The sequence below is a fragment of the Agrobacterium sp. NPDC090283 genome (assembly GCF_044769685.1).
GTDB lineage: Bacteria > Pseudomonadota > Alphaproteobacteria > Rhizobiales > Rhizobiaceae > Agrobacterium.
In genome coordinates this window covers 1-57161 of record NZ_JBIVYG010000009.1, presented here as the reverse complement: position 1 = coordinate 57161, position 57161 = coordinate 1, and the positions used below count along the sequence as shown (strand labels likewise).

Sequence of the window (57161 nt, the reverse complement as noted above, 5' to 3'; positions counted from 1 at the left end):
TCCAAGGGATGAGGGAGACGCTTTTGGTCGATTTCTTTTGCCTGTGAGCGGCAGGAATAACCGGTTGCCATTGTTACGATCTCGTCCGAACGGGCAATTTCCGCCGACCAGCTCATCCCGTACAGCTTCTCGGATGTGCTGCGGTTGCGTAGCTCATGTCCGAATGTTCCAGCCATACCGCAACAGCCTGTGTTTGCAATCTGCAGATCGACGCCGACTGCTTTGAAAACGGTCTGCCATTGCATCAGCGAGGAAGGCGCATTGGTGCGCTCCGTACAGTGCGGCAGCAGCTTGAGCTGCTTGCTTATCTTTACTTCCTGGGTGGCATCCATCGGCCTCGACATATTCGCCAGCCACTCCTGTGGCAGGAGCACGGGCGGTATGTTGCTTTGGCTGTCTGCTTCCCTGTATTCGCTCCGGAAGGCGAGCGTCATGGACGGATCGAGGCCAACCAGCGGAACACCGGTTGCGGCAAGGCGATCGAGTTCGCCTGCGGTTTTTGACGCGGCTCTCTTAAACCGATCCAGATAGCCGTGGACATGCAACGCCTTGCCGTTCGTCAGGGGCGGTGAGAGAAGAGGCGTAAAGCCAAGCAATCGGGCAACCTCTATTGCGGCAACGCCCACCGATGGATCGAAATAGGCTGTGAATGCATCGGCAACGAAGATAACGAGGCGTTCTCGCTGGTTCAGGGGCAACGCGTCAATCCGGTCAGCCTGTGCGACGTCGACCCCCATGCGCGCTGCCAGGCGCGGAAGAGGTAAACGTGCCAGACCAGGAAGCGCTGTGAGGCCTGCCAGTCTCATTGTGGCGCGACCGAACGAGCTGCCAACAGCGAGATTATAAATCGGCCGGAATCTTGCCATGAGAGGCAACATGGTTTCGATACTGGCGACAAGCGGATCTTTTAACGGTCGCAGGTACCTGCCGTAATAGAGGTTCAGGAACTTCGAGCGGAAAGCAGGCACGCTGACCTTGACCGGACATTGGCCGGCGCATGCTTTGCAGGCAAGACAGGTATCCATGGCTTGCCTGACTTCGTGCGAGAAGTCGGAACCGTTGACGGGGTTGAGCGTATTGACGGCGCGTCTGACGAATCCCAGTGTCCTGCCAGATTTGCTTAGTTTTGCAGCTTCCCGTCTGGGGTCGATGCCCCGTTCGGCAAGAAGCCGCAGCCATTCGCGCATCAAAGCTGCGCGGCCTTTGGGCGAGTAGATACGATTTCGTGTCGCTTTATAGGAAGGACACATCGGGCTCGACACATCGAAGTCGAAACACGCACCGTTTCCATTGCAGTAGGCGGCATTGTCAAAGGCGGCGCGGATTTCATTTCCAATCGCCTTGTCGACGGAGCCGCGCAGAGGCACCTCGTCTATCTTCAAAAGCGGTTCGTCGTCTGGCGTTGCGATCTTACCGTGGTTGAGGCGGTTCGCCGGATCAAACGCTCGTTTGATGTCCTGCAGACGCGGGTAAAGATCGCCGAAAAACTCTGGAACGTATTCGGAACGGACCCCTTTGCCGTGTTCACCCCACAGGACTCCGCCATGCTTGCGGGTGAGGGCAACGACGGCGTCGGTGATCTCACGGATGAGCGGCACATGGTCGTCGCGCGTCAGGTCAAGGGCAGGCCGAACATGAAGGACCCCTGCGTCAACGTGACCGAACATGCCGTAGGAAAGGCCAGCTCCGTCAAGAAGCGCGCGGAACTCTCTGATATAGGCCGCGAGGTTTTCGGGCGGAACCGCAGTGTCTTCGACGAAGGCAACGGGGCGAACTGGTCCGTCGACATTGCCTAGAAGGCCAACGGCGCGCTTGCGCATGCTCCAGATCGCTTCAACATCGGCTGGAGCAGCGGCGATCGTGTACCCTCCGCTGCCGATGTCTGCCGCATGCGACAATGCAGACGTTACGCCCTGCACTTTAAGTTCCAGCTCTGCCGGATCGTCGGCCAGTACTTCGACGATGTTGATGCCGTTTGTCGAGTGACTTGCATCATCAGGGAAAAACCGGGCAATGCCATTCCAGACAATGTCACCTTTCGCTAGGCCGAGTACTTTCTCGTCGATGGTCTCGACCGAAGCTACGCTTAGTGCGGTGAGGCGCCGGGCGTCCTCCAGTGCGGCATTGAAATCGGCATATCGGATATTCACGAGTGCTGAATGTTTCGGAATTGGCAGCAGATTGAGTTCGATCTCGGCGATAATGGCCAGCGTGCCCTCTGACCCGCAAAGGATGGCATTGAGATCGAAGCGTCCATCGTCGCGACGGATGTGCGCCAGGTCATATCCTGTCATATATCGATTAAGACGGGGAAATACGTTTTTGATCCTGTCACCGTCGTCTCGAGCGATGCGATCAACCGTGCGATGGATGTCACCGATGCGATCGGTACGGGCTTTGACTTTGGCAAGCGAAACATCGTCGAGTGGACGGGACCACCAGTCCGTTGCGTCGCTGAGGATCACTCTAAGCCCGAGAACGTGATTGCTTGTCTTTCCGTAGAGGCACGATCCCTGACCGCAGGCGTCGGTCGATACCATGCCGCCGATTGTCGCTCGATTGGAGGTGGAAAGTTCCGGTGCGAAGAACAGGCCATGTTCCCTAAGCGCGAGATTGAGCTGGTCTTTTACGACGCCGGCCTCTACACGCGCGGTCCGGCGCATGGGATCAATCTCTAAAATCCTGTTCATGTGCCGCGAACAGTCCACGACAAGCCCGGTTGTCAACGATTGACCGTTTGTCCCCGTGCCGCCTCCACGCGGTGCAAGACGCAGGCTCTCGAAACGCGTCTCGGAAAGGACGCGCATAAGGATCTTTATGTCTTCCGCATCCTTCGGGAACACCACTGCCGATGGTTCGCGCTGATAAATCGAATTGTCCGTCGAAAAGACAGTGCGCGCTGCGGCGCTGGCATCTGCGTCGCCGGAGAACCCTGCCTCTACGAGACGTTCAAAAAAACCGGGAGTGCCGGCGCAATGGATATCGCTCGTCTGCAGCCTAGGGATCATTGGTTTTCGCAGAAAAATTTACTTGAGGTTCGATTAACTTGGCATATAAGTGATAACATACAAATAAAATGGCGCAACTGAAATGCAGAGGTGGAACGTGAAAGATCAGACAGCAGTCATCGTGGGCGGAGCTTCGGGTCTCGGCCTGACAACGGCAAAGCTCATGGCGTCTCACGGTGTTGCCAGAATTGGCCTCATCGATCGAAATGCGGAGTTGCTCGCGTCTTCGGCGGACACTTTGCGGGGTCTCGGTGTGGAAGTCGCAACTTCGGTTGCGGATATTTCCAGATCCGAGACCGCTCACCGGGGCTTCAATGAGATTGCGGAGAGGCTGGGCAGGATACATTGCCTTATCAACAGCGCGGCGATCTATCCACGCAAGCCGATCCTTGAAATCACCGACGAGGAATGGGATCTGGAAAATGCCATCAACGTCAAAGGCACGTATCATATGATGGTGGCGGCCATTCTTCATATGCGCCAATACGTCAATGCGCCGGAAGTGACTGGCCGTATTGTCAACGTAACATCGGTCGATGCGTTTAAAGCGCACCCTCAAAACGCTCACTACGCGGCGACCAAGGCTGCAGTCGTCAGCCTCACCAAATCGTTTGCTGCGGAAGTCGCAAAAGATCAGATCCTCGTCAATTCCGTTGCACCGGCGGGCTTTGCCACCGATCGCGCCAAAGAACTCGGCTTTCTTCCCGAGCTTGCGAAGGCGAGTGCTTTGGGTCGTGCTGCCGAACCCGTCGAAATGGCCGAATGGATCGTCATGATGGCGTCAAGCCGCAATACCTACGCGACGGGCGAGAACGTCGTCATCAGCGGGGGCTACATCTATGTTTGACATCTACCGCAACGCCGTCGTCACAGGGGCGACCAGCGGCATCGGCAAGGCCACGGTGCTTGAACTCGCCCGGCGCGGTCTGACGGTCTATGCAGTCGGCCGCAACCGGGAGCAGCTCGATGAACTGTCCTCTGTAAAAGGTGTCATCGCGGTTCAGGCGGATGTACGGGAGACTGCCAAGATCGCAGATGCCGTCAACGGCGTGGAGATCGATGTTCTTGTCAACAATGCGGGCATCCTCTCCACCCGTGCGACATTCCACGAGATCGATCCCGCCGAGATCGATGCGATGATCGACGTCAATCTCAAGGCGCCGATGCATCTCACACGGGCGCTCCTGCCGGGCATGGTTGAGCGCAAGCGCGGTCATCTGGTTTATATCGGTTCAAGCGGTGGTCAGGCACCATATCCGAACATGGGCGCCTATGGTCCATCGAAGGCGGGTCTCAGCCTCTTTTGCGACAACCTGCGATGCGATCTTTTGGGTACGTCGGTCAGGGTGACGGAAGTGGTGCCAGGGCGGGTGCAAACGGACCTCTACCGGACAGCAATGGCAGGAAACTCTGCACGCACGCTGCTTTATGACGGCTATCGTCCCATTCAGCCGGAGCATGTCTCATCGATCATCGTGAACGCTATCGAGCTTCCGGTGTTTGTCGATGTCGCACGCATCGAGGTTTTCCCGACAGACCAGGCGACCGGCGGCGGTACGATGGTCAAGTTTCAGGAGTAGGGCTTCTCGCAGCAACAAGCATTACTTGTCGAAGTCTTTCATTTTCTTGATTTCGCCGGTGCGGCGATGTGGTCATCATCTTTGCAAATATGAGGGTGATCGATGTCGAGGGCACTTGTAACAGGAGCAACGAGGGGGGCGGGCCGTGCGGTGGCGGTGGCACTTGCCTGTGCCGGCTATGAAACTTGCGCCCTTGGGCGCGACAGGCTGGTTCTGGAAGAGCTTCGCAGCGATTTTGGTGTGCTTCCCATGGCGATCGATCTGACCGATCGTGAGGCGGTTCGGGTGATCGTTGAGGGCATGAAGCCCGATATCGTCGTGCACGCCGCATTGCGGTGGCCCACTGAAACGGCCTTTGAGAAGCTTCAGGAAGCAGACATAGATATGGCTCTTGAAGTGAACCTCTCCGCAATGTTTCACCTGACGCGGTTGGTCCTGCCGGCCATGAAGGAGCAGGGGCTGGGCGCTCTGTTTGTGGTTTCGCCTCATTCCGGCGAAGGCCCGTCGACCCTGGAAAGAAGCGTAGCCGGCGCGAGTGAGGCATTTGTCGAGGCCCTTCAAGGCGAGCTGACGGACGCTGGCATTACGGCCCAGTCAATCATTTGCGAAAAGCCTCCATTTGATTTGCTGGTCGCATCTATTCTCGAACATCTGGAAACCGTTGGCCTGGCGCCTTTACGCTACAAAGCCGACGCTCATAATCATCAGGGAACGCGCAATGTTACGTAATGGTGGGCAGCTTTTGGTCGAATGCCTGTTGGCACTCGGTGTGCGCAAAGGCTTCGGAGTGCCGGGAGAGAGTTATCTTGCCGTGCTGGACGCGCTGCATGATACGGTGGGCAAGCTCGACTATGTCGTGTGTCGTAATGAAGGGGGCGCCTCCTTCATGGCAGCCGCCTATGGCAAGCTCACCGGTCAGCCCGGTATCTGCTTCGTCACCCGTGGTCCGGGCGCCACCAATGCCTCGATCGGCGTTCATACCGCCATGCAGGATTCCTCGCCGATGATCCTGTTCGTTGGCCAGGTCGGCACCGACATGAAGGGCAGGGAAGCCTTTCAGGAAGTGGACTACAAGGCTGCGTTTGGAACGGTGGCGAAATGGGCCGTCGAGATCGATCAGGTCGAACGTATTCCCGAAATTGTCGCCCGCGCATGGACGACGGCGATTACCGGTCGTCCCGGCCCGGTTGTTATCGCCCTGCCGGAAGATATGCTGACGTCAATGACGGAAAAGGCGCCACTTTCCGGTCCGGCCGAAATCATCGAGGCCGCACCTTCGGAATTTGCCATGCAGCGCCTTGCGACTCTGCTGTCGCAGGCCAAGCGTCCAGTCATTCTTTACGGTGGCTGTAACTGGAAGGAAGGTTCGGCCAAGCGCCTTCAGGCGTTTGCGGAAGCATCCGATATCCCGGTCGTTTCTGTGTTTCGCTATCAGGACCAGTATGACAACGAGTCCCTCACTTTCTGCGGCGAAGCCGGAGTCGGTATGGTTGCGTCGGTGAAGGAACTGCTGCGCGATGCGGATGTGATCCTCGCGATCAATAACCGCTTCGGGGAAAACTCCACCGATGGTTATACGCTGTTCGACGTCCCGCAGCCGCGCCAGCGCATCATCCACGTTCACGGTTCTGATCTGGAGATCGGCAAGATCTATCAGCCTGAACTCGGTATCCATGCGGGCCCGAATGCCTTTGCCGAAGCGCTGTCTGCACTCGAACCCGTCAAGGGACCATGGGCCGAATGGCGAAAGAAGGGCCGCGCCGCTTACGAGGCAGGGTTTAACCTCAAGGATCTGCCGTCGCCGGTCGATATGGGCAAAGTCACTGCTTATCTCAACGAGATATTGCCGGAGGACGTCATCCTGACGAATGGCGCGGGCAACTTCACCGTCTGGCCGAACAAGTTCTTCAGGTTCGGTCCGAGGGCCCGGCTTCTCGCCCCGCAATCCGGCGCGATGGGTTATGGCGTACCGGCAGCCATTGCCGCCAAGGTTGCCTTTCCGGACCGCACAGTCGTCTGCTTTGCCGGTGACGGCGATTTCCAGATGAACTGTCAGGAACTTGCAACCGCCCTGCAACACGGCGCACAGCCGATCATCCTTCTGCTGAACAACGGCATATACGGTACGATCCGCGCCCATCAGGAGCGCCATTATCCGGCCCGCGTTTCGGGAACCGAAATGGTCAATCCGGATTTTGTCGCTCTTGCCAAGGCATATGGTTTCCATGCCGAGCGAGTGACGGCGACGGCTGACTTTGCAGAAGCCTTCGAGCGTGCGCTTTCCTCTAGAACCGGTGCGCTTCTCGATCTCGATATCTCGCCGGAAGCTCTGACACCGAGACAGACCCTTTCCGAAATGCGCCAGGCCGCGCTTGCCAAGAAGGAAAACGCATGACCATCGGAAACGACATCCGTCTCGGCGCAGATATCGGCGGTACGTTCACCGATATCGCCCTCGACGTGCGTGGAACGCTGTATTCGACCAAGGTTCTGACCAATTATGCAGCGCCGGAACAGGCCATTCTTGACGGCATCGACATCGTCATCCGCGATGCCGGTATCGCCATTTCGCAGATCGAGCTGATCATTCACGGTACAACGCTTGCCACCAACGCGTTGATCGAGCGTCGTGGCGCGCGCACCGCACTGGTGACGACCGAAGGCTTTCGTGACGTGATCGAGATGCGTACGGAGAACCGCTTCGAGCAATATGATCTCGATCTTGTTCTGCCCAAGCCGCTGATTCCGCGAGAAGACCGCTTTCCGGTCAAGGGCCGCATCTCGGCGCAGGGTACGGAACTTCAGCCGCTGGACGAGCAGGCGCTCGAGGAAATCGCCAGACGGATCGCCACCGAGGATTTCGGCGCCGTCGCCATCGGTTTCATTCATTCCTACATGAACCCCGACCACGAGCGCCGTGCCCGAGAAATCCTCGCCCGGACGCTTGATCTGCCGATCTCGATCTCCAGCGAGGTTTCGCCGCAGATGCGCGAGTTCGAACGGTTCAACACTGTTTGTGCAAACGCCTATGTGCGCCCGCAAATGGCCGACTATCTCAATCGTCTCCAGGTCCGCCTCAAGGACATGGGCGCCTCCTGCCCGGTCTTCATGATCCATTCCGGCGGTGGCCTCGTGTCGGTAGAGACAGCGGCCGAGTTTCCCGTGCGTCTGGTCGAATCCGGCCCGGCCGGCGGTGCGATCTTCGCAGCGGATGTGGCGCGCCGCTTCGATCTTCAGCGGGTGGTCTCCTATGATATGGGCGGGACGACTGCAAAGATCTGCCTCATCGAGGATTTCCAGCCGCAGACCGCCCGGACGTTCGAGGTCGCGCGCACCTACCGGTTCTGCAAGGGATCAGGCATGCCGATCTCGATACCGGTCATTGAGATGATCGAGATTGGTGCTGGTGGCGGCTCGATCGCCTGGGTCGACGCCATGGGACGCATTCAGGCAGGGCCTGAATCGGCCGCTTCCGAGCCGGGTCCTGCCTGTTACCAGCGCGGGGGCGAGCGGCCGGCGATCACGGATGCCGACCTCGTTCTCGGCAAGCTCGATCCCGACAATTTCGCCGGCGGCAAGATCAAGCTGTCAACCGGGAAGGCGTCCGCTGCGATAGCCCGCGACGTTGGCGACAAGCTCAGGCTCGATCCGCTTTCGGCTGCTTTCGGCATTGTTGAGGTGGTGGATGAGAATATGGCCAACGCCGCCCGCGTCCATGCGGTTGAAAACGGCAAGAACATCTCGGAAAACACCATGATCGCCTTTGGCGGTGCCGCACCCCTGCACGCCGCGCGGCTTTGCGAAAAGCTTGGCGTCGACCGCTGCCTCATCCCGCAAGGTGCCGGTGTCGGCTCGGCGATCGGCTTCCTGAAGGCTCCTTTCGGTTATGAGGCGGTCGGCTCGCAGATCATGAGCCTGTCGGCCTTCGATACCGTCCGGCTCAACACGTTGCTGGACGACCTCAAGGAGACCGCCGAGGGTTTCGTGCGCGCCGGCACGGCTGGCAAGATCAGTCGCGAAGTGGTGGCGTTCATGCGCTATCGCGGCCAGGGTTGGGAAATTCCGGTCAGCCTGCCGGATCGTCATTTCGAGGCTGCCGACCGCGCCATGATCGAGGAAAATTTCAGGGCGCGTTATGCCCAATTCTTCGGCCGGGCAGTGGAGGGGCCTGAAATCGAATTCGTCACATTTTCCGTCAAGGCGCAGGATGTGCGCCCGGGTGGTGAGCGCCATGCGCTGATCTCCACCGGCAGTCCGACCGACACCCCGGTCACGCGCGACGTATTCGATCCAGCCGCGGGCGCCCCTCTCAAAACGGCCATCGTGGAACGCTCGACGATCAGGGCCGGCGAGCGTGTTGCCGGTCCGGCGGTGATCGTCGAGCGTGAAACCTCGACCATCGTCACCTCGCCGTTTGACGCCATCGTTCAGAGCGACGGCACCATCCTTCTGATCCGAAAAGGACTGTAATCCATGAGCCAGCTTGACGAAATCCGCATGCAGGTGATGTGGAACCGGCTGATCTCCGTCGTCGAAGAACAGGCGATGACGCTGTTGCGCACCGCTTTTTCGACCTCGGTGCGCGAGGCAGGCGACCTTTCGGCCGGTGTCTACAACGCGAAGGGTGAAATGCTGGCGCAGGCCGTGACCGGCACGCCGGGCCATGTCAACACGATGGCTGAAGCCGTACTGCACTTCATCGCGGAAATTCCGCGCGAAGAGATGTATCCGGGCGACACCTACGTCACCAACGATCCCTGGAAGGGCACCGGTCATCTTCACGACATCACCATGGTTTCCCCATCCTTCAAGGGAGAGGAACTGATCGGCTTCTTCGCCTGCACGGCGCATGTCGTCGATGTCGGCGGTCGTGGTTTCGGCGCCGATGGCAAGTCGGTTTATGAGGAGGGCATCCAGATCCCGATCATGAAGTTCGCCGAGCGCGGCGAGGTGAACAGGGATCTGTTGAAGATACTGCGCCTCAATGTTCGTGAGCCGAACCAGGTCATTGGCGACTTCTTCTCGCTTGCGGCCTGCAATGACGTTGGTCATCGTCGCCTTATCGAAATGCTGGACGAGATCGGCCTTCCCAATCTCGAGACGCTTGGCTCTTTCATCCTCTCGCGCACCCACACGGCGATCATGGAGCGGATTGCCGCCCTGCCGAAAGGCGCATGGAAAAACGAGCTTCTGACTGACGGTTACGACGAGCCGATCAATCTGGCTGCCGAGGTAACGATCGGTAACACGTCGGTCGATGTCGATTTTTCCGGCACGGACGCGATGAGCCGGTGGGGCATCAACGTGCCGCTGATCTATACGAAGGCCTATGCCTGCTACGCGCTGAAATGCGTGGTCGCCCCCGACATTCCCAACAGTGCGGCGTCGCTTGCCGTCTTTAATGTTTCCTCACCGGTAAATATTCTCAACGCCGAGCGCCCGGCTCCGGTTTCTGTTCGCCACGTGATCGGACACATGGTGCCGGACCTTGTGCTTGGCGCGCTTGCAAAGGCGCTGCCGGGAAAAATCCTCGCCGAAGGTGCCGCGGCGCTGTGGAACATCCATATTTCCGCCCGGCCGGTCGCTGGCGCACAGGGGCGGCGCGCCGAGGTGCTGATGTTCAATTCGGGCGGCATGGGCGCGCGGCCGGGGCTTGATGGACTGTCTGCGACGGCTTTCCCCTCCGGCGTCCATACGATGCCGATCGAGGCGACGGAACATACCGGACCGATCGTCGTCTGGCGCAAGGAGTTGCGTCCGGATTCCGCCGGCGATGGCGAATATCGCGGCGGTCTCGGCCAGATCATCGAGATCGCCCCGGCCGATGGCCACGAATTCGATTTCTCCGCCATGTTCGACCGCATCGGGACACCGGCGGCGGGCCGCGATGGCGGCGAACCCGGAAAGCCCGGCAAGGCCATGCTGGATGACGGAACATTGCTGCGGCCGAAGGGATGGCAGCATGTGCCCTCCGGACGCAGGCTGGTCCTGCATTTACCGGGCGGCGGCGGGTTCGGCGATCCGGAAAAGCGCAGCGAAGCGGCGAAGGCTGAAGATGTCCGCAAGGGTTATGTGACGGAGACGAAATGATGACGAGGATTGCAGACCGTCTTGCGGCGGTAAAACCTTCGGCCTCCATGGCCGTGTCACAGGCAGCCAAGGATCTGGCCGCCACCGGGATCGATGTGATCGATCTTGGTCTCGGTGAACCCGATTTCGCCGCCCCGGCGCATGTGACCGAGGCGGCATTCAAGGCGGCCCGCGAAAACCGGATGCTCTATACGGCCGCACCTGGCACGCCGGAACTGCGCCGCGCCATCGCTGCCAAGTTCAAACGCGAGAACGGACTTGATTTTGCCCTCGATGAAATCGCCGTTGCCAACGGCGCCAAGCAGATCATCTTCAACGCTCTGATGGCGACCGTCAACGAGGGCGACGAGGTCATTCTTCCCGCTCCCTATTTCGTCTCCTATCCGGAAATGGCGAAGCTTTTCGGCGGCGTGCCGGTGACACCGGCTTGCGGTGCCGAAGACGGTTTTCGCCTGACGTCCGAGGTGCTGGAAGCGGCAATCACACCGAAGACGAAATGGCTGTTTCTCAACCTGCCGGGCAACCCCTCCGGCGCAGTTTATAGCGAGGAACAGCTTAAGGCGCTCGGCGTCGTTCTCGCCCGCCATCCGCAAGTTCTCGTCCTGTCCGACGAGATCTATGAACACATCATTTTCGATGGCCGCAGTTTCGTGAGCTTCGGCAGGGCCTGCCCGGACCTGCGCGATCGCAGCCTGATCGTGAACGGCGTCTCCAAGGCGTATGCGATGACCGGCTGGCGTGTCGGTTATGCCGCTGGTCCGAAGGATCTCATTAAGGCAATGTCGACCGTGCAGAGCCAGTCCTGCACATCGGTTGCGACGGTGGCGCAGATCGCGGCGCAAGCTGCACTCGAAGGGCCCCAGGAAGAGGTCAGCCGCTTCCGTGAGGCGTTCGAGCGGCGTCGGGACCTCGTCGTGCGCGAGATTTCCGCGATCGAAGGTCTGACGCTCGATCCGCCGGAAGGCGCGTTCTACGCCTATATCGGTTGCGCAGCCTTTATCGGGACGAAGACGCCGGAAGGCGTCACGATCGCCAATGACAGCGACTTTGCGACCTATCTTCTTCGCGAGGCTCATGTCGCGGCCGTGCCGGGCGCGGCCTACGGCCTGTCGCCTTTCTTCCGCATTTCCACCGCGACATCCGAAGCCACCCTTCAGGATGCCATCGCCCGCATTGCGGCTGCCGTTTCCAGACTGCAAAATTAAGACAGGATGCCAAGGATCCCATGACAAAACCCTTCAAGACCATCCTGATCACCGGTGCGGCCGGACGGCTCGGCACCGAGTTGCGCAAGGGACTTGCGCATCTTGCAGACACGCTGCGCCTTGCGGACCGCATTGCGATCGAAAATGTCGGCCCCAACGAGGAGGCACTGACATTCGAACTTTCGGACGCAGCTGCCGTGATGAAGGCTGCCGAAGGCGTCGACGCCATCGTTCATTTTGGCGGCGCACCGCTTGAGACGCGCTGGGCGACCATTCTCGATTCCAACATTCAGGGCAGCTACAATATCTACGAGGCCGCCCGGCAGAATGGCGTGAAGCGCGTCGTCTATGCCTCATCGGTTCACGCCATAGGCTACCACGAGCTGGAAGCGCATATCGATGTCGAGGCTCCGGTGCGTCCCGACAGCCTTTACGGTGTGTCGAAATGCTTCGTGGAGGCACTAAGCCGGTTTTATTGGGACAAGTTCGGCATCGAATCCGCCTGCCTGCGCATATTCTCGTCATTTCCGGAGCCGGCGGACCGTCGCATGCTCTGGTCGTGGCTTTCGTTTGGAGATTGTGTGCGCCTTGCCGAAGCCAGCCTGACGGCTCCGCGTATCGGACATACAATCAGCTTCGGCATCTCCGATAATAAGGTTAAGCCCGTGGACAATTCCCTGAGTGGCCACATTGGCTTTCAGCCGGAGGATAGTTCCGAGCGATTTCGCGCCGACGTCGAGGGACGGACGGCGCCGAATGACCCCAAGGCGCCCGCCACACGTTATCTCGGCGGCTGGTTCGTCGATCTCGGACATCCCGACGATGAGGTTTCCAAATGAAAGACGCCTATGACGTGGTGATCGTCGGCGGGGCGGTCATCGGCTCCGCTGTAGCCTATTATCTCGCCGCCAATCCGGACTTCAAAGGCTCCATTCTGGTCGTGGAGCGGGATCCGACCTATCTGACCGCGTCGACATCGCTGTCGTCGTCATCGATCCGCACGCAGTTCTCCAATCCGATCAACGTCAGGATCAGCCAGTACGGGTCTGAGGTGATCCGCAATTTCGGCGAGATGATGCAGGTCGGAGATGACAAGCCGGATCTCGGCTTCCATTCCGGCGGCTATCTCTTCCTGGCCAGTACACCGGACCAGGTGGAGATTCTGCGGGAAAATCACGTGGCGCAAAAGGCATGTGGAGCAGATGTCGTTCTCTGGAACAGAGATGAACTCGGTGAAGCCTTCCCGCACCTCAATGTCGCCGACATCGAACTTGCGTCCTATGGGCGGTCGGGCGAAGGCTGGTTCAACAATACCGGTCTGATGTACGGCTTCAAGAACAAGGCCCGCTCGTTGGGGGCTGAATATGTCACCGGCGAGGTGGTTGGGATCGGCCGTGAAGGCGATACCGTAACACAGATCACGCTGAAATCCGGCGTCGTGGTCAAGGCTGGCACCATCGTCAACGCATCGGGCCCGCGTGCCGCTTTGACCGCCAAAATGGCCGGTCTTCATATTCCGGTTGAACCCCGCAAGCGCACGCTTTTCGTCTTCGATTGTGCGAAAACGCCGGAAGGCACTGCGGCAGTCAACCAGGGCCGGTTGCCGCTGATGATCGATCCCAGCGGCGTCTTCTGCCGTCCGGAGGGTCGTTTTTTCCTGTCCGGCTGCCCACCCATTGAAGACCCGACTGCGGATTGGGATGATTTCGAACCGCGTTACGAAGAGTTCGAAGAGATCATCTGGCCGGCTCTTGCCGAACGATCGGCCGCCTTCGAGGCGATCAAGGTCGTGAACCAGTGGGCCGGTCACTACGACTTCAACACGCTGGACCACAATCTGGTCGTTGGCCGTCATCCACAGGTTCGCAACTTCATCTTCGCCAACGGCTTTTCCGGGCATGGCCTGCAGCAGGGACCGGCGACAGGGCGTGGCGTTTCCGAACTGATCGTTTATGGCGAATACCGGACGCTGGACCTCACGGAAGTCGGCTTCGAACGCATTGTTGAAAATCGACCTTTCCTTGAAAAGGCGGTGATCTAATATACGACGCTTATCCGGCGCGCACAGCCCGGATAAGCGTCGTAAATCTCGTTTGGCAGCGGAGGTGAAATTGGCTGGGCAGCATATGCGACTTCCCCCTTTGAACGCGCTACGCGCCTTCTGGGCCGTCATGCGGCAGGGAAGCTTTCGTAGTGCTGCCGATGAACTGCTGGTCACACCGCAGGCCGTGAGCCAGCAGATCAAGTTGCTGGAGGACATTCTCCATGTGCCGCTCTTTGAGCGCAAGGCGCGGGTGATAGAACCCACGGAACAGGCCATCGTGCTGTCCCACTTCATCGAGGCGGGTTTCGATGAATTCACCGAAGGCATTCGCCGTGTCACCAATTCCACCTATCGAAACCGTATCAATATCAATGTCAGCCCCTATTTCGCGACCCGTTATCTCATGGAGAGACTGGAACGATTCCGCGAATTGATGCCCGGCGCCGATATTCGCATGACGACCATGGTCAGCATCCGCGATTTCGCCGCTGACGAGGTGGACGTCTGTATCCAGTGGGGCTTCGGGGCCTGGAAGGATTATGATTGCCAGCTATTGGTGCGTGATCCGAAGATCATCTGCTGCGCTCCCGAACTCGCTGAGCGGATTCGGGAGCCGAAAGACCTCACGGCGTTCACACTTCTACATCCCGTCATGGCCAGAAACCTGTGGGGCAAGGTACTCAGACATCTGGGGCTGGAACCGGCGGAAATTGCCGGCGAAATCGAGTTTCAGGATGCTGCCACCATGCGCCGGGGAACGGTATCGGGCCTCGGCGTCGGGCTTGTGTCGAGACTTGATGCCCTGTCCGACATCAAGGCGGGCCGGTTGGCCGCGCCCCTGGGTATCGACCGGCTGGACGGCATGGAGGAGCGAGATGTGCCCGGGTTTTACCTGGTGGTGCCTCGGGCCCACAAGCGCGTCAAAATCATCTCGACGTTCTGCGAATGGATTTGTGCGGAGGACTGGTCCTCCAGACGCGAATTCGACTGATTTTTCTGCCCTCCGAAAGCCGGAACGCACAAATGCACCGACGCTTCCCTTGAAGCGGCGATGCACGATTTCGTCATTTTGCCGCGAGAGCAAGGAGAGAAAGTAAATCTTGTCTATCGCTGTTGTTTCTTGGTTTGGTCACGACGGCAAGTAATGCAGTCTTTCTCCTGGCCGGATGGACGGAGAACGACAGAAATCCCTCTCAAACGCGCCCTCGATTAAGCTCCTTTTCCCTGGTTGTCGCGACAGGCCCCGGGAATGGCTATCGCAACAAAAAGAGAGAGAGCAACTCTCCGGGCAGCTAACGGTCATTGGGCCAAACCAGAGGGATTTAAAAAATGAATTCTATTTCGAAGCTTCTTGCGGGCGCTGCTTTCGCGTCGGTTCTTGTCGTCTCCAGCGCATATGCTGCAGACACGATCAAGATCGGCGTTGCGGGCCCGATGACAGGTGCCAACGCCACTTTTGGTGAGCAGGTGTGGACCGGTGTTTCTGCCTATATCAAAAACGTCAACGAGGCCGGCGGCATCGATGGCAAGAAGGTGGAGCTGATCAAGGGCGATGACGCCTGCGAGCCCAAGCAGGCTGTGGCGGTCGCCAATCGTTTTGTCGACCAGGACAAGGTGCAGGCACTCGTCGGCCACTTCTGCTCATCGAGCACCATTCCCGCATCGGAAATTTACAACGACGCCGGTATCCTCATGGTGACCCCGTCCTCGACCAACCCGATCGTCACCGATCGCGACCTCGAAACGGTGTTCCGTACCTGCGGTCGTGACGACCAGCAGGCTGTGGTTGCCGGCTCGTTCATCCTCGACACACTGAAGATCGACAAGATCGCTCTTGTCCATGACAAGGATACCTACGGTCAGGGCCTCGTGGATGCGTTGAAGAAGACACTTGCCGATCGCAAGGTCGAGCCGGTTCTTTATGAAGGCCTGACGCGCGGCGAACGGGACTTCAACGCGCTCGTCACCAAGATCAAGAGCTCGGGCGCAAAAGCCGTCTATTTTGGCGGCCTCATTCCTGAAGCCGGCCCGCTCATCCGCCAGATCCACGAACAGGGTCTGGACGTCGCCTTTGTCAGTGGCGACGCGCTTGCCCAGGCCGAAATCGTGACCGCAGCCGGCGGCGCGCAGAACCTCAAGGGTGTCTATTATTCGTCGGCGGCAGATCCAAAGGAAGATCCGGCATCCGCGGATGCACTTGCCGACCTGAAAAAGCAGAGCATCGCGCCCGACAACTACACCCTGTTCGGTTATGCCAGCGCCCAGACCATCGTCGCCGCCATCCAGGGCACCAAGGACGGCAAGATCGAGGATCAGGTAAAATGGCTGCACGCCAACACGGTCAAGTCTGCGGTCGGTAATCTCGGCTGGAACGAGAAGGGCGACGTGAAGGACTTCAAGTTCGTCTTTTACTCTTTCGACGACAAGGGCACTCCGGTTCGCAACTAAACGATCCTGTTAAAGGGGCCGGCCGGCATGGCCGAGCCGGCCCCGCTGTGCAGGCAAGAACAATCAAAAAGGGGTTCGCCATGGATTTTTACATCTTGGCGCAGCAGCTGATCAACGGGATCACGCTGGGCACCATCTATGGTCTCATCGCCGTGGGCTATACCATGGTCTATGGCGTCATTCGCATGATCAACTTTGCCCATGGCGACGTTTACATGGTCTCTGCCTATGTCGCGGCCATCGTGCTTGCCGTCATCAGCTTTTTCGGCATTCAGTCAGTGCCCTTCGCGCTGATATCCATTCTCATCATCACCTGTCTCATTACGGCTGTTTACGGTTGGGCGATCGAGCGCGTTGCATACCGGCCGTTGCGCGGCTCGACCAAACTTGCGCCGCTGATCTCGGCCATCGGCATTTCACTGATGCTGCAAAGCTATGTTCAGATCGCGCAGGGCGCACGTGATCAGGGCGTTCCGATCCTGATACAGGGCGCCTTCCGCTTCGGTGGCGAGGAGCACTTTGCGCAGATTACCTATATGCAGACCATTATCCTGGTCGCGTCGCTGGTCGCCATGGGTATCCTGACCTATGTGATCAATCATACACGCATCGGACGGCAGTGCCGCGCGACCCAGCAGAACCGCCAGATTTCCGCGGTGCTTGGCGTCGATACCGACCGCATCATCTCCACCGTCTTTGTCATCGGCGCATCGACTGCGGCAGTCGGGGGCACGCTGGTGACGTTCAACTATGGCTCCTTCAATTTCTTCATCGGCTTCGTGATGGGTATCAAGGCCTTTACCGCCGCCGTACTTGGCGGGATCGGTTCGCTCCCCGGTGCCGTGCTGGGTGGTGTCCTCCTTGGGCTGACCGAAGCGCTTTTCGCGGGTTACGTCAGCACCGACTACAAGGATGTCTTCGCCTTCGGCCTGCTGATCGTCCTTCTCTTCTTCCGCCCTTATGGCCTGCTCGGACGGCCTGAAATCCAGAAGGTATGAGGAGGCTATGATGAACACGCATGAAAATCCTCTGCTAAAACTCGGCAAGGAAGCTTTGCTGACCTTCTGTGTATCGCTCGTGCTGGTCGGGCCGATTTCCGGCCTGGTTCTCGACGGCTTCACCTTTCGCAACGAACTTGTTCACGCGGTTCTGATTGCGGCCGTCATCACCATCGGCAGGGTCGTGCTGTCAGTCGCTTCAATGACGCCGGTCGGGCGTCATATCTCGGCGGCACTGGGCCGCAGCGGCGGTGGCGTGACGGTGCGGTCCGGGCAGGAACGCTCGCCTGCCTTTCTCCTTGCGGTCCTGTTTCTCGCAGGTCTGGCATTGCCTTTCGTCGCCGACAAATATTTTCTCGGTATTGCCATCCTCGCCCTGATTTATTGCCTGCTGGGTCTCGGTCTCAACATCGTCGTTGGCCTTGCCGGTCTGCTGGATCTCGGTTTCGTTGCCTTTTATGCGGTCGGCGCCTATCTTCTGGCGCTCGGCGCGCAATATCTGGGTCTCGGTTTCTGGAGCGCGCTGATTATTGCACCGTTCCTGGCCGGCTTCTGCGGCATGATCCTCGCCTTTCCGGTTCTGAAGATGCATGGCGACTACCTTGCCATCGTCACCCTTGGTTTCGGCGAAATCATCCGTCTTGTGCTCAATAACTGGCTGGCCTTCACCGGCGGTCCGAACGGCGCACCGGTACCGCCTCCGACCCTGTTCGGGCTCGAATTCACCCGCACGGCGCGTCAGGGCGGAACCCCCTTTCACGAGGCGTTCGGCATCCCCTATAATGCCGACTACAAGTTCTGGTTCATCTATCTGGTGCTGTTCCTCGTCGTCTGCGCGGTGATCTATGCGGTGCAGCGTTTGCGTGTCATGCCGCTTGGCCGCATGTGGGAAGCCCTGCGCGAAGACGAGATCGCCTGCCGCTCGCTCGGCGTCAATCACGTCTTCATCAAGCTTTCCGCCTTCATGCTGGGCGCTTCGACCGGCGGCCTCGCCGGTGTGTTCTTCGCCGTCCATCAGGGCTTCGTGAACCCGACATCCTTCACCTTCTTCGAATCTGCGCTGATCCTCGCCATCGTCGTGCTCGGCGGTCTCGGGTCGACGGTCGGAGTGGTGCTGGCGGCTCTGGTCCTGACGATTCTACCCGAACTCCTGCGCGATTTCGCCGAGTATCGTGTTTTCGTTTTCGGCGTGCTGATGGTGGTGATGATGATCTGGAAACCGCGTGGCCTTGTCCGTGTCACGCGGCCGGCCTTCTTTCCGTCCAAGTCCGCCGAACGGGCATCGTCGCCTGTTCTTGGCGCCAGCGCGGAGGCAAGCCGATGACCGCACCGCTCCTTGAAGTTTGCAATGTGACGATGCGCTTCGGCGGCATCGTCGCCAACCGCAACGTTAATTTTTCCGTCGAAAAAGGCGCGATCACCGCGCTGATCGGCCCCAATGGGGCCGGCAAGACCACGATGTTCAACTGCATCACCGGTTTTTATCGTGCGAGCGAAGGCAATATCCTTTTGCATGGCGAGAATGGCGCGCAGGATATCGGCGAACTGATCGCTCGGCCGATTACCGGCGGCTCGCATCTGGCAACCCGTGCCGGCATCGCCCGCACCTTCCAGAACATCCGGTTGTTCCGCGAGATGTCGGTGGTGGAAAACCTTCTTGTGGCCCAGCACCGGCAGACCGCCAACAATCTCCTGAGTGGTGTCTTCTCGACACCTGCCTATCGCCGCGCCGAACGCGAGGCGGTCGATCGCGCCTATTATTGGCTGGAGCGCATGCATCTCGCCGAGGATGCCAACCGGCTTGCCGGTGAACTGCCCTATGGCCGGCAGCGGCGGCTGGAAATCGCCCGTGCCATGTGCACGTCGCCAAAGCTGATCTGCCTCGACGAGCCGGCTGCTGGCCTCAATCCGGCGGAAACCGGAGAATTGTCCGAGGTCCTGCAGATCCTGCGCGCCGACCATGACCTGACTGTGCTGGTCATCGAGCACGATATGGGGCTGGTGATGCGGATCTCGAACCATATCGTCGTGCTCGACCACGGCGAAGTCATATCCAACGGCACGCCCGACCATGTGGCGAATGATCCGGCTGTGATTGCCGCCTATCTCGGCGTCAGCGAAGAAGAGGTCCAGTGATGCAGCAAAACCCGCTTCTCGAATTCGTTGGCGTGCATAGCCACTACGGACCGGTCGAGGCCCTGAAATCCGTCGATGTGCATATCCGTTCCGGCGAGATCGTCAGCCTGATCGGAGCAAATGGCGCCGGCAAGACGACCCTTCTGTCGACCATCTTCGGATCGCCGCGGGCGACTGCCGGTCGCATTCTTCATCGCGGCGAGGATATTTCGCGGTTGTCGACACATCGCATCGCCAGACGCGGCATCGCATTGGTGCCGGAAGGCCGGCAGATTTATCAGGACATGTCGGTCGAGGAGAACATGATGATGGGGACGACGCCAATCGGGATGGAGCATTTCGACGAAGACAGGGCGACGATGTTCGACCTGTTCCCACGGCTGAGGGAACGTCGCAACCAGATGGCCGGCACCATGTCGGGCGGCGAACAGCAGATGCTGGCGATTGCGCGTGCCATGATGGCGCGGCCTGAACTGATCCTGTTCGACGAGCCCTCGCTTGGCCTTGCGCCGCTCGTCGTCAAGCGCGTGTTCGAAGTCCTGTCCGAGATCGCCGCCATGGGCAAAACGATCTTTCTGGTCGAACAGAACGCCAATCATGCGCTGAAACTGTCGCAGCGGGCCTATGTGATGGTCAACGGACGGATCCATCTGTCTGGAGAAAGTGCAGCGCTCCTCGACAATGAAGACGTCCGCAAGGCCTATCTCGGCCTGCATTGAACGGAGACCATCATGCTGCATAAAAACCTGATTGCCGGTGAGTGGATCGCCGGTGACGCCTCCGCCAACATCAATCCCTCGAACACCGCCGAGGTTGTGGGTGAATATGCCCGTGCCAGCGCACAGGATACGCGCAACGCAATCGCCGCCGCCAAAGCGGCATTGCCGGCCTGGTCGCGTGCGCCCCTTCTCGAACGCCATGGCATATTGAAACGGACGGGCGACGAAATTCTTGCCCGCAAAGCCGAACTTGGCGCGTTGCTCGCTCGCGAGGAGGGTAAAACGCTGGTGGAAGCGATTGGCGAAGTGACCCGCGCCGCGCAGATTTTCGATTTTTTTGCGGGTGAAGTGCTGCGCCTTTCCGGTGAGCTTTTACCTTCCGTACGGCCAGGTGTTGGTGTCGAGATTACCCGCGAACCGGTCGGTGTCGTCGGCATCATTACGCCATGGAATTTTCCGATTGCCATTCCTGCCTGGAAGATCGCTCCTGCGCTCGCCCATGGCAACACGGTGGTGCTGAAGCCCGCTGACCTCGTGCCTGGATGCGCCTGGGCGCTTGTCGATATCCTGCACCGGGCCGGGGCGCCTGCGGGCGTCGTCAATCTCGTCATGGGTCGTGGCAGCGTGGTCGGCCAGACATTGCTCGACAGTCCCGATGTCGATGCGTTGACCTTTACCGGATCGACCGGTACGGGCAAGCGCGTTGCGCTGGCATCGGTCGAGCACAATCGCAAGTTCCAGCTGGAAATGGGTGGCAAGAACCCGTTTGTCGTTCTCGATGATGCGGATATTGATGTCGCCGTCGAGGCTGCCGCCAATTCCTCCTTCTTCTCGACCGGCCAGCGCTGCACTGCATCGTCGCGGTTGATCGTTACCGAAGGCATCCATGACCGCTTCGTTGCGGCGCTGATGCGGCGCCTCGAAGGACTGGTTGTTGATGACGCCATGAAAGGCGGCACACATATCGGCCCGGTGGTCGACGCGGGCCAGTTGCAACAGGATCTCGACTATATCGAGATCGGCCGCAGGGAAGGCGCCACACTCGCTTTCGGCGGCGAGCGGATCGAGCGCGACACACATGGCTTCTACCTGCAGCCGGCGCTGTTCACCGAAGCCAATAACGAGATGCGCATTTCCCGCGAGGAGATTTTCGGTCCTGTCGCGGCTGTCATCCGGGTGAAAGATTATGATGAGGCGCTTGGGGTTGCGAATGACACCAATTTCGGTCTGTCGTCCGGGATAGCCACCACCAGCCTCAAATATGCGACGCATTTCAAGCGCAATTCGGAGGCGGGCATGGTGATGGTCAACCTGCCGACGGCCGGTGTCGATTTCCATGTGCCATTCGGCGGCCGCAAACGCTCGTCTTACGGACCGCGCGAGCAGGGTCGCTATGCTGCCGAGTTCTACACATCGGTCAAAACTGCCTACACATTTGCATGAGGTGCCTGCCATGAAAATCCTTGTCCCCGTTAAACGAGTCGTCGATTACAACGTGAAGATCCGCGTTAAATCGGATGGTTCGGGCGTTGAGCTTGCGAATGTGAAGATGTCGATGAACCCGTTCGACGAAATCTCGGTGGAAGAGGCGCTGCGTCTCAAGGAAGCCGGCAAGGCCGAAGAAGTCGTGGTCGTCTCCATCGGCCCGGCCAAGGCGGAAGAAACGCTGCGCACCGCACTCGCCATGGGTGCCGACCGTGCCATCCTGATCGAGACCGACGAGACGGTCGAGCCGCTCGCCGTCGCCAAGCTCCTGAAGGGTGTGGCCGAGGCCGAACAGCCCGGCCTCGTCATCGTCGGCAAACAGGCGATCGATGACGATTCGAACCAGACCGGCCAGATGCTGGCCGCCCTGCTCGGCTGGGGCCAGGGCACCTTTGCCTCCAAGGTCGTGCCTTCCGACGGCAAGGTTGCGGTGACGCGCGAAGTCGATGGCGGCCTGCAGACCGTGGAGCTGAAGCTTCCCGCCGTCGTCACCACCGATCTTCGTCTCAATGAGCCGCGTTACGCCTCGCTGCCGAACATCATGAAGGCCAAGAAGAAGCCGCTCGACAAGAAGTCGCCGGCCGATTTCGGCGTCGATGTTTCGCCGCGCCTGAAGGTGCTGAAGACCGAGGAGCCGGCAGGCCGCAAGGCCGGCATCAAGGTCGGCTCGGTTGCCGAGCTGGTCGAAAAGCTCAAGGCCGACGGCGTCCTCTAAGATTTCGGAAAAGGGAGATATTCTCATGGCCATTCTTCTTCTGGCAGAACACGACAACGCAACCCTTTCCGACCTGACGGGAAAGACGCTGACGGCGGCAACGCAGATTGCCAAGGGGACGGGAAGCGACGTCCACGTGCTGGTCGCCGGTTCCGGCGCCAAGGGCGCAGCTGACGCAGCCGCAAAACTCTCCGGCGTCTCGAAGGTGCTGCTCGCCGACGATACATCCTATGCCAATGCGCTGGCAGAACCGCTGGCGGCGCTGATCGTTTCGCTCAGCCCTTCCTATGATGTCATCATCGCGCCGGCCACCGCCTCGGCCAAGAATGTGACGCCGCGCGTTGCGGCGCTTCTTGACGTGGCGCAGGTCTCGGAAATCATCGAGGTTGTCGGCCCCGACACCTTCAAGCGGCCGATCTATGCCGGCAACGCCATCCAGACGGTGCAGGCGACCGATGCGAAGAAGGTCATCACCGTGCGTCCGACCGCCTTTGCGGCAGCAAGCGAAGGTGGTTCCGCCGCAGTGGAAAGCATCGGTGCGGCGGAAAACCCTGGCCTCTCCAGCTTCGTTTCCGATGCGCTGGCCTCGTCCGACCGTCCGGAACTGACATCTGCGAAGATCATCATCTCGGGTGGCCGTGCGCTTGGTTCCTCGGAAAAATTCAAGGAAGTCATCCTTCCCGTCGCCGACAAGCTCGGTGCCGCCGTTGGCGCCAGCCGTGCTGCGGTCGATGCCGGTTATGCGCCGAACGACTGGCAGGTGGGCCAGACCGGCAAGGTGGTTGCGCCGCAGCTTTACATCGCGGCGGGCATTTCCGGCGCCATCCAGCATCTGGCCGGCATGAAGGACTCGAAGGTCATCGTCGCCATCAACAAGGATGAAGAAGCGCCGATCTTCCAGGTGGCGGATTACGGTCTCGTCGCAGATCTCTTCGAGGCGCTGCCGGAACTCGAAAAAAGCTTGCCGTAACAGGCAATCAATATCCAGATGCCGCGGCTGGAGCAGGAACTCGGGGTGGATATTTTCAACCGGTCGCCACGTTCGCCGAGGCTGACCGTGTAAGGCTTTGCAATTGCCAAAGTCGCGCGGGACATTCTGGCTCTCGAAGAGCGGATTCGCCGCATCGCCAAGGGCGAGGATATAGCGGGCTTGATCACCATCGGGTTCGTGCAGACGACTCTCACCCGCATGCTGCCGCTTGTGGTCAGCCAGCTGCGGGGCACCTTTCCCGATCTTCAGATCAACATCCAGTCCGGCCTTTCCGGTGAACTTGCGGCTGCCCGACACGATTGAAGAGTTAGTGTCTCAGGGGTTCGGCGTATCGCTTGTGCCGCAGCGCTTGCTGGCGAGTCCGCTCTCCGATCATCTCAAATGCCTGCCATTCGGTGATCCTTCCCAAGCGGGCAAGTCCCGATGACAGACCCTTCCGATACAGCTGTTTGCAAGTCTGGGGCTTGAAGCCAAGCGCATTGGCAACAAGCCGCTCGCAGCGCCGACCGGATAATTTGCCAGTCAGGGCAATCTCAATGTGCAGGTGTTTTGATGTTGGGGCGGGGAGGCGGCGCTGCTTTCCGTCTTGCGTTGGTGCCTTGAGACGAACGGCACAGAGAGAAGTCGTGCCGATATCTCGCGATGTGAATCGAATTAAGCGTCGATTGCCAGAATTCGATTGACATTGTCGACATTAGAGCGACATAAAAGTTCGGTCGACATTTGGACGACAATAATAATGGCCCAAAGGTCAAAATTTTTGAGTGGAACCGCGCCGTCAGGCGCATACAAAAAAGGGAAGACAGATGATCAAGAGATTATATGCCTATGCGTTGCTTGCAGTCGCAGCTATCGCGACCGCTTCTCCCGTCAGCGCGCAGACTCAACAGGGTTATTGGCAGAAAGTGCAGTCTGCAGGTGTACTTCGTTGCGGCGCTGCTGTTTCTCCTCCGCTTGTGATGCGTGATCCGGCCTCCGGCGCGTATTCCGGCGCCTATTCCGAAATGTGCCGCGAATGGGCCGCAGTTCTCGGCGTGAAGGCTGAGTTCGTGGACACGACCTGGGACAATATCGTTGCTGGTCTTCAGGCTGGAAAATGGGATATTTCCCTCTCCCTGAACCGCACGCCGACGCGCGCGATGGCCATCAACTTCTCGATTTCGGCCATGCCTTATGAAATCTCGCTGGCCTATAACAAGAACAACCCTAAGCTTTCGGGTGGTTTCACATCTGTTGCCGATATCGACAAGGTGGGCGTTACGCTGGCCGTTATGTCCGGCACGGCACAGGACAAAGCGATTTCCGCCGCTATCAAGACCGCGACGATCCTTCGTCTTCCCGGCAATGACGAAACCCGTCTCGCCATTATCTCCAAGCGCGCTGACGTTCTCGTCGATCAGTCGGACACCAATTTGCTTTTCGTTCAGCAGAACCAGGATTGGGCGGCCCAGGTCATGCCCAAGCCGGCGCTGGCCAAGCAGGGCGTTGCATTCGGCCTGCCATATTCGATGTCCTATTCCGACATCGAGGCATTCAACATCTTCGTTCAGGAGCGGCTCGACACCGGCCATATGGATGAGCTCCTCCGCACGGCGGCGGATGAGGTTCTGAAGGCCGCCAAGTAAGGTTGTCCGGTCGGCGCTTCGGCGCCGACCGGCTCACCCGGCTTTTCGGAATTGCAAGGGTTTTGCTATGTCTACATCGTCAGAGACGCCTCTTTTGAAGGTCGATGGCCTTTATAAAAGTTATGGTCCCCATGTTAAGGTTCTTCAGGGCCTCGACATCGAAATGAAGCCCGGAGATCGGCTCGTCATCATCGGACCGAGCGGTGGCGGCAAGAGCACGCTGTTGCGCGTGATGATGGGATTGGAAAAAATCGATAACGGCTCTGTCACTTTCGGTGGCAAGCCTTACATCTCAGCCAATGGCGACAGTAATAAAACTTTTATCGATACGAAGGTTCGCCGTTCGATCGGCATGGTTTTTCAGCATTATACGCTTTTCCCGCATCTTAATGTCCTTGAAAACCTGATCCTGGCTCCCTGCAAGGTGCGCGGCGAAAGCAAGGCACAGGCTTTGGAACGGGCTGTTGCCCTTTTGACGCGATTTGGACTTGCAGCAAAAGCGAAAGCTTACCCGGCACAGCTTTCGGGCGGTCAAAAGCAGCGTGTGGCCATTGCGCGCGCCCTGATGCTCGATCCCAAACTGATGCTGTTCGATGAGGTGACATCTGCCCTCGATCCCGAATTGGTTTCAGAAGTCGAGCAAGTCATCATGCAACTTGCCGGCCAGCAGATGCCGATGATGATTGTGACGCACGACATGTGGTTCGCCAAGAATATCGCATCGCGTGTCATCTTCTGCGCTGGCGGTGTCGTGGTTGAGGATGGCCCGCCTGAACAGGTCCTCGGATCGCCCAGGGAAGAGCGGACTAAGGAATTCATCGATCGTGTATTCCATATCCGCTAGGAGAGGCCGATGAACTATACATTCGATTTCAACTCCGTCTTCCGGAATATGGGATCTTTGTGGGATGGCCTTTTTGTCACGCTTCAGCTTACGGTAGCGGCCAATCTCATCGGTCTGACACTCGGTTTCGTGGTTGCGCTGCTCATCATGAGCAGATTTGCAGTCGTTAGAATTCCGGCAATGATCTTTGTCGAATTCTTTCGTTGTACGCCCGCCATCGTTCAGATCATCTGGTTCTTTTACTGTATCCCGATGATTTTCGACGTGTTTCTGGGTTCTGTGACCATGGGCATCCTTGCTCTTGGGTGCAACTTGACGGCCTTTAATGCCGAAGCCTATCGCGCATCGATTCAGGCGGTTCCAAAAGAACAGCTCGATGCGGGCGTGGCGCTTGGTCTAAACCCATGGCAGCGGGTGCTTTACATCGTTCTGCCGACCGCAGCCCGCGCTTCCGTACCTGTCTTGCTGACAAACGGGATCGGTATATTCCAGCAAAGCGCCCTGGTTGCCATCGTTGCAGTCCAGGATCTCATGTATCAGGGCAAGACGATCGCCACAGCATCTTATCGTCCGATCGAAACCTTCACCATCGTCGCACTGATTTACTTCGCTGTTTCATTCCCGATTTCGCAGATCGTCGGTTGGCTTGAACGCCGCCGCGACGTGATGACAAGCTGAGGTGGGCCGATGCAACTCAATTTCGAAGTCGTATTGCGTTTTCAGGACGCACTTGTCACCGGCCTCTGGACGACCATCAAGCTGACGCTCATCTGCATTCTGATCGGATGCACGATCGGTTTCTTTGTCGGCATGGCGCGCACCTCGAAGAATGTCGTCCTGAGGAGCATTACCAGCCTCTATGTGGAATTTTTCCGCGGTACGCCGGTTCTGGTGCAACTGTTCTGGATTTTTTTCTGCCTGCCGTTATTCCTCGGCTTTGAGCTTTCAAACCTGGTTTCCGGCATTATCGCTCTCAGCCTCTACATGGGCGCGATCACCAGCGAAACGTTCCGGGCATCCCTGAAGACCGTTGGCCGCGAGCAGCGCGATGCGTGTATCGCGCTTGGCCTTTCCCGTTGGACCCAGATCATCAACGTGATCCTGCCACAAGCCGTGCTACGCGCCGCGCCGACACTTCTGTCGAATTGTGTCAGCCTTTTCAAGGAAAGCGCGCTCGTCTCAGCCGTGGGTATGTCGGATTTGATGTTTGTCGGCCAGAACATTTCCAATACGACAGCCCGTCCCATCGAAGTGCTCACCGTCGTTGCCATCATCTATTTCGCGATCGCTTTCCCGTTGACGCGAGCGGTGACTTATATAGAGCGGCGCGTCCTGCAGAAGCTTGCCGTTTAATTCGGCGGCGGGAAATCCGCCGTCGATTTTCAGAATTTGCGAAGGCTGGCCTTTGGTCGGAACGAGCAGGATCATCAATGAGGTCTGTCATGAAATTCGAAAGTGAACTTGAGCTGCTTCTCGTCCATTCGCAGGGCGAGATTGGCAAGGTGATCGTTGGCGGCGCACCAGAGGTTCCCGGCGCGTCCGCTCTGGAAAAAATGAATTACATCAACCATGTCGACGACAGTTTGCGGCGTTTCGTAACATTCGAACCCCGCGCAAACGTCGCCATGTCCGTCAACCTCCTGCTGGCCCCGATCAGACCGGAGGCCGACGCCGGTTTCATTGTCTTGCAGGCCGATCGGGCCCATGCCATGTCGGGCAGCAATTGCATGTGCGTTGTGACTGCGCTCGTCGAAAGCGGTCGCGTGAAAATGGTCGAACCCGAAACCGTCGTGAAGCTTGATACGCCTGCAGGGCTGATAACGGCCAGAGCGAAATGCGAGCAGGGACGTGTCGTATCGGTCAGCCTCGACAACGTCGCCTGTTTCGCCGAAGCGCTGGACAAGGAAATCGACACGCCGAAATGGGGCAGGATCCGCGTGGATATCGCATTTGGCGGTGTCTATTACGCTCTCGTCGATGTCGACCAGCTCGGCCTCGATATCGCGCCGTCGAACTCGCGTGAATTGGCGGAAGCCGGTATCGAGCTGAAGCGGATCATCTCGGAGCAGGTGTCGGTTCAGCATCCAGAACTGGATGGCGTCAATGAACTGGCCTATGTCATGTTCAGAAGCCGCGAGCCCGATGGTGCGATCAGAACCTGCACTACGTTGAAGCCGGGCCGCGTTGATCGCTCTCCCTGCGGCACCGGTAGTTCGGCCAATCTTGCAAGTCTTCATGCGCGTGGATTGGTGAAGCTGGGCGATGCGCGCACATCTCGCTCGATCATTGGGGGCGAGTTCACGGCCGAGGCCATCGCGGAAACCACGGTCGGTGGCCGCCCGGCGGTGATCCCCCGTATAACGGGCCGTGCATGGGTTTACGGTCGCGAATATCTGAGGATGGATAATCAGGATCCGTTCAGGTCCGGTTTTGCCCTGTCCGATACCTGGGGGCCCCAGGTCGACCTGCTCGGTTAAATAATCCGCACACATCCCGTCCAGAACATTTCCGGTAGAGGTGCGAAGTGGTTCCAGGTCGGGAAAATGCCTGAAAACAAAGCGCAGAGGCAGAGCACGTCAACCGTTTCCGTTTAGACAGGACGTGCTCTAAAAAGCCTGCTGGGGTCAGCGTCAGCAGGCTTTCTTGTGGAGGCTGAAAAGCCCGTCGGCTTAATCCTGGCTCTTATAGTGAACGGAAAGAGCGGCGCTGAGATTGCGGTTCAGGAAGTCCATGAACCGGCCCCTAAATTGCGCCGCATGTTGATGCGCAGCGTGCTCGGCCGCGTCGATATCCCGGTTTGTGATCGCATCAACCATGATCGTATGATCGGCAGCGATCTCCGCAACGCTGAGGCTTGGATCGAGCGACTGATATTTGAAGTGGAAGAAAAGAAGGCGGCGGCCTTCCTGCAGGATGCGACGGTATGAATCGCTGAAATAAGCGTTTCCACAGGCGCTCGCGATTGCCATATGGAATTCGAAATTTTTCTCGATCATCGGGATGCTGTCGCCGGACACCAACGTATTGGCAGCTTCGGCCTCGTAAGCTTTCTGGGCGATGACGATTTTTTTGAGTTCGGCCGGGCTTCTGTTCATCGCCGCCAGGCGTGTTACCACCCGCTGCAGAAGGTCCAGCGCGTCGAGAAATTCCGGCATCTTGTCGAATTCCATGGGCGCAACCATGGTGCTTCGATTGGGAAGGATGACGACAAGTCCTTCTCCGGAAAGGCGAACCAGTGCTTCCCGGATCGGCGATCGGGACATGCCGAAACGTTCGCTCAATCCCAGTTCATCCAGGGGCATGCCGGGAGCTACCTGCACCCGCAGAATTTCATCTCGCAACGTGTGATAAACGCGCGCGCTGCCGGTCAGTTTTGACCCGCTGGACGTGAGTACCGTGGGAGATGCAGGCATTGTAAACCCTTCAACAGTGATCTTGCGGGTGTTCACAACGCATTGCGGACCTCAAGATGTTAGAACCAAACATGTATGCATACTCTAATTTGTCATGGCTTGGCACAAAATATAGATCACCTCGGCCGCGTGTTGCGCTTGTCTCATCCCTTATCCTGAGTTTCCAAATGGCTGGGTTGCATGGCGGTCAAATCGACGGCCGAACTGACATTGCGGTTCAGGAACTGCATGAAACGTCCCTTGAATTGGGCCGCATGCTCGTGGGCGACCCGCTCAGCGCCATCGGCGTCCCGAAGCCTGATCGCCTCAATCATTTCTTCATGCCCAGCACCCAGCTTCTCGACACTGATATCCGGGTCCATACGTTGAAACTCCAGGTGGAAGTGCAGGAGCCGGCGCCCGTCGTTTAGAACACGACTGTAAAAGTTGGTGAAATAGCGGTTACGCCCTGCCCGCGCGATCGCCATGTGAAACTCGTAATTGGAATCGATCATCGGGATTGAATCGCCGGTGTCCAGGCTGATGCGCGTATAGTCCACATAGCGCTTTTGCGCAGCGGTAATGACATCCAGATCGGCCTGTGTCCTGAACATCGCGGCGGAACGTGTGGTCACTCGCTGGTACAGGTCGAGCGCATCGAGAAATTCGGGTAATTTGTCGAGGTTCAGCGGAGTAACGATCGTGCTTCTGTTGGGCAGAATGTCAACGAGCCCTTCGCTGGAAAGGCGAACCAGAGCTTCGCGGATCGGGGAGCGGGACAGGCCGAAGCGCTCGCTCAATCCCACCTCATCGAGCGCGGAGCCAGGCGCCAGATCGACCCGAAGGATATCTTGCCGCAACTGGCTATAAACCCTGGAACTGCCCGTTTCCTTGGCCTGTGCCGGACTGGTGCTGAGCGGCTTTGCCATGCCTTCCTCCCTTTCGAATACCACCGCACATTCCCAAGGTGCGGCGGCTTGTCAAGCGTCTCGCTTTCCTCCTGTCACATTGCAAAGGGAAAGCGGCTGGAAAACCATGAACTTTCCGATGTTCAGGTTAGATAACCCTTGGCGTAAGGTTCGCTGTCATCGATATAATGGGTAGAGAGACCCGTAATATAAGCGCTGCCCTCGACGCTCGGAATCACCGCTTCAAGGCCGCTGTTCAAGGTAACGTGACGTTCCACGCGTCCCTTGAAGCTGGAGCCTATCAGGCTCTCATGGACAAAGACGTCGCCAATCTTCTGGTCGCCACGGGATGCGCGCAAGGCGACGCGCGCCGATGTTCCCGTGCCGCAGGGTGATCGGTCGATGATCTTGGGTGTCGCGATGACCACAGCCCGCGCCTCGCCGCCATTTTGAGCTGCGCCGCACCACATCGTATGATGGGCGCCGCGGATCTGCGGGTTGTCCGGATGGACGACATCGATAACCTCCGGGAGCAATTTGACGAGAACCTGCGCAAGCCGGCGAAGCTCTTCAGGGGCATAATCGGCGCAATCGCGGAAATTCGGTTGGCTTTCGATGATCGGATAGAAATTGCCGCCATAGGCAATGTCGAAGACGATCGGACCCAGATCGGGATGGTTGAGTTCGACGCCCTTTGCCAGGACGAAGGAAGGAACGTTGCTGAACCGCACGCCGGCGACCTTGTCGCCCTGCTTTTCATAATGCGCTTCGACCACGCCGGCGGGCGTATCCAGCCGAACGATACCGGCCGTTGCCGGGGTGACAATGCCCTGTTCGATAACGAATGTTACCAGGCCGATTGTGGCGTGGCCGCACATTGGAATGCATCCAGACGTTTCCAGATAAAGAACGCCGGTATCGCAATCGGCTCTGGTCGAAGGAACGAGCATCGCGCCTGACATCATCTCATGGCCGCGCGGCTCGCACATCAACCCGGTTCGTATCCAGTCGTGGCGGGCGATGAAGTCGACGCGGCGATCGCTCTGGGTTTCTCCGACGAGGTCTGGCTGACCTGAAATGACAAGGCGGACCGGCATGCCGGCGGTGTGGCCTTCGATACAGTCGAATGTGTAGCGGGTCATGATGTTTACTCGGCTTTCGCAGGGATTGATCGCGGTGGCATTGTTGCCGACACTGGGCACATCCAGATTGTACGCATAATGTCGGTCATATGTCGACATATTAAATGTCAAACGGTAGAATGTTTTTGGCTCGCCGCAAAACGGTAGCCGAAATTGACTTGACTTCAGATTTATGTCGACATTAGATCGACTAATATGGCTTGCCGATTGACACGTGACGGGAGAATGCAATGAATGAAAAGTCCAACGGCGATCAGACGCCACTTGTTATTGTGACGGGCGGTGCCAGCGGTATTGGCGAAGCAACGTTACGAAAGTTCGTCTCGGCCGGCTGGCGAACGGTGAGCGCTGACGTCAATACCGAGCGCGGCAATGCGATTGCCGAGGAGCTCTCCGCTCTGGGCGCAAAGCATGAATTCGTCCGTCTTGATGTCTCGGATGAGAATGCCGTGAATCAATTTGCAAGCGATGTTTATGCCAAGCACGGCCCCGTCGCTGCGGTTGTGAATTCCGGCGGCGTGCTTCAGAACGCGATCCGCATTACCGATATGCCGATTGCCGACTTCGACCGGATCATCGATATCAATCTGCGTGGCAGCGTTTTGATGGGCAAGGCATTCGGCCGCCGTATGTCGGAGACGGGTGGGGGCTCGATCGTCAATCTCTGCTCGCTCACCAGCTTCCAGGCAACGCCGCAACCGGCCTATGGCATGAGCAAGGCAGCGGTGAAGATGTTGACCGAGCAGATGGCCGCTGAATTCGGCCCCAGGGGTGTCCGTGTCAATGCGGTCGCACCTGGCTACACATTGACGCCGGCAATGAAACAGCGCATCGACAGCGGCCAGCGCGATCCTGCTACCATTATCGCGAAGTCCGCTCTTCGGAAATTTGTGGAGCCGAAGGACGTCGGGGAAGCGATCTTCTTCCTGTGCTCATCGGCGGCATCGGCAATCACCGGGGCCACCTTGCCGGTGGATGCCGGTTGGCTGGTTTATTCCGTTTACAGCGCCGCCGCCGCGCAGCCCGAGTGATCCCCTTAATTCATTGAAAGCTTGCAGGAGCATCAGAAAATGCCCGTCATTCGTGTCGAAATGCTGTCCGGTCGTACCTGGGAGCAGAAAAAGGAACTTGCGGAAGTTTTTACCCGCGAAATGTCCCGCATCTCCAAATGCGGACCAGAAGCGGTTCAGATCGTCTTCGTCGATGTCGAAAAGCAGGATTGGTCGGTTGGCGGCGTCCTGAGCGACGAGAAGAAGCATCCCTGACTGGCATAGGGGCTGGCCGTTTCCTTCGTCATTTCCGCAAATAGGCGATGACGATACCGACGGCCTGCTCCCGCTGCTTGGCGACTTCGTCCGCCTTTTCGAGTTGTTCATCGAGAACGATCGACAGCGTGTGGATGTTTGAAAAGTAGAAATATCCGAGCGCCGAGATTGAAACATAAAGATGCTTCAGATCGATATTTTCGCGGAAAACGCCGAGTTTCTGGCCTTTCCCGATGATGTAGTCGAGCTTTTCGAGAAGCGGCGTATAGAGCGACTTGATGTCCAGCGCCTGTTTGAGAAACCGGGCGTTCTGAACATTTTCATGCGTCATCATTCTGACGATGTGCGGATTGTTGGCAAATGTGTCGAAGGTCGACTCGACGAGCTTCCTGATCGATTCCACAGGGTCTGGATCGTTATGGTCGATCTCGTGCTGGGAAGCGCGTAACTGTCTATAAATGTCGGAAAGGCTTGATATATATAACTCTTCCTTGCTGTTGAAATATTTGTAAATCAAGCTCTTGTTGGTTTGGGATTGCTCGGCGATCGCGTCGATACGGGCACCGTCGAAGCCACGTTCGGTAAATTCCGCCACGGCGGCGTCGATGATCCACTGTCTGGTTCGCTGCGGATCGCGAATTCTTTTCTTCTTGGTCACCGCGACTGTCTCATTCACGATCGGTGCCTCCTCCCGACGGGGTTGATCTCAGTTGTCCGTCTCGGCTCCCTAGCAGCTAAAGCCCGGTTTCGCCATGCGTTTTGCCGCATGGCCAAGCGGCATGGCAATGAATGGACATGTCGAATTCCGCAGGAAAAACAACATCAGTCAACCTAAGTTGCTGATACAAATCACAAATTTCGCATCTTGCCGCAATTTAAGGCGATTGACTCCAGTTTGGAAATCCAGTACGACTGTCGTTATTAAACTAAATAGTTCTATAAAGAACAAGAGGGGTCTTCGACATGGTTAGCAGGAACATCACATTTTCGACGACAAGACGGGCATTCGTTGCCGGAAGCATGGCAGCGCTTGCTGCACCGGCGCTCGGCCGCGCACAGGGACTGGAGACGGTTTCTGCGCGGATGGATTTTGCGCCATGGGGCGTTCAGGCGGCAATTCATCTTGCGCATGTCAAGGGCTGGTTCAAGGATGTCGGCCTGAATGTCGATATCCAGGATGGCCGCGGCTCCGCCAATACGCTGCAATTGGTAAATGCCGGCCAGGTGGATGTCGGGCAGGTTCAGCTTGGTCTGGTCCCGCAGGCGAGGGTCAAGGGCGCGCAGGTTCGTGCTTTCGCCGGTTTTGGCCGCGCGACCGATCTTTGCGCTGCAGTCGACCGGGATTCGTCAATCAAGACGGTCGCTGATTTCAGGGGCAAGAGCATCGTCTGCTTCGCAGCCAGCCCCTGGGCGCCCTTCATCGATTACTGGCTCGCGCAAGGTGGTCTGGATCGCACGACGGTCGAGCTGCTTCTGGTCGATCCCGCAGCCCTGTGGAGTACCTATACCACCAAGCGGGCCGATGCGATCCTGTCGACCGGGCCATCGATCCTTCCGCCAGCCGAAGCCGTACGTCCTTCCAAGGGGATTGCGGCAAGCGATGCCGGGGTGAATTTCCCGAGCTACGGCCTGGTCGCCAATGAGCAGGTCATTGCCAAACGGGACCATGTTCTAAAGGGTCTGGTTGCTTCCCAGCAGAAGGCCTGGGCCTATCTTCGTGACGGACATGCGGAGGAAGGTGCGGAAGCCATGATCCAGCAGCGCCCGAATGCGAAGCTGGACAAGGCAATTCTCGTCAATCAGATCAAGCTGACGATTGAAACATTCGACACGCCGGCGACGGCCGGCAAGCCGATCGGCTGGCAGGCTGACGCGGACTGGAATGCCGCGCTCGACACCATGCGCAAATCCAAGGCGCTGACGACCGAGCTTGCCTTGACCGACATCTTCACAAACGATTTCGTTGCTTGAGGTTGACGGTATGAGCGTGCCGCAAGACAGCTACATACAGGTTTCCGGCGTAGAGAAGCGATATGGCGGGCCGGAAACCGCATTGACCCTGCAGGGTATCGACCTGAACATACGTAAAGGCGAGTTCGTGAGCATTCTCGGTCCGAGCGGCTGCGGAAAGAGCACACTCTTGAAATGCGTGGCCGGGCTTGAGAATGTCACTTCGGGCCGGATCAGTGCCCGGGGTGAGGCCATCAAAGGGCCCCCGGCGGGCCTTGGAATGGTGTTCCAGCGCGACATGCTGCTGGACTGGCGCACGATCGTGGAAAACGTGCTGTTCAACGTCGAGCTTCAGCAGAAGGTCACGCCTGAGATCCGCGAACGTGCGAAAGCGCAATTGGCGAGGTTTGGTCTGGCGGGATATGAGGACAAGCGCCCCTGGGAGCTTTCCGGTGGCATGCGGCAGCGTGCTTCCATTTGTCGGGCGCTGCTGACCGATCCGGATATTTTGCTGATGGACGAGCCCTTCGGTGCTCTCGATGCGATGACGCGCGACGACCTCAATGTCGAGGTCGCGCGCATCTGGCTCGAAACCCGCAAGACGATCGTCTTCATCACTCACAGTATCAGCGAGGCCGTTTTCCTGTCCGACAAGGTCGTCATTCTCGACCGTCATCCGGGCAGGATCATCGAAGTTCTCGATATCGACCTGCCGCGCCCGCGCCCTTTGTCCTTGCGTGAGACGCCCGACTTCGGGCGCTACAGCAACCACATTCGACAGGTCTTCACCAAGCTGGGAATCGTCAAAGATGCATAAAAAAGCTTCCCGCCTTTCACGCTTTCTCCCAGGTGTTCTGACATTGGTGGCGGCTGTCGCGCTCTGGGAGGTCGCGGTTCGGGCCTTCGCCATATCGCCCATCCTTTTACCCGCGCCTTCGGCCGTATGGCAGGAGTTTCTGAGGGCGCCCTCTTATTTCCTCTATAATGCCGGCATCACGCTTGGCGTGACGCTGATCGGCTTCCTGTTGTCGGTTCTGTTCGGTGTTTTGCTCGCAATCGTGATCGTCTCGTCGAAATCGCTGGAACGGCCGATCTTTTCGCTGCTCGTCGCACTCAATTCCATCCCCAAGGTGGCGCTTGCACCCCTCTTTGTCGTCTGGATGGGCATCGGACCCGAGCCCAAAATCGCAATCGCTGTGATGCTGGCGATCTTCGCCATCGTCATCGATACGGTTCTCGGCCTGCGCTCGGTCGATCCCGACATGATCAATCTTGCCCGCGTCGGTCGGGCAAGCGCTTGGCAGATCCTCGTGAAAGTGCGGTTGCCCTGCGCCCTGCCGAGTATCTTCGCCGGGCTCAAGGTCGCCATTTCATTGGCGTTGATCGGCACGATTATCGGTGAATTCGTCGGCTCCTCCTCTGGTCTCGGCTTTGCGATCCTGACTGCCCAGGGCCAATTCGACACGCCGAGCCTTTTCGTCAGTCTGGTGCTGCTGATCGCGATGGGCTCGCTTCTCTTCAGTCTCATGGAAACAATCGAACGGCTTTCCATTCCCTGGCACGCCTCGGTTCGATCCCACTAACGCATACGCATTCACTGCTGCTTTCATTCGACGGCCGGAAAATCCGGGCGAACGGGGAAGGCATGCCCTGATTTCCCAAGGCGCGCTTCGGCGCAGGAGGTAAAAATGAATACTGCACGCATCGGCGTGGATATTGGCGGGACATTTACGGACCTCGTCCTGTTCGGTGATGGAGGCGAGACCTTCTTCACGAAGGTTCCCTCGACCCCCGCCAAGCCTGAGCAGGCGGTTCTGACCGGTATCAGGCAGATCGCCGAGACGGCCGGGCTTGACGTCGGCAAGGTTGTGGAAGTCGTCCACGGAACGACAGTCGGCTCCAACACGCTGCTTCAGAAAGTCGGCGCCAAGAGCGGCCTTATCACCACAAAGGGTTTCCGCGACGTTCTCGAAATCGGCCGCGTCCGCACGCCGACCATGTTCGATCTGAGCTGGGAAAAGGCGGTTCCGCTGATTTCGCGTCGCTATCGCCTTGAAGTGGATGAGCGCTCCACATCCGATGGTCGTGTGCTCAAGCCGCTGAACGAACAGGAAGTCATCGAAATCGGTCGCTTCTTCGAAAGCGAAGGCGTCGAATCCGTCGCGATCTGCTTCATCAACTCCTACAAGAACCCGGAGAACGAGGCGCGTGCGCTCGATGTCATGCGCAGGCACTTCCCGAACATGTGGGTCACCGCTTCCGTTTCGGTTCTGCCGGAAATCCGCGAATACGAGCGCACCTCGACCACGGCCGTCAACGCCTACGTCCTTCCGTCGCTGCGCGCCTATTTCGAGCGTCTCGAAAACGGTCTTCGCGAGATCGGTGTCTCGGCACCGCTCCTCATCAGCAACTCGAATGGTGGTTTGTCGAGCGCCAGGATGGCGCAGGAAAAGCCGGTCTTTTTCATTTCGTCGGGCCGTTCGGCAGGCGTCGTCGGTGCCGGCCGTCTCGGCGAAGCAATGGGCGAAAAAGACCTTGTGGTCTTCGACATGGGCGGCACCACAGCTTCCGCGTCGCTGATCCACAATGGCGAACTGTCGCGCGCCAATGAATATGAATTTCGTGCCGGCATTTCGACGCCGAGCCGGTTCATCAAGGCCGGTGGTTATCTGATGCGTGTTCCGACCGTCGACGTTGCCGAAGTCGGCAGCGGCGCTGGCTCCATCGCGCGCATCGACGATGGCGGCCTGCTGCATGTCGGCCCCCTCTCGGCCGGCGCCGATCCGGGGCCGGTCTGCTATGGCATCGGCGGTCAGTCACCGACTGTCACGGACGCCAACGTCGTTCTCGGTTTCCTGCCGTCTGCGCTTGCCGGCGGCAGCATGAAGCTCGACGTCGAAGGCGCGCGTGCCGCGATCAGGGGCGACCTTGCCGATCCGCTCGGCCTGTCGATCGAAGACGCCGCTTTCGGTATCCGCGAAGTCGTCAATATCAACATGGCCCGCACCATCAAGGCGGTGACCGTCGAGCGCGGCGTCGATCCGCGTGATTTCGCAATCCTCGCCTTCGGCGGCTCCGGCCCGGTGCATGCTTGCGACCTCGCCCGCACGCTCAACATTTCCCGCGTCATCTTCCCGAAGTCGCCGGGCGTCTTCACGGCGACGGGCATGCTGGCCGCCAAGGTCGAGCGCTACTTTCTGCGCAGCCTCAACGGCATGCTCGACCAGCTTCCGGTCGATCAGGTCAATGCGCTGCTGAAGGAAATGCGCGCGGAGGCGATCGCATCGCTGGCCGAGGAAGGTTACTCGGAAGCTCAAGTCGAATGCGGTTTCGAAGCCGATCTGCGCTTCAAGGGGCAGGATTTCGAGCTGCCGATCGCCTTGCCGGAAACCGTTACCGAAGCCGACCGGGCGAGCCTGCGCACCGCCTTCCGTGAGGTCTACAAGGGTATTTACGGCTATGCGTCGGATGATGGCGTCGAGATCGTCAACATCCGCCTCAATGCCAGCGGCAATAGCGGCAACCGTCTCAGCTTCGTTCCGAACCCGCCGGAAAAGAGCGCGAACGGCCCGGACTCTCGCAAGATCTATTTTTCGCGCACCGACGGCTGGATCGATACCCCGATCTACCAGCGCGAGACCTTCCAGGGTGGCGTGACCGGACCGCTCATCATCCAGAGCCCGGACACCACCATCGTCATCCCGCCGCGCGCAACCGCCGACCTCGATACCTTCGGTAACGTCGTCGCCACTCTCGCTTGAGTCGTTTGAGAAGGAACAGCTTCATGGCTCAGAAACACAACGATCCCATTACCTTCGCCGTCATCAAGAACGCGCTGGATACCATTGTCGACGACATGGCCTTCGCCGTCATGCGTACCGCCCGCTCGCCGATCGTTCGCGACGTTCTCGATTATTCCGTCACGCTCTGCGACCGTCACGGCCGCATCCTGTCGCAAGCCAAGACCGTTGCCCTCCATCTCGGTGCAGTTCCCGATGCGATGGAAGTCATCATGGCGAAATATGCCGACGATCTTTCGCCCGGCGACGTCATTGTCTTCAACGATCCCTATGAAGGCGGCATGCACCTTCCGGATATCTTCATGATCCGGCCGATCTTCCATCGCGATTCGCTGCGTGGTTTCTCCGTCGTCATCGCGCACCATTGCGATGTGGGCGGTCGTGTTCCCGGTTCGAATGCCGCAGACTCGACCGAAATCTACCAGGAAGGCCTGCGCATCGCGCCGATGAAGCTCTATTCGAAGGGTGTCGTCAACGATACCCTGATGCGCATCATCGAAAAGAACGTCCGTCTTCCGGAACTGGTATTCGGTGATCTGGAGGCGCAATTCGCGACCTGCAACCTCGGTGAGCGCGAATTGCTGCGTCTGATCGAACGTTACGGCGCCGAGGAACTCGACAGCTATTTCGATGACCTCATTGACTACGGCGAGCAATTGACGCGCGCTGCGATCCGCTCCTGGCCGGATGGTGACTACCATTTCGAAGACTATATTGATGGCGATGGTTTCACGACCGAAGCGATACCGATCAAGGTCAAGCTCACCGTCAGGGGCGATCATCTCTACGTCGATTTCGCCGGGTCTTCGCCGCAGGTCAAGGGTGCCATCAATTCGACGCTCTCCTTCGTCAAGTCTTCGACTTATCTTTCGGTGCGCTGCGCGCTCGATGGCGAAGTACCGAACAATGCCGGCGTATATCGTGCCATCACGATCTCGGCGCCGGAAGGCTCGATCCTCAATCCGCTGATGCCGGCGCCGGTCGCGGCCCGCGCATTGACTGGCTATCGCGTCGTCGACACGGTTCTGGGTGCGCTGTCGCAGATCGCGCCGAAGAGGGTCATGGCGGCCGGTGAAGGCGGCAACACGGTTCTGGCCTTCGGCGGTTGGGATAAAGAAACCCGCGAACCCTTCGTCCTGGTCGACATGATCAACGGCGCATGGGGCGGTCGCTGGAACAAGGACGGCGTCGAAGGCGTCACCAATCCGTCGCAGAATATGTCGAACCTGCCGGTCGAGACGCTCGAAGTCCGTTATCCGATGATGATGGACGAATACAGCCTGCGACCGGACTCCTGCGGGGCAGGGGAATATCGCGGTGGTCTCGGCCTGATCCGGCAATATCGTCTTCTTGCCGAAGAAGCCGTGCTGCAGATTCGCGCCGACCGTTACAACCATTCGCCCTACGGCCTGTTCGGCGGCAAACCGGCTGCACCCTGCATCAACATCCTCGATCCGGAAGGTGAGAATGTCTATCTGCCGGCCAAGGTTACCCGCACGATCGGTCGTGATGTCGTGGTTCGGCATGAGCAGGCCGGTGGCGGTGGCTACGGCGATCCGCTGAAGCGTTCGCTCGACCTGATCCGCGACGACCTCGTCAATGGCAAGATCACCGCGGCCTATGCCGGCGAACATCATGGCGTCGTCTTTGCAGCGGACGGTGTGACCATCGATGTGTCGGCAACCGAGAGCCGCCGCATCCAGGGGGTGGCGGCATGACGCAGTACGATCTTACGCGGTTCGCGATCAATCAGATCACCACACCAAAATGGTCGATGCCGGAGGCGATCGAAGGTTATGCGCGCCATGGCGTGAAAGGCATCGCGGTCTGGCGGCACTTCCTCGACGCTTATGGTGTCGAGGCGACAGCCAAACATCTTCGGGATGCGGGGATGTGGGTGGCTTCGCTGTGCACAAGCGCCTGGGTCAATGAAACGGACCCGGCAGCCTATCGGGGGAAGATCGAGGAAAACCGCCGCATCATCGATCAGGCGGCGGCCATCGGTGCGCCTTGCGTCGTCATGGTGATGGGTGGTTTGCCAATCGGTGACAAGGATCTTGCCGGCCAGCGGGCGCGTATTCATGACGCGCTTGCGGAACTTGCTCCCTATGCTCAGTCTTCCGGTGTAAAACTCGGCCTCGAGCCCCTGCATCCGATGTATTGCGGCGACCGTAGCGCAATGAACTCTATCACCGACGTCAACGGTCTGATTGACGAATTGGGAGATAGTGCGACCAGCCTTGTTGCCGATGTCTACCATTGCTGGTGGGACACGGCTTTCGAGCGGGAACTGCGCCGGGCCGGAAAAGACCGGATCCAGACATTCCACTATTGCGACTGGCTGGTGCCCACCAGAAATCTCAGAGACCGCGGCATGGTCGGAGATGGCGTTGTCGATATTGCCCGTATTCGCGGCTGGCTCGACGAGATCGGTTATGAAGGCCCGTTCGAGCTGGAAATCTTTTCCGAGCTCGACTGGTGGGAACGCGATCCCGATGAGACGGTCCGTATCGCCGTGGAACGATGCGGACCCTATGTCGGGCCATTGCGATAGGGCTTTTCAAGCTCTCAACTTGATTGCACGTCACGGGGCTTCGCATTGCTGCGAAGCCTTATCGAGCTTCCGGTATCGTGCCTGTCAGCTTGGTTCCCTCCAGCAGATTGTGCTGCTCGGATAAAGACCCCGCAAGATCGGCGTTTTTGTTACGGATCGCATCGAAGATCGGTTGGTGCTGGGCGACAATCTCGGACGGATCGCTGATCAGGGCATCGCTGGAATGGATGTAGACCAAAATCTGCTGTTCGATCAGTTCATATTGCAGCCGGAGCCTTTCATGGTTTGCAGCATTGACGATCGACTTGTGGAACGCGAAATCCGCCTCCGCGATAGAGGCGGCCTTGCCCGTCTCGCATTGCGACTTTAGATTCTGGAACGCTTTGGCGATCTTATCCAGGCCATTGCTGTCATTCGTGGACGCCGCCAATTGGGCGGCCAGTCGCTCGACGGCCCCGCGCAAAGTGTAAAGCTCCCAGATATCCTGGCGCGTCAATTCAATAACGGTCCATCCGGTATAGGGAACGAGATTGACGAGCCCTTCCTTGCCCAGTTGGTGAAGGGCTGTCCGCACGGTGGCGCGTGAAAGCCCCATTTCTTCGGAAAGCTGGACTTCGGTCAATCGCGAACCCGGTCGGATGGAACCGTCGATGATCTGGCCGCGCAAGGCGTCCAAGGCGCGCGCGTCGGCGGGCATTTTCTGGATCTTGGGAAGTTTTACCTGCGTCATTGAAAGCCTCTGCCTGACAAGGAATCGAAACCTATAGCCGCGCCCGATATCCAACAAGGTCAAAAAAAACGCTAAATTGATTTATGGGCTATTGTCGACAATAGCCCATAATGATAGAGATGGCGACCACAGAGGCAAACCCTGTCCGCACAAATATCCATTCACCCTCCAGCGCACAGCTGCTTTCGAGGAGCGCCTATCCGTGTCCAAAATGACGAAGATACGAAACGCCGACACCATTCTTTCGCAAGGCGACATCGCTTCACGGCAGGTCGTGCTGGAGATTGCCGATCGCACGCTTGAGCGGCTCGACAGCTATAAGCGCATTCGCAGCATCATGCGGCTGGACGGCGATATCCTGCATATCGGCACCAAGTCCTGGGATCTGTCGAAGAAGCGCCATGTCTATCTCTTCGGCGCCGGCAAGGCCTGCAATCACATGGCGATGGCCGTGGATCACGTGCTTGGAGATCGCCTGACCGGCGGAATTGCGATCGTCAAGATCCACGAGGAAACCGACCACTTCAACAAGACCGAGGTCTATGTCGGCGGTCATCCGCTTCCGAACGAGGAGGGTTTCCGTGCCTCGCGGAAGATCATCGAGACCGTCGATCAGGCCGGGCCGGACGATCTGTTCATCGTGGTGATCAGCGGCGGCAGTTCTGCCCTCATGTCGTGCCCGATTGACGGCATCACCTTGCAGGATGAGATCGATACGACCGACGTTCTGCTGAAATCAGGCGCCGGCATTTACGAAATCAATGCCGTGCGCCGGCATATTTCCGCGCTGAATGGCGGCATGCTGGCCAAACGTATCCAGGATGTGGGTGCCGAACTCATCGGCTTCGGTATCAGCGATGGCGTGGGCACACCGGCTACAGGCGACATTGCCGTCCCCTATGCCGCGTATAAGAGCACGCCGATCGGCCCGGATGCGACGACACTGGACGATGCGCGCGCCACCATCGTCAACTTCAATGTCGCCGACCGGCTGCCACCGCGTGTCGTCGATTACCTGATGAATGCCGGCCCTGACAAGGAAACGCCGAAGGCCTTCCCGAACAACACGTATTTCCTGCTGAACTCGCTGCCGGACAGCTGCATCTATGCCAGGCAGGTCTGCGAGGAGATGGGCATTCCGGCCATGATCGTCTCGTCCTTTCTTGAAGGTGAAAGCAAGGATGCCGGCACGTTTTTCGCGTCGATCGCACGGGAGATCCAGACACATGGCAATCCGATCAAGGCGCCCTGCGTCCTTCTCAGCTCGGGCGAAGTCACGACCCAGATTCTCGATAACAGCGTGATCAAGGGTCATGGTGGACCAGGTCAGGAAATGGCCGTCGGCTTTGCAATCATGGCGTCGAAAACAAAAGGCGCCTGCCTTCTGTCGATAGACAGCGAAGGCACCGACGGCACCGCCAAGGTCGCCGGCGGCATCACCGACTCCGCCAGCCTTGCCGCCGCTGCCGCCAACGGAATCAACCTCCACCAGACATTGCGCGAACACAGCTGCTTCGAGGCGCTCGATGCGATCGGATCGGCGATCTTCACCGGCAATACCGGCACCAATCTCTGCGACCTCAACATTCTCTACGTTCCAGCCTGAAGGATGGCCAGCAAGATGGAAGACAGGATCGTATCGGTCTTTGCCCAACAGATCATCGACTGCAAATGCCGCCCCGCCGTCGAAGTCGAAATCCGCACCGCAAGCGGCGCAATCGGCCGGGGTGCGGCGCCGACCGGTACATCAGTCGGCATGCATGAAGCCTTCGTCCTGAGAGACGGCGACAAGTCGAGTTATGGTGGCCTTAGCGTCCATAATGCTGTCGAAAAGGCCGAGAAAGTCATCGGTCCGGCATTGATCGGCATGAATGTCTTCGATCAGCGCGCCATCGACCAGAAGATGATTGATCTGGACGGCACACCGGACAAACGGAACCTCGGCGGCAATACCATTTATTCGGTGTCCATCGCGGCATTCCGTGCCGCTGCCGACGCACGCCGCATTCCGCTTTACGATCACATCGCCGGCGCCGGCATCAAGACTGTTCCGGTGCCGTGCTTTAATGTCATCAACGGCGGCAAATACGAAGGCTTCATCCAGTCTTTCAACGAATTCCTGATCGTCCCCTACGGCACCGACAGCATCGACACGTCCATCGAGATGGCGGTGACCGTTTTCCAGAAGCTCGGGGAGGTGCTGACCAGACACCTCGGTCACAAGCCGCAGGTGGCAAGCTCCTACGGTTATGCGGCGCCGTCCGATGATCCTGAAGTCCTGCTTGACCTGATGCAGAAGGCGATCGACGAATGCGGTTATACCGGCCGGATTGCCTTCGCGCTCGATTGCGCTTCCAGCGAATTTTACGACGCAAAAAGCCGTACCTATCTTCTCAAAGGGGAGCGGGTCAGCAGCGATCGGTTAATTGCCTATACCAAGGCACTGACGGAAAAATACAATTTCGTCTTTATCGAGGACCTGCTCGATGAGAACGATTGGGATGGTTACGTCAAGACGAGCCAGGAACTGACCCGCACCATCATCCTTGGCGACGATTTGACGGTCACCAAGCTGGACTATCTCAAGCGGGCCCATGAAACCCGCGCGGTGGCCGGCTTCATCCTCAAGCCGAACCAGGTCGGCACGATCACCGAAGCCATGGATGCCTATCGTTTTGCCGACGATCACGGGATGATCGCCGTGCCCTCCGGTCGCTCCGGCGGTGTCGTTGACGATGTGGTGATGGATTTCTCCGTCGGTCTGCAGGTGCCGTTTCAAAAGAACGGTGCGCCGCGTTCCGGCGAGCGCATCGAGAAACTGAACTTCCTGATGCGGGCCAATGCGCGAAGCGCCGGCTGCCGCCTCTACGACATCAAACCTCTGCTCAAGTTCTAACCATAAGTCTTCGAAGGGAACAGCAATGTCTACCAAAATCGACTTCGTTTATCTGTCCGAACCCGACATGATCGCCGCCGGCGTCAACGACGCGGCCCGCTGCGTCGAGGTGTGCGAGGAAACCTTCAGCCTGCTCGGCGAAGGCGATTACCTCATGGGTGGCGCCAACCACAATAATCACGGCATGAACATCGTCTTCCCGAAGGAAACGAAGTTCCCGAACATGCCGGTTGCCGGTCCTGACCGTCGTTTTGCCGCCATGCCGGGTTATCTCGGCGGTCGTTTCGATGTCTGCGGCAACAAGTGGTACGGTTCCAACCACGCCAATACCCAGAAGGGCCTTCCGCGCTCGATCCTGACGATGATGATCAACGACAAGGAGACCGGCGCCCCGCTGGCGCTGATGTCGGCCAACCTGCTCAGCGCCGCCCGCACCGGCGCCGTACCGGGCGTTGCCGCCAAGCATCTCGCCAGGAAGGATTCCAAAACCGTCTCGATCGTCGGCTGCGGCCCGATCAACAAGGCCTGCTTCACGGCGGTCATGACGCAGCTGCCGGCCGTCGAAAAGGTTGTCTGCTTCGACGTCTTCCTCGACAAGGCCAATGAACTGGCGCGCTGGGTCGAGGAAACCTACAAGGTCAAGGCCGTTGGCGTGGACGAGGCCGAGGCCGGCTTCCGTGATGCCGACGTCATCACCGTCGCGGCCTCGCGGCTGAAACCGCTGTTCTTCAAGGACGAGTGGATCAAGGAGGGCGCAACCATCCTGGTCTCCGGCCCGGTCAATGCCGACGAATCCTTCCTGACCAGTTGCAAGATCGTCTATGACCACACTCCATTGCAGGAAGCCTATGTCGAAGACGCGATCGCCTCCGGCAACAAGGATGCCTATTATAGTGGCGTCATCGGCGGGCCTTTCTACCGCCTGATCGATGCAGGCAAGCTGCCAGCGCTGAAGGACTCCACCGGTCTCGGCGACGTTGTCAACGGCAGGAAGTCCGGCCGTGAAACCGCCAGGGACAGGATTGTCTTCATCGCCTGCGGCATGGCCGTTTTCGATATCAGCTGGGGTTACGAAATGCTCGAAAGCGCCAAGCAAAAAGGTATCGGGCAATCCCTGAACCTCTGGGACAAGCCGAGCTTGGCCTGACCGAAAGCTGGCCGAGGCGGGAAAAGACGCCTTGGCCGGCGATTACGATGAGATAGGCGAGATGCCGATGCGGTCGTTGAGAGCGCCGCATCGGCCTCCGCCTGTCGATCATGTTGCAAGTCTTCATCGGCAGCGCGACTGAAGATCGTCCAGTGGCGGAAGATCCGGGTACGCCTGAAACCTTATCAACCCGAAGGATGCTCAATCTTCTCCGGGTTCGTCGCCCGAATGGCCGACGTTGGCGCGACGATCGCCGTGATCATCGAACGAGACGGACATGCTCTAGAAGCGCGTGACGCGGTAGGGCGACAGGTCGATCGCCGGCCTGCGTCCCGCTACCAAATCGGCGACGATTTTTCCCGTCGTTGCGCCAAGCGTCATGCCCACTTGGCCATGGCCGAAGGCCAGAACGACATTGTTGTGATGCGGTGCGCGATCAAGAACAGGCATGGTATCCGGCATGAACGGACGTGGACCCATCCACTGCTTTCCACCGGAAATATCGAGTCCCGGCAAGACCTTCAGGGCCTTTTGCGCGATGAGATCCGCGCGCGCGAAGTTCGGGCGCGGATCGAGCCCGGCGACTTCGATCGTCCCGCCAATCCGAAGACCGCTTTCCATCGGCGTCAAGACGAAGCCGCCATTTGCGTAAAGCACAGCGTGATTGAGCTTCACGCCGGGGTTCGGAACATGGTGGTGATAGCCCTGAAGCGCGGCGATCGGAACCTTCAACCCCAGATCTTTCGAGAGCTTGCCGCTCCAAGCGCCAGCGCACACCACCACCTGGTTTACGGCCAGGCGCTCGCCGCCGATCAGATGAATGGCGACAGCCTTGCCGCCCTGCGTTTCGATCCGATCCGCCGATCCGACACGGAGCTTGCCGCCATTGGCGACAAAGAATTCCAGCAGGCGCTGTCGGATCACTCCGGGCTCGCTGAACTGAAGCCATCCTTGCAGGAGGACGCCGCAGGTGATCGGGCCGCCGAGACCCGGTTCCAGAGAGCGCAATTCTTCGGTGCCCAGAAAGCGATGTTTGAAGTCCTGACTGTCACGCAGGTCCCAGGTAAAGCGGTCGGCTTCGTAATCGGCTTTTGAATTGAAAGCCATAATGTTTTCTGTGGGAACGAGCTTGTCGGCGATATCGACCTTGTCGAAAAGCGCGCGATAATCGTCTTCCGCTCGGTGCAGCAGCGGTGCCATGCCGCTGGCGATTTCCAGTACCCGTTTGCGCCGGCCCGACCACAGGAACCGCAGCAGCCACGGCATCTGGCCAACCAAATCCTTCGGCCTGACGAAGAGCGGGCTCTGCGGGTCCAGAATCCATTTGGGAATCTTCGGCAATATACCCGGTTTGGAAATGGGGACTACCTCACCGACAGCCAGAAGTCCGCAATTGCCGTAGCTAGCACCCTCGGTATCGAGGCCACGATCGATGACTTCGACAGAATGGCCTTCCGATTGCAGCGATATCGCCGAACATATGCCGACAATCCCGCCACCCACTATCGTAACTTCGCTCATCTTCAGTCCCTGGGTGCATTGTTTGGGGTTCACCGCCAAGATTCCGGGCGATTACAGCGGCGGGCTCAAGGCGTTGATCAAATCAGGCCGAATATTGCATATCTAATGTCGACATTCCATAGACAATATGCGAGACCTTGCATCATGCCAAGGCGGTCTTGCCCGGCACAGGTTTTCAAGGAAGGCATTCAGGCATGATTTCGGGTACGACAAAGATTTTCTACATGCTCGCCCATCCGATCGCGCATGTCCGCACCCCTGAGGTGATTAACCCCTTATTCAAAAGCCGCAACATCGATGCGATCATGGTGCCAGTGCATTTCACGCCGGAAGACTTTGCGGCCGGCTGGGCCGCCATGAAACGGACCCGCAACCTGGGCGGAATCGTCGTCAGTGTTCCCCTTAAGGAACAGGCTTTCGAATTGGCCGACGAGGCCGATTCCGTTGCCGCAGAGCTTGGCGCCGCCAATGTAATTCGCCGCAATGAAGATGGCCGGATGATCGCCACCAACCTTGATGGACAGGGTTTTTTGCGTGGCATGCTCAATGATGGCAGCGACGCGAAGGACAGCAAGGCACTCGTCGTCGGAGCAGGGGGGGCAGGCAAGGCAATTGCGTTCGGACTGGCGAGAAGTGGCTGCGCTTCTCTGAAAGTCAGCGATCTGGATCGCGCGCGCGCGCAAGCACTGGTCGATGATATCAGGAAGCGTTATCCGGGCCTTGATGTTGAAAGCTCGGACAACGGGCTCGACGGTATCGATCTCCTGGTAAATGCCACCCCATGCGGTCTGCATCCGAAAACGGATCCCTTGCCCGTCGATATAAAGCAGCTCAAGTCCGACATGTTGGTCGCAGACATCATCATGAAGCCCCGGGAAACACCCTTGCTTACGGCTGCGCTCAAGGCCGGTTGCGACGTCAGATATGGCGCCGGCATGCTCGATAAACAGATCGACTTGATGGTCTCGTATTTCGGATACTGACAGAAGTCGCGACCGGCAGGGCGGCGCACGAGATCGGTCATTCCACGACCCAATCGCCAGTCCAAGCCGGCGCTCCCGGAGAGCGCCGGCAGCGTCGTCAGATCTGCGCCCAGCCGCCATCGACACAGAGTTCGCTGCCCGTCAGATAGGACGAGTCGTCGGAGGCCAGGAATAGAACGGCTTTTGCGATTTCCTCGACTGTGCCGCTGCGGTGCATCGGAATTTGCGCATGCACCTGGGCTTTCGTCTGCTCGATCATCTCTTCGCTCACTCCCGATTTACGGGCTTGATCGGTATCGATGTAGCCGGGGGCCATGGCGTTCACACGAATGCCCTTGCCGGTGAGTTCCGCAGTGAGCGACCGTGCCAGCGACCGGATGGCCGCCTTGCCGGCCGAATAGACGCTGACATAGGGCATGCCTTTCGTGGTCAGGGTCGTGGTGTTGAGGATGATCGAGCCGCCGCCGGTCATGAGCGGCAAGAGCTTCTGCACCGTGAAATAGGTTCCCTTGAAGGTGCAGGCGATCGTGAAATCGAACTCTTCCTCCGACATATACTCAAACATGTTCGGTCGCGCCGCGCCGGCGTTCGCGAAGATGATGTCGACACGGCCATGCTTTTTCTCGACAAAGTCGCGAAGTGCTTCGATGTCCGACATCTTGGAAATATCGCAGCCGATAGCGGCGCTGCCATTTCCGATACTTTGCGCCGCAGCATCGAGCCTCGCTTGATCGCGGCCGGTAATGACGACCTTCGCGCCTTCGCGTGCAAACAGCTTGGCGGTCGCCAGCCCCATTCCATCGCTGCCGCCGGTTATGACCGCGATCTTTCCGTCCAACTTACCCATATTCAGCTCCAATTCGTCTTTGCATGCGCCCGACATAAACCGCACTATTGCTGGAGTGGCGGGGCCAGAAGTTATATATGAAGCATCTTTCAGGTTTTGGATTCGCTTATGGGAAACGGCTCTCCACCACTGCTAACTCCCCGGAAATCCCCGCGTCAGGGTCGATCCATCGCGACCGTGGATGCCATTTTCGAGGCAACCATTCAGGTTTTGGCGAATGATGGTCTCATTCGCCTGAACACCACGCGCGTGGCGCGTCGTGCCGGCGTTTCGGTCGGAACGTTGTACCAATATTTCCCGAACAAGCAGGCGCTGCTCTTTGCGGCGCTGGAGCGACATCTCGCGATTTTGGCAATCGCCATAGAAAAAGCCTGCGACGAAAATCTCCACTCAACCCTGGAGAAGATAGCCGACGCCGTGGTCAAGGCGTATCTTCGTGTACAGATGGCGCAGGCCGAAATCTCTCCCACCCTCTACCGCATCGCCCTGGAATTTGACGCGCGCGAGTTGCTCGATCTGGCGGGTCGGCGGAGTGCGGAAGCGATCGAGGCGGCACTGTCGACCGCCAGCGATGGTCGCTTTGCCGATCCCGGCCTGCTCGCTCGAACCATGACGGCAGCGCTTTACGGAACGGTTCCGGCTTTCTGCCACCGCGTTCTGTCCCCCGTTGATGGTCGAGAGGCCGAAAAACAGCTCACAATCATGTTTCGCTCCTACCTTGTCGCTCAGCAGAGCGGTACGGCGGATGTTGAGCGCAAGGATGCGAATGGCGCCGGGCTGCAAGCCGGGTAGTGGGATCAACTCCGGTCCCGCTTGGGATCGAGAGCGACGTTCAAGCCGACCTTCACGCGGTCCATGGTGACAAAGCTGCGGAACCGCTTGACGTTCTTGTTCGAGAAAAACAGCCTTCTCGTCATTGCTTCGTAATCGGCCATCGTCCGGACGACGACGAGAAGAATGAAATCTACCTCACCCGTCACATAGTAGCACTGCTGGACTTCCGGAGCCTCGGCGAAGGACTTCTTCGTTGCGTCATGTGTGGTGCCGAATTCGCTGTGCATCTCCACCTCGACGAAGACCGTGATCTCGTGACGCACATGCGACGGTTCGACCACTGCCACGTTTGCGATGATGGTGCCCGTATCCTCCATCCGCTTGATGCGGCGCTGCACCGCCGGGGCGGACAGGCCGATCGCCTCTGCGATAGAGCGCTGCGGTGTCTTGTTGTCCTTCTGGAGAATTTCCAGAATCGCGAGGTCGAAGCGGTCGAGCTCTGCCGTTTTCGCAGGGTGCCTGCCAGCCATGCATGTGTCCTTTCGAGGATTCCAAGTTGCCGATCGGTCGAGAGAGTCGCCGAAATTCATGCGATGAGCGAGCGAATGTTTCATATAAGACGTCAAAATACAGCGCATTTTTCGCCGCCAATGAATTAATTATCAATGCATGGTCAATCTCGAAAGAATGTTCCGATGCTCCTCCTGAATGAACACTCCGACTATCGCAAGCCGCTTGAAGCGATCGACGCCGAAGTTCTGGGGGTTGAGGCCGCCAGAACCGTCGAGCACTTCCTGCACCACCGCGAAGGTCACAAGCCCACTCCGCTGGTTTCGCTGCCGGATCTCGCGCGGCAGATCGGCATCGCATCGATCCTCGTGAAGGATGAGGGGCATCGCCTCGGCCTTGGCAGCTTCAAGGCACTCGGCGGTTCTTATGCCGTCATCAAGCTGGTTCTCGAAGAGGCATCGAAGTGCCTTGGCCGGGAAGTCGACGTGGCGGAACTGCAGGGCGAGGACGTGAAGGCCATCGCATCGAAGATGACAGTCGCCTGCGCGACCGACGGCAATCACGGCCGTTCCGTCGCCATGGGCGCGCAACTCGTCGGCGCGAAATGCTCGATCTTCGTCCATTCGGGGGTCAGCGAGGAGCGCATCGCGGCAATCGCGCGTTATGGAGCGACCATGATCCGGGTGAGTGGCAATTACGACGACTCGGTCCATGAGGCCGCCCGCGTGGCCAAGGAGAAGAATTGGATCACGGTGTCTGACACCTCGTGGCCCGGTTACGAGCGCATCCCCGGTTTCGTCATGCAGGGCTATACGGCGTTGCTGACAGAGGCGCTTCGCCAGATGCCGGAGCGGCCGACCCATGTCTTCGTCCAGGCTGGTGTCGGTGGCATCGCAGCCACTGTCGCAGGCCATTTCTCCGTTCTGTTCGGCGATGCCCGTCCCTTCTTTGTCGTCGTCGATCCATCCCGCGCAGCCTGCATCGTCGAGACTGCCCGGGCCGGACATCCGGTGAAGGTCGATCATGGCGAAGCCACCGTAATGGCGATGCTGGAGTGCTACGAGCCCTCGCTCGTGGCTTGGCGAATTCTGTCCCGCGCCGCGGACGCCTTCATGACGGTCGAAGACGATGACGCAATCAATGCGATGAAGCTGCTTGCGAACCCGAAAGGATCCGATCCGGCAATTGTTGCCGGCGAGAGCGGCGGTGTTGGCCTTGCCGCGCTGCTGAAGGTCGCGACCGACAAAGAGCTGCGGGCAAAGATCGGCCTCGATCCGCAGTCCCGCGTCTTCCTTATCAACACCGAGGGGGCAACCGATCCCGTTCTTTACCAGCAATTCGTCGGTGTGACGCCTGCGGAAATCGTCGCAAGGAATGCAAATCGGTCCAGTGAAAAGGAAAGGGTCGCCTGATGAGCAAAATCTCGATCGACTCCTTACGGCTTTTAAGCCGACTGTCGGAACTGGGTGAGATTGGCCGTGGCGGCGACGGCCGGCTGGTCCGGCTCGCGGCTTCGGATACTGAAAAACTGGGACGCGACACGTTCGTATCGTGGATCGAACAGGCTGGGTTGGAACTTGCCGTCGACCGGATCGGCAACATATTCGGCATCTGGAGGCCTGAGGGTGTTTCCGATGAAGCGCCGCTCATGCTCGGATCACACATCGATACCGTCATCGATGCGGGAATCTACGATGGATGCTACGGCGTGCTTTCTGGCCTCGAAGTGATCGAGACGCTTATCGAAGCGGGCTTCAAGCCATCCCGCCCGATCGTTGTCGCCGCCTTCACAAATGAAGAGGGCGTACGCTACGCACCGGACATGATGGGGTCGCTTGTCTATGCGGGCGGTCTTGATGTCGACACGGCCCTGGCAACCGTCGGGACCGACGGCACGAGGCTCGGAGACGAACTGCGGCGCATCGGCTTCGATGGGGAGCACGAACCCGGCTTCCTTCGGCCCTATGCCTATATCGAACTGCATATCGAGCAGGGCCCAGTCCTCGAGCGCGAGGGCATCCAGATCGGAGCCGTCGAAAACCTGCAAGGGATCTCCTGGCAGCGGGTAACAGTGAGTGGGGATGCGAACCACGCCGGAACGACGCCGATCTCCATGCGTCGTGATGCCGGATATGCAGCTGCATTGGTCGTCACGTTCCTGCGGGAGCGTGCGCGCAATTCAAACACTCCGACGGTCGCGACGGTCGGTTGCATGAATTTTGAGCCGAACGCTATCAATGTCATCCCCTCGCGCGTGACGTTTACCGTGGATCTCCGCGACCCCGACGAGGATCGGCTGAAAGAGGAAGAAGCCGCCCTCGATGCGTATCTTGCCCAGGTGGCGAAGGATGAAGGCGTATCCTTCAATGTGGAGCGCCTTGCCCGATTCCAGCCCGTGACATTCGATGCCAATATCGTCGAGCTCATCGAAGGGGCTGCCGCGAGACGAGGCCATACGGTTCGTCGCATGACGTCCGGTGCCGGCCATGACGCGCAGATGATCGCAAGGATTGCTCCATCGGCGATGATCTTCGTGCCGAGCCTTGGCGGTATCAGCCATAACCCCAGGGAAAAGACACCGGACGAGGATCTTGTCGCGGGAGCGAACATGCTGCTGGATGTGGTGTGCCAACTCGCAGGCGGGGATAATTGACATGGCTGTCGCGCGTATTGAGCTGGTGGCGAAACCTCAAATCTCAGGGTCGGGACATCTCGCGGTTCAAGATTGCTGCTCACCAAAGCCATCATGAAGGTGAATGGCCGTGAGGTTTCGTGCAATGATTTGAGAGTTTTCAGGAGAGGTGGAAGCCTTTGAGGCACATAACGCCGTGCAAAATCGGGTATGCGAGCAACCCTGGAAAGCCTGATTTTATTGCCGGCAAAATAATTGGCTGGGGAACCTGGATTCGAACCAAGATCGACGGAGTCAGAGTCCGCTGTTCTACCATTGAACTATTCCCCAAAAGCGCTGAAGCGCGTGGCGCGTTCGCTTTGGTGGGTCGTCATATAGATGATTTATCCCGGGGCGCAAGTCGAAAAAATCGAAAAATGCGTTTTATCCGTGTTTTGTGTTTCGCCCAGGCTCAGAGCCTTGCGCGGGTGGAGCGGGGGGTGGAGAGCAGCAGGCTGGTCTCGCTGCCGGTGATGCCGGGCACCAGCCGGATGCGGCGGAGTACCGCGTCGAAATCGCTGAGCGTGGCGGCGTTGAGTTCCACGATCAGATCCCAGCGGCCGTTGGTGCTGTGGATTTCGGATATTTCCGGAAAACCGCCAAGGGTGCGGATGACGCGGTCCGTTACATGGCCTTCAATCTCGATCATCATGATGCCGCGGATTGCGGCTTCCACGGCGTCGGCACGCAGGATGACGGTATAGCCGATAATCGTGCCGTCATTCTCCATTCTTTCGATGCGCGAGCGCACCGTCGCGCGCGAGGTTTCCGTCTCGACGGCGAGATCGGAAATGCTGCGCCGGCCATTATGCCGCAAAAGGGTGATGAGGCGTTCGTCGAGATTATCCATTCATGCCATTTCGATAAAAAGATTTTACCAAAATGATAGCTCATTTCGATAATATTGCCAATATTTGATGTTCATTCTGCCATGTCTCCATGGTCTAGTGGCACGATCGGTTGGGAAAGCGAGGACGGGAATGGATATCAGGCTTGTTGGTGCGCCGTTGCAGATCGGGGCCGGGCAGTTGGGATGTGAAATGGGGCCAAGCGCCTATCGCGTCGCAGGGCTGGCGCACGCTCTCACAGAGCTGGGGCATCGGGTTGTCGATACCGGCAATGTGACGCCTACGCCGTTGCGCGAATTTCACCATCCCAATCCCGCCGTGCACCATCTGGCTGAAACCGTGGCCTGGACCGAGGCGCTGACGGAGGCCGCCTATCGTGAAAGTGCTGGCGCCGTGCCGATCTTTCTCGGCGGTGACCATGCGATTTCCGCCGGAACGGTGGCCGGCATGGCGCGGCGTGTGGCCGAGACCGGCCGGCCGTTTTTTGTGCTCTGGCTCGATGCCCATACCGACTATCACACGCTGGAGACGACGCGCAGCGGCAATCTCCACGGCACGCCGGTTGCCTATTTCAGTGGGCGAGAGGGGTTTGCCGGTTATTTCCCGCCGCTCTCCCATGCGGTTCCGGAAGAGAATATCGGCATGATCGGCATCCGCAGTGTCGACCCCGCCGAGAGGGCTGCGCTGGAAAAGAGCGGCATCACCGTTCACGACATGCGTTCGATAGACGAGCATGGCGTCGCCGTTCTCTTGCGTGAGTTTCTGGCTCGGGTTCAGGCGGCAAACGGCCTTTTGCATGTCAGTCTCGATGTCGATTTTCTCGAACCGTCCATCGCGCCGGCCGTTGGCACCACGGTTCCGGGCGGGGCGACGTTCCGTGAGGCGCATCTCGTCATGGAAATGCTGCATGACAGCGGGCTGGTCTGCAGCCTCGATCTGGTGGAACTCAACCCGTTTCTCGATGAGCGCGGCAGAACCGCGACCCTGATGGTCGATCTCGCCGCCAGTCTGATGGGCAAGCGGGTTATGGACCGCCCGACACGGGCCGGCTGAAAGGGGCGATGCGATGACTGTGATACCGAACCTCAATATCGTCCCCTTCGTCAGCGTCGATCACATGATGAAGCTTGTGCTGCGCGTGGGCATCGACACGTTTCTGCGCGAGCTTGCGGATGTGGTGGAGGAGGATTTCCGCCGCTGGGAAAGCTTCGACAAGACGCCGCGCATTGCCTCGCATTCGAAGGAGGGCGTCATCGAACTGATGCCGACCAGCGACGGCACGCTTTACGGCTTCAAATATGTCAACGGCCATCCGAAGAACATGAAGGAAGGCCGCCAGACGGTGACGGCTTTCGGCGTGCTTTCCGATGTCGGCAATGGTTATCCGCTGCTTCTGACCGAGATGACCATCCTGACGGCGCTGCGCACCGCCGCAACCTCCGCCGTCGCCGCAAAATATCTCGCCCGCAAAAATTCCCGATCCATGGCGATCATCGGCAATGGCGCCCAGAGCGAATTCCAGGCGCGCGCCTTCAAGGCTATCCTTGGCATCGACACGCTGCGGCTATTCGATATCGACCGGTCCGCCAGCGAAAAATGCGCCCGTAATCTCGCCGGGCAGGGTTTTGCCATCAAGATTTGTGAAAGTGCGCAGGAGGCGGTCGAAGGGGCGGATATCATCACCACCGTCACCGCCGACAAGCAATATGCGACAATCCTGACCGACAACATGGTCGGGCCCGGCATTCACATCAACGCCGTTGGCGGCGATTGCCCCGGCAAGACGGAACTGCACCGGGACATTTTGCTGCGGTCGGATATTTTCGTCGAATATCCGCCGCAGACGCGCATCGAAGGTGAAATCCAGCAATTGCCGGCGGATTACCCCGTCACCGAGCTCTGGCAGGTCATATCGGGTGAAAAGCAGGGGCGGGCAAGCGACCGACAGATCACGCTGTTCGACAGTGTCGGCTTCGCGACGGAAGATTTTTCGGCGCTGCGTTACGTGCGCTCGAAACTGCCATCCACCGGCCTTTATACGGAACTGGATCTGCTGGCCGATCCGGATGAGCCGCGCGATCTGTTCGGCATGCTGCTGCGTTGTGAGGCGGCTCTCGTCTAGCGCCTCTCCAGCGCTGGCGGCTTATTTCGTTTCCTTCTTTGCCATTTGGCGGTTCCTGCGGGCAACCACATGCTCCCGCCAGATGGTGAAGAGGCCGGCGGCAATGACGATCGCCGCACCGATGACCATGTTGGACGTCACCACCTCGCCATAGACGGTGACGCCGATGATGGAGACGAGCACCAGCTGGTAATAGGAAAAGGGCTGCACGGCGGCGGCGTCCGCCAGTTCGAACGCCTTTATCAGGCAATAATGGCCGCTCATGCCGGTAATGCAGAGCGCCAGCATCCATCCCCAGTCCTGCGGCTCGATGCTGACCCAATAAAACGGACCGACCAGCGTCAGGGCCGCCGCACCGGCTACGCCGGTGTAAAAGAAGCTTGTCATCGCCGAATCGCTCTTGCTGCCAAGGCGGGTCAGGACGCTGTAGAGCGCCAGCATGAAGGTGGCCACGAAGGTGATCACCAGCCGGTTGTCAAAACCGTCGCCCTCCGGCTTGAGGATGACGAGAACGCCGATGAAGCCGACAAAAATGGCGCACCAGCGCCGCCAGCCCACATGTTCCCCCAGCAAAGGCATGGACAGCGCTGCAACGATCAGCGGCGCGGAGGCGAGGATGGAATGGCTGTGCGCCAGTCCGACGACGGCGAAGGAGAAGATCGAAATAACGATCTGCACGGCGAGAAGCACGCCGCGGCCGATCTGCAGCCAGGGACGGTTGGCCATGACGGCGCCCCTGATACCGCCCGCCGACCTCGCGGCCATCAAAAGAACGAAGACGGCGAAGGCCCAGTATCGCAGCATGGCGATAAAAACCGGCGGATAGGCGCTGCCCAGATGTTTCGATATGCCATCCTGCGCCGCAAAGATCGTGAAGGCGACAAGCGCATAAAGAAAGCCGGTCCTGGGTGAAGGCATGAAAAAACCGCTATCCGACCGCCGCCGGCAAAAGAGTATTCGGGGTGAATGAGGTGGGTAACAGCCATATGTTATGGCCGCACCTTGTCAGACAACCTTATTTTCCGAATAGCTGCCATGCAAGTGTGGAAGCTACGTTTTCAAGGGCCGATTGTTGGAACGTGCTTTTGCGGTGCTCTCTTCCCCCATCCCTGTGACAGGCACAGGAATTGTCTGTCGAAAAAGTGCTTTATTGTTCGGGACGTTGGATGACCTCCGAGGCGGCCACCCCGGAGGCCATGCGGTTGTACGCCCG

General features: G+C 58.7%; 52 protein-coding genes and 1 tRNA gene (1 of these 53 running past the window's edge). 41 read left to right on the top strand and 12 right to left on the bottom strand.

Annotated features, from left to right (window positions below):
* A protein-coding gene (locus tag ACIQUH_RS14780; RefSeq protein WP_400816314.1) for an FAD-binding and (Fe-S)-binding domain-containing protein crosses the window boundary here: on the bottom strand, positions 1-3008 show its 5' portion. Its footprint begins 40 nt before the window's first position; the window shows 3008 of its 3048 coding nt (coding positions 1-3008); the start codon lies at positions 3006-3008; the stop codon falls past the left edge of the window.
* A gap of 97 nt (positions 3009-3105) precedes the next feature.
* On the opposite strand from ACIQUH_RS14780, the gene ACIQUH_RS14775 reads away from it, so the two are divergent.
* The 24 genes from ACIQUH_RS14775 to ACIQUH_RS14660 all read left to right on the top strand — a co-directional run bounded on the left by ACIQUH_RS14775 (position 3106) and on the right by ACIQUH_RS14660 (position 28365).
* Positions 3106-3855 carry an SDR family NAD(P)-dependent oxidoreductase gene (locus tag ACIQUH_RS14775; RefSeq protein WP_400816312.1) on the top strand — a complete coding sequence of 250 codons (750 nt, stop codon included), beginning with the start codon at positions 3106-3108 and terminating at the stop codon, positions 3853-3855.
* Positions 3848-4588, top strand: a complete 741-nt coding sequence (locus ACIQUH_RS14770) for an SDR family oxidoreductase (RefSeq protein WP_400816310.1) — start codon at positions 3848-3850, stop codon at positions 4586-4588. Before ACIQUH_RS14775 ends, ACIQUH_RS14770 begins: the two co-directional genes overlap by 8 nt.
* 102 nt (positions 4589-4690) lie before the next feature.
* Positions 4691-5317 carry an SDR family NAD(P)-dependent oxidoreductase gene (locus ACIQUH_RS14765; RefSeq protein WP_400816308.1) on the top strand — a complete coding sequence of 209 codons (627 nt, stop codon included), beginning with the start codon at positions 4691-4693 and terminating at the stop codon, positions 5315-5317.
* Positions 5307-6983: a thiamine pyrophosphate-binding protein gene (locus ACIQUH_RS14760; protein ID WP_400816306.1), complete on the top strand. Its 1677-nt coding sequence runs from the start codon at positions 5307-5309 to the stop codon at positions 6981-6983. Before ACIQUH_RS14765 ends, ACIQUH_RS14760 begins: the two co-directional genes overlap by 11 nt.
* Positions 6980-9058: a hydantoinase/oxoprolinase family protein gene (locus ACIQUH_RS14755; RefSeq protein ID WP_400816304.1), complete on the top strand. Its 2079-nt coding sequence runs from the start codon at positions 6980-6982 to the stop codon at positions 9056-9058. The genes ACIQUH_RS14760 and ACIQUH_RS14755 overlap by 4 nt, the downstream gene beginning before the upstream one ends.
* A 3-nt stretch (positions 9059-9061) precedes the next feature.
* Entirely contained in the window at positions 9062-10678 is a 1617-nt protein-coding gene (locus tag ACIQUH_RS14750) for a hydantoinase B/oxoprolinase family protein (RefSeq protein ID WP_400816302.1), read from the top strand.
* A complete protein-coding gene (locus ACIQUH_RS14745; RefSeq protein ID WP_400816300.1) occupies positions 10678-11883 on the top strand; it encodes a pyridoxal phosphate-dependent aminotransferase in 1206 nt (401 codons plus the stop codon). The genes ACIQUH_RS14750 and ACIQUH_RS14745 overlap by 1 nt, the downstream gene beginning before the upstream one ends.
* A 20-nt stretch (positions 11884-11903) precedes the next feature.
* Complete coding sequence (locus tag ACIQUH_RS14740) at positions 11904-12722, top strand: NAD-dependent epimerase/dehydratase family protein (protein ID WP_400816298.1); 819 nt, start codon at positions 11904-11906, stop codon at positions 12720-12722.
* Positions 12719-13924 carry an NAD(P)/FAD-dependent oxidoreductase gene (locus ACIQUH_RS14735; protein WP_400816296.1) on the top strand — a complete coding sequence of 402 codons (1206 nt, stop codon included), beginning with the start codon at positions 12719-12721 and terminating at the stop codon, positions 13922-13924. Before ACIQUH_RS14740 ends, ACIQUH_RS14735 begins: the two co-directional genes overlap by 4 nt.
* Before the next feature lie 85 nt (positions 13925-14009).
* Entirely contained in the window at positions 14010-14918 is a 909-nt protein-coding gene (locus tag ACIQUH_RS14730; RefSeq protein WP_031234414.1) for a LysR substrate-binding domain-containing protein, read from the top strand.
* A gap of 338 nt (positions 14919-15256) precedes the next feature.
* On the top strand, positions 15257-16375 hold the full coding sequence (locus ACIQUH_RS14725) for an ABC transporter substrate-binding protein (RefSeq protein WP_400816294.1): 1119 nt from the start codon (positions 15257-15259) through the stop codon (positions 16373-16375).
* A gap of 80 nt (positions 16376-16455) precedes the next feature.
* Positions 16456-17373, top strand: a complete 918-nt coding sequence (locus tag ACIQUH_RS14720) for a branched-chain amino acid ABC transporter permease LivH (RefSeq protein ID WP_400816292.1) — start codon at positions 16456-16458, stop codon at positions 17371-17373.
* A 7-nt stretch (positions 17374-17380) separates the two neighbouring features.
* Positions 17381-18697, top strand: a complete 1317-nt coding sequence (gene livM / locus ACIQUH_RS14715; protein WP_400816290.1) for a high-affinity branched-chain amino acid ABC transporter permease LivM — start codon at positions 17381-17383, stop codon at positions 18695-18697.
* Entirely contained in the window at positions 18694-19509 is an 816-nt protein-coding gene (locus ACIQUH_RS14710) for an ABC transporter ATP-binding protein (RefSeq protein WP_400816288.1), read from the top strand. Before livM ends, ACIQUH_RS14710 begins: the two co-directional genes overlap by 4 nt.
* Entirely contained in the window at positions 19509-20228 is a 720-nt protein-coding gene (locus ACIQUH_RS14705; protein ID WP_400816583.1) for an ABC transporter ATP-binding protein, read from the top strand. Before ACIQUH_RS14710 ends, ACIQUH_RS14705 begins: the two co-directional genes overlap by 1 nt.
* A 9-nt stretch (positions 20229-20237) precedes the next feature.
* Complete coding sequence (locus tag ACIQUH_RS14700) at positions 20238-21671, top strand: aldehyde dehydrogenase family protein (RefSeq protein ID WP_400816581.1); 1434 nt, start codon at positions 20238-20240, stop codon at positions 21669-21671.
* 10 nt (positions 21672-21681) lie between these two features.
* Positions 21682-22428 carry an electron transfer flavoprotein subunit beta/FixA family protein gene (locus ACIQUH_RS14695; protein ID WP_020012152.1) on the top strand — a complete coding sequence of 249 codons (747 nt, stop codon included), beginning with the start codon at positions 21682-21684 and terminating at the stop codon, positions 22426-22428.
* 25 nt (positions 22429-22453) lie between these two features.
* Positions 22454-23398, top strand: a complete 945-nt coding sequence (locus ACIQUH_RS14690) for an electron transfer flavoprotein subunit alpha/FixB family protein (protein WP_400816285.1) — start codon at positions 22454-22456, stop codon at positions 23396-23398.
* A gap of 180 nt (positions 23399-23578) precedes the next feature.
* Positions 23579-23722 carry a hypothetical protein gene (locus ACIQUH_RS14685; RefSeq protein ID WP_400816283.1) on the top strand — a complete coding sequence of 48 codons (144 nt, stop codon included), beginning with the start codon at positions 23579-23581 and terminating at the stop codon, positions 23720-23722.
* A 503-nt stretch (positions 23723-24225) separates the two neighbouring features.
* Entirely contained in the window at positions 24226-25044 is an 819-nt protein-coding gene (locus ACIQUH_RS14680) for a substrate-binding periplasmic protein (RefSeq protein ID WP_400816281.1), read from the top strand.
* A gap of 67 nt (positions 25045-25111) precedes the next feature.
* Positions 25112-25888 (top strand): amino acid ABC transporter ATP-binding protein, encoded by a 777-nt coding sequence (locus tag ACIQUH_RS14675; RefSeq protein WP_400816279.1) that lies wholly within the window; start codon positions 25112-25114, stop codon positions 25886-25888.
* Positions 25889-25897: 9 nt separating this feature from the next.
* On the top strand, positions 25898-26566 hold the full coding sequence (locus ACIQUH_RS14670) for an amino acid ABC transporter permease (protein WP_400816277.1): 669 nt from the start codon (positions 25898-25900) through the stop codon (positions 26564-26566).
* 9 nt (positions 26567-26575) lie between these two features.
* Complete coding sequence (locus ACIQUH_RS14665; protein ID WP_400816275.1) at positions 26576-27241, top strand: amino acid ABC transporter permease; 666 nt, start codon at positions 26576-26578, stop codon at positions 27239-27241.
* 89 nt (positions 27242-27330) lie between these two features.
* Positions 27331-28365 (top strand): proline racemase family protein, encoded by a 1035-nt coding sequence (locus ACIQUH_RS14660; RefSeq protein ID WP_400816273.1) that lies wholly within the window; start codon positions 27331-27333, stop codon positions 28363-28365.
* Between the two features lie 192 nt (positions 28366-28557).
* Here the strand turns inward: ACIQUH_RS14660 and ACIQUH_RS14655 are convergent, their stop codons facing one another.
* The 3 genes from ACIQUH_RS14655 to ACIQUH_RS14645 form a co-directional block, all read right to left on the bottom strand.
* Positions 28558-29337 carry a GntR family transcriptional regulator gene (locus ACIQUH_RS14655; RefSeq protein ID WP_400816271.1) on the bottom strand — a complete coding sequence of 260 codons (780 nt, stop codon included), beginning with the start codon at positions 29335-29337 and terminating at the stop codon, positions 28558-28560.
* A gap of 107 nt (positions 29338-29444) precedes the next feature.
* Positions 29445-30209 carry a GntR family transcriptional regulator gene (locus tag ACIQUH_RS14650; RefSeq protein ID WP_400816269.1) on the bottom strand — a complete coding sequence of 255 codons (765 nt, stop codon included), beginning with the start codon at positions 30207-30209 and terminating at the stop codon, positions 29445-29447.
* Positions 30210-30331: 122 nt separating this feature from the next.
* Positions 30332-31330, bottom strand: coding sequence for a 4-hydroxyproline epimerase (locus tag ACIQUH_RS14645; RefSeq protein ID WP_400816267.1), 999 nt, complete (start codon positions 31328-31330; stop codon positions 30332-30334).
* A gap of 230 nt (positions 31331-31560) precedes the next feature.
* Here ACIQUH_RS14645 and ACIQUH_RS14640 point away from each other — a divergent pair, with 230 nt between their 5' ends.
* Entirely contained in the window at positions 31561-32361 is an 801-nt protein-coding gene (locus tag ACIQUH_RS14640; protein WP_400816265.1) for an SDR family NAD(P)-dependent oxidoreductase, read from the top strand.
* A 21-nt stretch (positions 32362-32382) separates the two neighbouring features.
* The gene (locus ACIQUH_RS14635; RefSeq protein WP_400816263.1) at positions 32383-32595 is read left to right on the top strand and encodes a tautomerase family protein; all 213 of its coding nucleotides are present in this window, start codon (positions 32383-32385) and stop codon (positions 32593-32595) included.
* A gap of 28 nt (positions 32596-32623) precedes the next feature.
* Here the strand turns inward: ACIQUH_RS14635 and ACIQUH_RS14630 are convergent, their stop codons facing one another.
* On the bottom strand, positions 32624-33271 hold the full coding sequence (locus tag ACIQUH_RS14630; protein WP_400816261.1) for a TetR/AcrR family transcriptional regulator: 648 nt from the start codon (positions 33269-33271) through the stop codon (positions 32624-32626).
* A gap of 287 nt (positions 33272-33558) precedes the next feature.
* On the opposite strand from ACIQUH_RS14630, the gene ACIQUH_RS14625 reads away from it, so the two are divergent.
* The 6 genes from ACIQUH_RS14625 (at position 33559) to ACIQUH_RS14600 (ending at position 40899) form a co-directional block, all read left to right on the top strand.
* Positions 33559-34566 (top strand): ABC transporter substrate-binding protein, encoded by a 1008-nt coding sequence (locus ACIQUH_RS14625; protein WP_400816259.1) that lies wholly within the window; start codon positions 33559-33561, stop codon positions 34564-34566.
* A 10-nt stretch (positions 34567-34576) separates the two neighbouring features.
* The gene (locus ACIQUH_RS14620; protein ID WP_400816257.1) at positions 34577-35362 is read left to right on the top strand and encodes an ABC transporter ATP-binding protein; all 786 of its coding nucleotides are present in this window, start codon (positions 34577-34579) and stop codon (positions 35360-35362) included.
* Positions 35355-36128 (top strand): ABC transporter permease, encoded by a 774-nt coding sequence (locus tag ACIQUH_RS14615; RefSeq protein WP_400816255.1) that lies wholly within the window; start codon positions 35355-35357, stop codon positions 36126-36128. Before ACIQUH_RS14620 ends, ACIQUH_RS14615 begins: the two co-directional genes overlap by 8 nt.
* A gap of 105 nt (positions 36129-36233) precedes the next feature.
* Positions 36234-38306, top strand: a complete 2073-nt coding sequence (locus ACIQUH_RS14610) for a hydantoinase/oxoprolinase family protein (RefSeq protein ID WP_400816253.1) — start codon at positions 36234-36236, stop codon at positions 38304-38306.
* A gap of 23 nt (positions 38307-38329) precedes the next feature.
* Positions 38330-40063: a hydantoinase B/oxoprolinase family protein gene (locus tag ACIQUH_RS14605; RefSeq protein ID WP_400816251.1), complete on the top strand. Its 1734-nt coding sequence runs from the start codon at positions 38330-38332 to the stop codon at positions 40061-40063.
* On the top strand, positions 40060-40899 hold the full coding sequence (locus ACIQUH_RS14600) for a sugar phosphate isomerase/epimerase family protein (RefSeq protein WP_400816249.1): 840 nt from the start codon (positions 40060-40062) through the stop codon (positions 40897-40899). The genes ACIQUH_RS14605 and ACIQUH_RS14600 overlap by 4 nt, the downstream gene beginning before the upstream one ends.
* A gap of 58 nt (positions 40900-40957) precedes the next feature.
* Here the strand turns inward: ACIQUH_RS14600 and ACIQUH_RS14595 are convergent, their stop codons facing one another.
* A complete protein-coding gene (locus ACIQUH_RS14595; RefSeq protein ID WP_400816247.1) occupies positions 40958-41692 on the bottom strand; it encodes a GntR family transcriptional regulator in 735 nt (244 codons plus the stop codon).
* Between the two features lie 148 nt (positions 41693-41840).
* Between ACIQUH_RS14595 and ACIQUH_RS14590 the strand changes: the two genes are divergently transcribed.
* Genes ACIQUH_RS14590 through ACIQUH_RS14580 form a run of 3 tightly spaced genes read left to right on the top strand, consistent with a single transcriptional unit; the run spans position 41841 to position 45672 of the window.
* A complete protein-coding gene (locus ACIQUH_RS14590; protein ID WP_400816579.1) occupies positions 41841-43235 on the top strand; it encodes a glycerate kinase in 1395 nt (464 codons plus the stop codon).
* 15 nt (positions 43236-43250) lie between these two features.
* Entirely contained in the window at positions 43251-44525 is a 1275-nt protein-coding gene (locus ACIQUH_RS14585; protein WP_400816245.1) for a phosphopyruvate hydratase, read from the top strand.
* A gap of 25 nt (positions 44526-44550) precedes the next feature.
* Complete coding sequence (locus ACIQUH_RS14580) at positions 44551-45672, top strand: tyramine oxidase subunit B (RefSeq protein WP_400816243.1); 1122 nt, start codon at positions 44551-44553, stop codon at positions 45670-45672.
* 282 nt (positions 45673-45954) lie between these two features.
* Here ACIQUH_RS14580 and ACIQUH_RS14575 read toward each other — a convergent pair whose 3' ends face one another.
* Complete coding sequence (locus tag ACIQUH_RS14575) at positions 45955-47193, bottom strand: NAD(P)/FAD-dependent oxidoreductase (RefSeq protein ID WP_400816241.1); 1239 nt, start codon at positions 47191-47193, stop codon at positions 45955-45957.
* A gap of 194 nt (positions 47194-47387) precedes the next feature.
* Here ACIQUH_RS14575 and ACIQUH_RS14570 point away from each other — a divergent pair, with 194 nt between their 5' ends.
* Entirely contained in the window at positions 47388-48176 is a 789-nt protein-coding gene (locus tag ACIQUH_RS14570) for a shikimate dehydrogenase family protein (RefSeq protein WP_400816239.1), read from the top strand.
* A 97-nt stretch (positions 48177-48273) separates the two neighbouring features.
* Here the strand turns inward: ACIQUH_RS14570 and ACIQUH_RS14565 are convergent, their stop codons facing one another.
* Positions 48274-49023, bottom strand: coding sequence for an SDR family oxidoreductase (locus tag ACIQUH_RS14565; protein ID WP_400816237.1), 750 nt, complete (start codon positions 49021-49023; stop codon positions 48274-48276).
* 177 nt (positions 49024-49200) lie between these two features.
* On the opposite strand from ACIQUH_RS14565, the gene ACIQUH_RS14560 reads away from it, so the two are divergent.
* Positions 49201-49815, top strand: coding sequence for a TetR/AcrR family transcriptional regulator (locus ACIQUH_RS14560; protein ID WP_400816235.1), 615 nt, complete (start codon positions 49201-49203; stop codon positions 49813-49815).
* Positions 49816-49820: 5 nt separating this feature from the next.
* Here the strand turns inward: ACIQUH_RS14560 and ACIQUH_RS14555 are convergent, their stop codons facing one another.
* Positions 49821-50327: an Lrp/AsnC family transcriptional regulator gene (locus tag ACIQUH_RS14555; protein ID WP_400816233.1), complete on the bottom strand. Its 507-nt coding sequence runs from the start codon at positions 50325-50327 to the stop codon at positions 49821-49823.
* Positions 50328-50492: 165 nt separating this feature from the next.
* Here ACIQUH_RS14555 and ACIQUH_RS14550 point away from each other — a divergent pair, with 165 nt between their 5' ends.
* Both ACIQUH_RS14550 and ACIQUH_RS14545 read left to right on the top strand, forming a co-directional pair.
* Positions 50493-51719, top strand: a complete 1227-nt coding sequence (locus ACIQUH_RS14550; RefSeq protein WP_400816231.1) for a diaminopropionate ammonia-lyase — start codon at positions 50493-50495, stop codon at positions 51717-51719.
* Positions 51719-52960: a Zn-dependent hydrolase gene (locus ACIQUH_RS14545; RefSeq protein WP_400816229.1), complete on the top strand. Its 1242-nt coding sequence runs from the start codon at positions 51719-51721 to the stop codon at positions 52958-52960. Before ACIQUH_RS14550 ends, ACIQUH_RS14545 begins: the two co-directional genes overlap by 1 nt.
* A gap of 235 nt (positions 52961-53195) precedes the next feature.
* Here ACIQUH_RS14545 and ACIQUH_RS14540 read toward each other — a convergent pair.
* Both ACIQUH_RS14540 and ACIQUH_RS14535 read right to left on the bottom strand, forming a co-directional pair.
* Positions 53196-53269, bottom strand: a tRNA-Gln gene (locus ACIQUH_RS14540).
* A 121-nt stretch (positions 53270-53390) separates the two neighbouring features.
* Positions 53391-53828, bottom strand: coding sequence for an Lrp/AsnC family transcriptional regulator (locus ACIQUH_RS14535; protein ID WP_400816227.1), 438 nt, complete (start codon positions 53826-53828; stop codon positions 53391-53393).
* Between the two features lie 130 nt (positions 53829-53958).
* Between ACIQUH_RS14535 and rocF the strand changes: the two genes are divergently transcribed.
* Positions 53959-54879, top strand: a complete 921-nt coding sequence (gene rocF, locus ACIQUH_RS14530) for an arginase (RefSeq protein ID WP_400816225.1) — start codon at positions 53959-53961, stop codon at positions 54877-54879.
* A gap of 13 nt (positions 54880-54892) precedes the next feature.
* Positions 54893-55948, top strand: a complete 1056-nt coding sequence (locus ACIQUH_RS14525; protein WP_400816223.1) for an ornithine cyclodeaminase — start codon at positions 54893-54895, stop codon at positions 55946-55948.
* 21 nt (positions 55949-55969) lie between these two features.
* Here ACIQUH_RS14525 and ACIQUH_RS14520 read toward each other — a convergent pair whose 3' ends face one another.
* Positions 55970-56866: a DMT family transporter gene (locus ACIQUH_RS14520; protein ID WP_400816221.1), complete on the bottom strand. Its 897-nt coding sequence runs from the start codon at positions 56864-56866 to the stop codon at positions 55970-55972.
* Positions 56867-57161: the final 295 nt, after the last annotated feature.

What these genes read in the sequence shown, in the direction of transcription:
- ACIQUH_RS14695 (WP_020012152.1), top strand. Translation starts at nt 21,682, where the DNA reads ATGAAAATCCTTGTCCCCGTTAAACGAGTCGTCGATTACAACGTGAAG.
- ACIQUH_RS14610 (WP_400816253.1), top strand. Translation starts at nt 36,234, where the DNA reads ATGAATACTGCACGCATCGGCGTGGATATTGGCGGGACATTTACGGAC.
- ACIQUH_RS14705 (WP_400816583.1), top strand. Translation starts at nt 19,509, where the DNA reads ATGCAGCAAAACCCGCTTCTCGAATTCGTTGGCGTGCATAGCCACTAC.
- ACIQUH_RS14770 (WP_400816310.1), top strand. Translation starts at nt 3,848, where the DNA reads ATGTTTGACATCTACCGCAACGCCGTCGTCACAGGGGCGACCAGCGGC.
- ACIQUH_RS14605 (WP_400816251.1), top strand. Translation starts at nt 38,330, where the DNA reads ATGGCTCAGAAACACAACGATCCCATTACCTTCGCCGTCATCAAGAAC.
- ACIQUH_RS14545 (WP_400816229.1), top strand. Translation starts at nt 51,719, where the DNA reads ATGAGCAAAATCTCGATCGACTCCTTACGGCTTTTAAGCCGACTGTCG.
- ACIQUH_RS14570 (WP_400816239.1), top strand. Translation starts at nt 47,388, where the DNA reads ATGATTTCGGGTACGACAAAGATTTTCTACATGCTCGCCCATCCGATC.
- ACIQUH_RS14575 (WP_400816241.1), bottom strand. Translation starts at nt 47,193, where the DNA reads ATGAGCGAAGTTACGATAGTGGGTGGCGGGATTGTCGGCATATGTTCG.
- ACIQUH_RS14750 (WP_400816302.1), top strand. Translation starts at nt 9,062, where the DNA reads ATGAGCCAGCTTGACGAAATCCGCATGCAGGTGATGTGGAACCGGCTG.
- ACIQUH_RS14645 (WP_400816267.1), bottom strand. Translation starts at nt 31,330, where the DNA reads ATGACCCGCTACACATTCGACTGTATCGAAGGCCACACCGCCGGCATG.
- ACIQUH_RS14735 (WP_400816296.1), top strand. Translation starts at nt 12,719, where the DNA reads ATGAAAGACGCCTATGACGTGGTGATCGTCGGCGGGGCGGTCATCGGC.
- ACIQUH_RS14525 (WP_400816223.1), top strand. Translation starts at nt 54,893, where the DNA reads ATGACTGTGATACCGAACCTCAATATCGTCCCCTTCGTCAGCGTCGAT.
- rocF (WP_400816225.1), top strand. Translation starts at nt 53,959, where the DNA reads ATGGATATCAGGCTTGTTGGTGCGCCGTTGCAGATCGGGGCCGGGCAG.
- ACIQUH_RS14580 (WP_400816243.1), top strand. Translation starts at nt 44,551, where the DNA reads ATGTCTACCAAAATCGACTTCGTTTATCTGTCCGAACCCGACATGATC.
- ACIQUH_RS14710 (WP_400816288.1), top strand. Translation starts at nt 18,694, where the DNA reads ATGACCGCACCGCTCCTTGAAGTTTGCAATGTGACGATGCGCTTCGGC.
- ACIQUH_RS14670 (WP_400816277.1), top strand. Translation starts at nt 25,898, where the DNA reads ATGAACTATACATTCGATTTCAACTCCGTCTTCCGGAATATGGGATCT.
- ACIQUH_RS14745 (WP_400816300.1), top strand. Translation starts at nt 10,678, where the DNA reads ATGACGAGGATTGCAGACCGTCTTGCGGCGGTAAAACCTTCGGCCTCC.
- ACIQUH_RS14650 (WP_400816269.1), bottom strand. Translation starts at nt 30,209, where the DNA reads ATGGCAAAGCCGCTCAGCACCAGTCCGGCACAGGCCAAGGAAACGGGC.
- ACIQUH_RS14660 (WP_400816273.1), top strand. Translation starts at nt 27,331, where the DNA reads ATGAAATTCGAAAGTGAACTTGAGCTGCTTCTCGTCCATTCGCAGGGC.
- ACIQUH_RS14680 (WP_400816281.1), top strand. Translation starts at nt 24,226, where the DNA reads ATGATCAAGAGATTATATGCCTATGCGTTGCTTGCAGTCGCAGCTATC.
- ACIQUH_RS14665 (WP_400816275.1), top strand. Translation starts at nt 26,576, where the DNA reads ATGCAACTCAATTTCGAAGTCGTATTGCGTTTTCAGGACGCACTTGTC.
- ACIQUH_RS14740 (WP_400816298.1), top strand. Translation starts at nt 11,904, where the DNA reads ATGACAAAACCCTTCAAGACCATCCTGATCACCGGTGCGGCCGGACGG.
- ACIQUH_RS14535 (WP_400816227.1), bottom strand. Translation starts at nt 53,828, where the DNA reads ATGGATAATCTCGACGAACGCCTCATCACCCTTTTGCGGCATAATGGC.
- ACIQUH_RS14550 (WP_400816231.1), top strand. Translation starts at nt 50,493, where the DNA reads ATGCTCCTCCTGAATGAACACTCCGACTATCGCAAGCCGCTTGAAGCG.
- ACIQUH_RS14725 (WP_400816294.1), top strand. Translation starts at nt 15,257, where the DNA reads ATGAATTCTATTTCGAAGCTTCTTGCGGGCGCTGCTTTCGCGTCGGTT.
- ACIQUH_RS14760 (WP_400816306.1), top strand. Translation starts at nt 5,307, where the DNA reads ATGTTACGTAATGGTGGGCAGCTTTTGGTCGAATGCCTGTTGGCACTC.
- ACIQUH_RS14690 (WP_400816285.1), top strand. Translation starts at nt 22,454, where the DNA reads ATGGCCATTCTTCTTCTGGCAGAACACGACAACGCAACCCTTTCCGAC.
- ACIQUH_RS14555 (WP_400816233.1), bottom strand. Translation starts at nt 50,327, where the DNA reads ATGGCTGGCAGGCACCCTGCGAAAACGGCAGAGCTCGACCGCTTCGAC.
- livM (WP_400816290.1), top strand. Translation starts at nt 17,381, where the DNA reads ATGATGAACACGCATGAAAATCCTCTGCTAAAACTCGGCAAGGAAGCT.
- ACIQUH_RS14590 (WP_400816579.1), top strand. Translation starts at nt 41,841, where the DNA reads ATGACGAAGATACGAAACGCCGACACCATTCTTTCGCAAGGCGACATC.
- ACIQUH_RS14520 (WP_400816221.1), bottom strand. Translation starts at nt 56,866, where the DNA reads ATGCCTTCACCCAGGACCGGCTTTCTTTATGCGCTTGTCGCCTTCACG.
- ACIQUH_RS14600 (WP_400816249.1), top strand. Translation starts at nt 40,060, where the DNA reads ATGACGCAGTACGATCTTACGCGGTTCGCGATCAATCAGATCACCACA.
- ACIQUH_RS14720 (WP_400816292.1), top strand. Translation starts at nt 16,456, where the DNA reads ATGGATTTTTACATCTTGGCGCAGCAGCTGATCAACGGGATCACGCTG.
- ACIQUH_RS14640 (WP_400816265.1), top strand. Translation starts at nt 31,561, where the DNA reads ATGAATGAAAAGTCCAACGGCGATCAGACGCCACTTGTTATTGTGACG.
- ACIQUH_RS14565 (WP_400816237.1), bottom strand. Translation starts at nt 49,023, where the DNA reads ATGGGTAAGTTGGACGGAAAGATCGCGGTCATAACCGGCGGCAGCGAT.
- ACIQUH_RS14730 (WP_031234414.1), top strand. Translation starts at nt 14,010, where the DNA reads ATGCGACTTCCCCCTTTGAACGCGCTACGCGCCTTCTGGGCCGTCATG.
- ACIQUH_RS14765 (WP_400816308.1), top strand. Translation starts at nt 4,691, where the DNA reads ATGTCGAGGGCACTTGTAACAGGAGCAACGAGGGGGGCGGGCCGTGCG.
- ACIQUH_RS14585 (WP_400816245.1), top strand. Translation starts at nt 43,251, where the DNA reads ATGGAAGACAGGATCGTATCGGTCTTTGCCCAACAGATCATCGACTGC.
- ACIQUH_RS14755 (WP_400816304.1), top strand. Translation starts at nt 6,980, where the DNA reads ATGACCATCGGAAACGACATCCGTCTCGGCGCAGATATCGGCGGTACG.
- ACIQUH_RS14625 (WP_400816259.1), top strand. Translation starts at nt 33,559, where the DNA reads ATGGTTAGCAGGAACATCACATTTTCGACGACAAGACGGGCATTCGTT.
- ACIQUH_RS14675 (WP_400816279.1), top strand. Translation starts at nt 25,112, where the DNA reads ATGTCTACATCGTCAGAGACGCCTCTTTTGAAGGTCGATGGCCTTTAT.
- ACIQUH_RS14615 (WP_400816255.1), top strand. Translation starts at nt 35,355, where the DNA reads ATGCATAAAAAAGCTTCCCGCCTTTCACGCTTTCTCCCAGGTGTTCTG.
- ACIQUH_RS14620 (WP_400816257.1), top strand. Translation starts at nt 34,577, where the DNA reads ATGAGCGTGCCGCAAGACAGCTACATACAGGTTTCCGGCGTAGAGAAG.